The organism is Acidovorax sp. ACV01, assembly GCF_014851495.1.
Taxonomy (GTDB): domain Bacteria; phylum Pseudomonadota; class Gammaproteobacteria; order Burkholderiales; family Burkholderiaceae_C; genus Acidovorax; species Acidovorax radicis.
Genome location: NZ_JACUZT010000012.1, coordinates 1 through 56833, shown reverse-complemented (window position 1 = coordinate 56833; position 56833 = coordinate 1). Strand labels below are relative to the sequence as shown.

Here is a 56833-nt window from a genome sequence, read left to right as displayed (position 1 = left end):
CGGCATCGCCGCCACGGCCACCCACGCAGTGAACCCCTGGCTGTATTCCAAGATGCCTTACGACGCGGCCAAGGATTTCGCGGCCATCACGCAGATGGTGCGCGTGCCCAATGTGCTGGTCATCAACGCGGCCAAGGCCGAGCAGCTCAAGATCCACACCGTGGCCGACCTGATTGCCTACGCCAAGGCCAACCCTGCCAAGCTCAACTACGGCAGCGGCGGCAACGGCAGCGCAGGCCACCTTGCGGGCGAGATGTTCAAGCAGCGCGCGGGCATCTTCGCGCTGCACATCCCCTACCGCGGCGCCAACCCGGCGCAGCTGGCGCTGCTGGCTGGGGAGGTGGACTTCAACATCGACAACCTGGCCGCCGCTGCGCCCAACATCCGCGCAGGCAAGCTCAAGGCGCTGGCCGTGACCTCGCAGGACGCCTCGGCCTCGCTGCCCGGCGTGCCGCCGCTGTCCGCGACCTTCAAGGGTTTTTCCATCGACACCTGGTGGGGCCTGGTGGCACCTGCGGCCACGCCCAAGCCCATCATCGACAAGCTGAACAAGGCCTTTGTGGCGGCCCTCAACGCGCCCGAGACCAAGACCCGCTTCGGCGCCCTGCTGGCCGAGCCCGTGCCCACCACGCCGGCGCAGTTCGACAGCTTCATGGCCGCCGAGCGCGCCAAGTACCAGCAGGTGGTGAAGGCCTCCGGGGCGAAAGTCGACTGACCCCCTGAGCGGCTGCGCCGCTTCCCCCTGAAGGGGGACGCACCCGGTGGCCTGGCGAAGCCAGTTCCACGGGTGCACTGGCTTGCGGCACGCCAGTGTTGGAGGATTGGTATATTTTCTTGAATAAAAATTGCCCCTACCGCAGTCCAGCGGTAAAACATTGCTACAAATTTTATAGCAATAATTTATTCAGGATGCCGAAACTGTCGCCGGTAGGCCGAGGGCGCAATGCCCACGCTGGCCGAGAAGTGCTGCCGCAACGACACCGCCGAACCAAACCCCGCTTCGACGGCCACGGCTTCGATGGACTGGTCCCCGCCCTCCAGCAGGCGCTGCGCGAGGGCGATGCGCTGGTTCTGCAGCCACTGGCCCACGGTGGTTCCGGTGGACTGCCGAAAGCGCCGGGTGAAGGTGCGCGGGCTCATCACCGCGCGCTCGGCCAAGGCCTCCAGGGTGTGCGTCTCGTGCAGATGCTCGCCCAGCCACTGCAGCAGCGGTGCCAGCCGGTCGCCGCGCACCGAGGGGGCTACCGGCTGCTGGATGTACTGCGCCTGCCCGCCCTGCCGGTGGGGGGCGACCACCATGCGGCGCGCAGCGCGGTTGGCGGCCTCAGCCCCATGCTGCTGGCGCAGAAGATGCAGGCAGCAGTCGATGCCCGCCGCGGTGCCGGCTGACGTGAGCACCAGGCCGTCCTCCACGTACAACACCTCGGGCCTGAGCTGCACCTGCGGATAGCGCCGCGCGAATTCCGCTGCCAGCGCCCAGTGCGTGGTGGCGGCCCGGCCATCCAGCAGCCCCGCGTCGGCCAGCACGAAGGCCCCCAGGCACAAGCCCACGATGCGCGCGCCCCGACGGTGCGCGGCCCGCAGCGCGGCCCGCAACGCAGGGGGCACAGGTGCCAGGTCATCGCGCCACGAGGGCACCACGATGGTCTGCGCACGCTGCAGCACCTTGAGGCCATGGCCCACATCGATGCCAAAGCCAGCGGAGGTGCGCAGCGGGCCAGGTTCCACACCACACACCACCAGCCGGTAGCGGTGCACGCCCTCTGCCGTGCGGTCCTCGCCAAAGACCAGGCAGGGCACCGAGAGGTGAAAAGGGCTGATGCCGTCAAAGGCCACCACCGCGACGGTGTCCGGGACAAGGGGAGAAACAGGGCGGGTGTCAGGTTGGGCAGGGGTGGGCATGATGGCCTGATTCTATCGATGAGTGTCAATCAAGCCACTTTCGACAACTGGCCGCAACGCGAACAATCACCCCATCCCTTCCACACAACCCACTTTTTTCTTCATCTTCCAAGGACCGTGACCATGACCTCTTCCAACACCGCCCCCCGCCGCGCCCTGATCGTCATCGACGTGCAAAACGAGTATTTCGCGGGCGGCAACCTGCCCATCGAATACCCACCGGTGGCCGAAACCCTGCCCAATATCACCCGTGCAATGGATGCCGCCCAGGCCGCGGGCGTGCCCGTGGTGGTGGTGCAGCACACCGCGCCGTCGGGTGCGCCGGTGTTTGACAAGGCCACCGAGCGCTGGCAGCTGCACCCCGAGGTGGCACGCCGCCCCGCCGACCACCATATCGAGAAAAACTTCGCGAGTGTCTTCACGAACACCGGCCTGGCCGAATGGCTGACAGAGCGCGGCATCGACACCCTGACCGTGGTGGGCTACATGACGCACAACTGCGACGCCAGCACCATCTATGAAGCCTCGCACCGGGGCCTGGGTGTGGAGTTTTTGAGCGACGCGAGCGGCGCCCTGCCCTATGCCAACGCGGCAGGTAGCGCCAGCGCCGAAGAAATCCACCGCGTCTTCAGCGTGGTGTTCCACAGCAACTTTGCCGCCGCCGCTTCGACCCGCGACTGGGTGGCGGCCGTGCAGGCCGGCCAGGCTTTGCCCAAGGACAACGTGTTTGCGTCGAACCAACGCGCTAGAAAGGGGTAACCCCCAGAAAGAGCAGCCCCCTGAGTCGCCTGCGGCGCCTCGGTGCCACCGCCGCTGCGGAGGCTGCGTCTCTTCGGGCACACCCAAGCCTGCGCAGGCAGGCTTGGGGCCGCAGCCCTCAGCCCAAAGGGAGAGAGCCTCCGGTGGCCTGGCGGAACCGGTTCCACGGCGGTACGGGGGTGGGCTGCGTCAGTTGCCAGCGACTGCGATGAACGGGTGCAGTGGATGGGTGAGAAATGCCATTCGTCCAACGGCAGGCAACCGAAAATTCAGGTGTTCTTGGCCTCTAGCGCTTATTGAAAAAGCGCCAGTAGCTCCTATTTCAGGAGCAACCTACACCGGCGTCAGGTCTGCCGCCCAGTGCGGCCCTTCCAGCACATGGATGTCTTGCGTCGCCACGGCCTGCAGCCATGTGGCATCCACGCGCTCCGGTGCCAGGTCGGCCAGCGGGCGCAACACGAACGCGCGCTCGGCCATGCGGGGATGGGGCACAGCGAGTTCGGGGGTGTCGACGACCTGGCCGCCGAACCACAGGATGTCCAGGTCGAGCGTGCGCGGAGCGTTGCGGTAGGGGCGCTCACGACCGGCGGCTTGTTCGATAGTTTGCAGGGCCTTCAGCAGCGCCTGGGGCGCCTGCGTGGTAGCCAGCTCGGCGACGGCGTTCAGGTAGTCCGGGCCTCCGGCATCGACCGGTGCGCTGCCGTAGAGCGGCGACACACGCAGCAACTGCGTGCCGGGCAACTGGACGATGGCAGCCAGGGCGGCGCGCAGGGCGGCCTTGCGGTCACCCAGGTTGGCGCCCAGGCCGATGAATACGGATACTGCGGGGCGGTCCCCCTCGGTGCGGTCATTGACGCTATCCACCCCGGAGTTGGGCCGCTCAGCCACGGGCACTGCCCAGGCTTGCTGCGTCACTCGCCCGCAGCGGCGGGTGCGGCGCCTTCGCCACCACCGGCTCCGCCCGGCTTGCGACGGCGGCGGCGGCGCTTCTTGGGGGCGCTGCCTTCGTATGGAAACGCGGCGTCGCCGTCGGCTGATCCGGCATCTGGCGCAGCACCTTCGGCACTTGGCAGACCGCGCGGGTCGGCGGCAGGCGCGGCGCGGGGCACGCGCTTGACCACGGGTTGCGCCTTCTGGCGAGCCTTCTGCTCTTCGCGGGCCTGGTCCATCAGGTCTTCGCGGCGCTCGTCGTCGGCCGCCTGGAAGTCCTGCCACCATTCGGCCAGCGCCTCTTCGACCTCGCCCACATCGGCGCGCAAGCGCATGAAGTCGAACCCGGCACGAAAACGCGGCTGCATGACCATGCCAAACGGCGTACTGCCCACGCGCTTTTCAAAGCGGGGCTGCATGACCCAGATCTCGCGCATGTCGGCCGCCAGCTTGCCCCGGCCGGACACGTCACCAATCCGCTTGTCGAACACCTCGTCGATGGCCTCCTGCAGCGCAGGCAGCGGGTGTTGGCGCTGGTTCAGGCGCTCCGTCCAGCCATTGCGCACGTCTTCCCACAACACACAGGCCAGCAAGAAGCTCGGGGCCACGGGCTTGCCCTCGTTCACGCGGCGGTCGGTGTCCACCAGAGCGGCTTTGACAAAAGCGCTGTCGGCGCGCTCCACGGCCACGTCCAGCAGCGGGTAGATGCCCTTGGCCATGCCCAGCTTGCGCAGCTGCTCGATGGTGGCAATCGCGTGGCCCGTCTGCAGCAGCTTGAGCATTTCGTCGAACATGCGGCTTTGGGGCACCTCGGCCAGCAGCGTCTGCGATTGCACCAGCGGGGCAGCGGTCTTGGCTTCGATGCTGAAGCCCAGGGCACTGAGCTTGGCCGCAAACCGCACGGCGCGGATGATGCGCACTGGGTCTTCGCGGTAGCGTGTGGCGGGGTCGCCAATCATGCGCAACGTCTTTTTCTTCGCGTCCTGCAAGCCCTTGTGGTAATCCACCACGATCTGGCTCACCGGGTCGTAGTACATGGCGTTCACGGTGAAGTCGCGGCGCGTGGCGTCTTCGTCCTGCGGGCCCCAGACGTTATCGCGCAGCACGCGGCCACTGGCGTCCACGGCATGCTGCATGCCCGACAGCTGGGCCTTGCTGGTCTTTTCGTTGCCGGCCACCTGGCCGGCGGCGGCGTTGTCGAGGTAGGCACGGAAGGTGGAGACCTCGATCACCTCGTGTTCGCGCCCCCGGCCATGCACGACGTGCACGATGCGAAAACGCTTGCCGATGATGAAGGCGCGGCGGAACAGGCCCTTGACCTGCTCGGGCGTGGCGTTGGTGGCCACGTCAAAGTCCTTGGGGCGTAGGCCCAGCAGCAGGTCGCGCACGGCACCGCCCACGATGTAGGCCTCAAAACCTGCCTGCTTGAGCGTGGCCACCACCTCGGCGGCGCGGCGGTCCACCAGCTCGGGGTTGATGCCGTGGACCGAGGCAGGCACCTCTTCGCGTTTGCCGAAATGGGGCTTTCCGCCCGAGGTGCCGGGCGTCGATTTGCCCATCAGTTTGTCTAAGAACTTCTTGATCATGGAGTGAGAGTATTCAGGAGATCTGGCACGAAACGGCGGCTGGTGGGGGCTGAAAAGCGCTCAGAGGCTGAGAGTTTTTTAGCCGAGCCCGAAAGGCGCGCGAAACCGCCTCGGATCTAGGCGCAATGCACAGCCATAGCTCGGGCTATGGCAAGCATTTGCAACGACGAGTCGGGACGTTTTGGCGTGCAAGGCGGGCATGGATAAAAGACTCTCAGCCTCTCAGGCAGCAGGTGGTGCAGGCGTTTCGGCATCGGCCGCAAACAGGTCCAGTATGCGCCAGCCGCGCTCCTGGGCCAGCGCGCGCAGGCGGGGGTCGGGGTTGGTGGCGACCGGGTGGTTCACCTTCTCCAGCAGGGGCACGTCGTTCATGGAATCACTGTAGAACGTGCTTTCGACATCGCCCCAGCCCAGTTGCCGCTCGGCCAGCCATTGTTCCATGCGCCGCACCTTGCCTTCGCGCATGGTGGGAATGCCATCGATTTCGCCGGTGTACCAGCCACTGGCGTCGCGCGCCAGCTGTACGGCCAGAAGTTGCGGTACGCCCAGCGCCCGGGCGATGGGCGTGGTCACAAACTCATTGGTGGCGGTGACGATCAGCACTTCGTCGCCAGCGGCCTGATGCTGGCGAATGAGGTTGAGCGCCTGGGGCTGGATGGCCGGGCCGATCACATCCCGCATGAATTGCAGGTGCGCCGCAGCCGCCGCCTCGGGGCCGCGCAGGCGCACGGCCTCGGTGGCAAAACGCACATAGTCATGCACGTTGAGTGTGCCCGCCTGGTAGTGGGCATAGAACTCGTCGTTGCGGCGCGCGAACTCCACGGGGTCATTCCAGCCGATGCGGATGGTGAACTCGCCCCACTCATAGTCGGAGTCAAGCGGGAGCAGCGTGTGGTCGAGGTCGAACAGCGCAAGCCGCAGGCGGGGTTCAGAAGTCATTCGGGTTCACAAATAAAAGGAATGCATGGACCGGCATCATTCCGATTCCAGCATCGTCTTGAGCAAGGGAATCGTGATGGCCCGCTGGGTGCGCAGCGCAAAAGCGTCGAGCTGGTCGAGCAATTGCATGAGGCTGCCCAGATCGCGCGAGAAGCGGTTGAGCATGTAGTCCATGACTTCATCGCCCAGGAACACGCCGCGGGCGTCGGCCTCCTGGCGCAGCACGGCGCGGCGCTCGGCCTCGCCCAGCAGCTGCAGCTGGAACACATGGCCCCAGCCCAGGCGGCTGCGCAGGTCGTCGCGCAGAGGCAGATCGGCAGGAGGCAGGTTTCCAGCAGCAAGCACCCACCGCTGGCTGCCGCTGGCGGGGCTGATGGCATTCACAAACCAGTTGAAGGCCGTGGCCTGCTGGGCGGTGCTGTACAGGTGCACGTCGTCCATGACCACGGCAGCCCAGTTCTCGTCGAAATCCGGGGGCTCGGCCACCGAAGGGTCCAGCCAGCCCACGCTGGAGCCCTGCTCGCGCACGGCCTGGCGCACGGCCTGAAGCAGATGGGTCTTGCCACTGCCCGGCTCTCCCCACAGGTAGGTGGGCACTGGCGACCGGGTGGCCTCGCTGCTGCCCGCACCCGCTGCCAGGCGCAGGTGTTGTAGGGCCGCCTCATTGGGGCCCGCATGAAACCGGGCCAGCGTAGGCCCTGTGGCCAGGCCAATGTCCAGCGCCAGCTGCTTCATCATGCGCGGCGCCCTGGCAGCAAGGGCAGGCCCGAGGCAGCAGGAGCAGGAACGGTGGACAACAAGGGGATCGGCAGCTGCATCACAGGTGAATTGGAAGGCGCCTGGCCGTATGTGACTGCGGCGGGGCGCCGCAAAAAAAGTGCTTCGGGCGCGTTGTCGCAACGCATCCTCTTCTTGCAAAGAGGTTTGGCGACAATGGGCGCGATTTTAGTCTGTGGCAAATGCCCTGCGCCAACCGTCCGGCCCCGCCTTGGGAATCCACCCTCCCATGCCCCTGCCCCGCCACAGGAGTCCCTGAGGTGGGTCAGCCTGCCGATGGAGCTTTCACCGCATTTTTCCCGGCCATTGCAAGGCCCGAAGCGAGCCCAGCAATGTTCCGCTTCAAGCGATCGCCTCCCAGCGACCTGTGCGCTCGGACAGCCAGAGGGCATCGATCACCCGCGCCTGGGCAACCGCATCCTCCAATCCGCCGGCCTGCGGGCTTGCACCATCGCGGACGCGGCGGCAGAAGGCCTCGACCTGCAGCCGGTACTGGTCGGCCGCTGGCAGGGTTTCGACAGTGACACTGCTGCCATCCAGAAGGCCTCCCTCGTCCAGCGCCAAGTGCATCTGCTCGCCCCGGGCTGCATTGAATGGAATGAACAGCTCGATGCGGCCAAGGGTACCCACCACCTGCACCCTTTGAAACCGGACGCTTTGCGTCGATACCGTGAAATTGAGCTGCCGTCCGGCGCCAAAATCCAGCAACGCGCTGGTGAGCCGGTCGGTCCCCAGCTGCGGGTCGCGGTCGACCAGCGAGACCGCCCGCCGAGGCTCGCGTTCAAACAGATAGCGCCCGGCCAACACCGCATAGCAGCCGATGTCGTAGAGCGCCCCGCCCCCAATACCAGGCTGGTTGCGGATGTTGTCTGGATCGTCATTGAAGTACGAGAAAAACACCTGCACCGCCCGCAATTCGCCGATGCGCCCGGCGCGCACAAGCTCCCGGGCTCGCCGCCACTGGGGATGGTGGCGCACCATGAAAGCCTCTTCAATGTGCACCCGGGCCGATGCGGTTCGCAGTGTCTCGGCCTCGGCGGCGGAGAGCGCCACAGGTTTCTCGCACAGCACGTGCTTGCCCGCAGCCGCCGCTTGCAGGGTGAGCGGCACATGCAGGTGGTTGGGCAGCGGGTTGTAGACGGCCTCGATGGCCGGGTCGGCCAGCAGTTCTTCGTAGCTGCCGTAGGCCTGGGCAATGCCCAGAGACCGCGCAACCTCCTCAGCAGTGGGCAGCGAGCGCGAGGCGATCGCGCGCAGTTCGACCAGCGGGCTGGACAACATCGCAGGGATCACATGCTGGACACCGATCTTGGCCGTGCTCAGCACGCCCCACACCACAGGTTTCATGGGTACCCCCGGTCCTGGTGATCCGTCAGAGATAGCTGTTGAGCAGGTTCTCGAGCAGCTCCTGCCGCCCGGAAACTGGCCGTGTGTCCTGGTTGCGCTCCAGGGCGCGCGCCGCCACCTGGTCCAGCCCGAGCCGTCCGCCCAGCAGATCCTGGCCAAACGCCTCGCCCCAACCCGCGTAGCGGACATCGACATGGCGGGCCAGGCGCCCGTCCGTGATCATTTTCTCGGCAATCAGCAACGCCCGGGCTGAAACGTCCATACCGCCGATGTGGCCGTGGAACATGTCCTCGGCATCCAGCGACTGGCGCCGCACCTTGGCGTCGAAGTTGAGCCCCCCGGTGGTGAAGCCGCCGGCCTGCAGGATCAGGTACAGGGCCAGCGCGGTCTCGGGGATGTTGTTGGGGAACTGGTCGGTGTCCCAGCCGCACTGCATGTCGCCGCGGTTCATGTCGATGGAGCCGAAGATGCCCAGGTCGATGGCCGTGGCGATCTCGTGCTCAAAGCTGTGCCCCGACAGCGTGGCGTGGTTGGCCTCGATGTTGACCTTGATCTCCTTGTCCAGGCCGTAGCGGGCCAGAAACCCGTAGACCGTGGCGGTGTCGAAGTCGTACTGGTGTTTGGAGGGCTCGCGCGGCTTGGGCTCGATCAGGATGGTGCCGGTGAAGCCGATCTTGTGCTTGTACTCCACCACCATGTTCAAGAAGCGCCCCATCTGGTCCAGCTCGTGGCCCACGCGGGTGTTGAGCAGGGTTTCATACCCCTCGCGGCCGCCCCACAGCACGTAGTTCTCGCCACCGAGCTTGAGCGTCGCGTCCATCGCCTCCTTCACCTGCAGCGCGGCCAGCGCAAAGATTTCAGGGTCGGGGTTGGTCGATGCGCCCGACATGAAGCGCCGGTGGCTGAACAGGTTGGCCGTGCCCCACAGCAGCTTCACGCCCGTCTGGGCCTGCTTGGCCTGCAGCACTTCCACCATCTCGTGCAGGTACTTCACGCTCTCGCGGGGGGTGCTGCCCTCGGGCGCCACGTCGCGGTCGTGAAAGCAGTAGTACGGCGCGCCCAGCCGGGCGAAGAAGTCGAACGCCGCATCGGCCTTCAGCCGCGCCGCGGCCATGGGGTCGGCCACCTGCTGCCACGGGCGCTCGAAGGTGCCGTCGTACCCAAAGGGGTCGAACCCGTTCCAGCAGAAGCTGTGCCAGTAGCACACGGCAAAACGCAGGTGGTCTTCCATGCGCTTGCCCAGCACCAGGCGGTCTTTGTCGTACCACTTGAAGGCCAGCGGGTTGGTGGAATCGGGGCCTTCGTAGGCGATGGGGGAAATGTCGGAGAAGTAGGTGCTCATGGTTTTCTCGGCTAAGGACGGAACATGGCTCAGGACAGGCTCGGGAAAGGGCTCGGGGACATCAGGGCCTGCGGTACAGGCTGCGAAACAAGGCGTGGCGCGGCGCCAGCAAGGCGCGCTCAGCAGGGTCAGGCAGGTAGACAGTGTCGATGGGCGGGGGCAGGCACGCCCACTCCATGGGGGTGCCGACGCTCAATGCGCCCAGGCGGGCCGCACCCAGCGCGCCGCCCACGGCCGAGCCGCCGTGGGTCACGATCTCCACGTTCAGCGCGCTGGCCAGCATCTGCGCCCAGAAGGCGCTGCGGGCGCCACCGCCCACCAAGGACAGGCGCGACACCTCGCTGCCCGCGGCATGCAAGGCCGCCAGGCCGTCCCGCAAACCAAAGCTCACGCCTTCCATCACCGCATAGCCCAGGCGTGCGGCGTCGGTGTCCATATCCAGCCCGTGGAAGCTGCCGCGCACCCGCGCGTCGTTGTGGGGCGTGCGCTCGCCACTGAGGTAGGGCAGAAACACCGGCGCTGCCTCGCGGTCCCGGGCGCTCAGTGCCGCGGCGCGTGCGGCCACCTCGCCCGCGTCCGCAGCGCCCAGCAGCTGGGCCACCCACTGCAGCGCGCTGGCGGCGGCCAGCATCACGCTCATCTGGTGCCAGCGGCCCGGCACCGCGTGGCAGAACGCATGCGTGGCACTGGCGGCATTGGGCTGGTACTGCGGTGTGACCACAAACAGCACGCCGCTGGTGCCCAGCGACAGGAACCCTTGGCCGGGCTGCACCGCGCCCATGCCCACGGCGCTGGCGGCGTTGTCGCCCGCGCCACCAGCCACCACGGTGCCGGGCCGCAGCCCCAGCGACTGGGCCACATCGGCCCGCAGGCGCCCGCTCACTGCGCTGCCTTCCACCAGGCGCGGCATGTGCTGGCGCGCCAGGCCGGTCAGCGCCAGCAGTTCATCAGACCAGTCGCGGCGCTGCACATCGAGCCACAGGGTGCCGCTCGCGTCCGACAGATCGCTCACGTGCTCGCCGGTCAGCATCAGGCGCACATGGTCCTTGGGCAGCAGCACCTTGGCGATCTGCCGGAACACCGCGGGCTCGTGGCGCGCCACCCAGCGCAGCTTGGGCGCCGTAAAGCCGGGCATGGCCAGGCTGCCGCCCAGATCGCTCAGCGCGGGCAGCTCGTGCATCATCTCAACGCACTCCTCGGCGCTGCGCGTGTCGTTCCAGAGGATGGCGGGGCGCAGTACGCGGTCCTGCTCATCGAGCAGCACCGCGCCATGCATCTGGCCCGACAGGCCGATGGCCTCGGTGGCTGCGTATTCCTCGGGGTGCACGGCCCGCAGGCTGGCCAAGGCTTCTTGCGTGGCCGCCCACCAGTCGGCAGGGTCCTGCTCGCTGTGACCGGGGTGAGGGCGCGACACCGACAGGGGCGCACCGGCGGCACCCAGCACCTGCTGGTCCGGGCCGAGCAACAAAGCCTTCACTTCCGAGGTGCCGATGTCGATGCCTATGTACATGGTGGATGGATGCGTTCAGTGAAGAAGGGCGGGCGGTGTGGCGCCTGCCGGTGGTGGGGCCAGGGCCTGCTCATCGCCCCCCGCCGCGGCGACTGCCGGCGCGTGCATGGGCCGCAGCTCGTGGTGCAGCACCAGCGCGGCCGCGCCCACGGCCGAGGCCAGCAGGCCGTAGCGGGCTGCGCGCACACTGGGCGCCGCCACGCCGGCGCTGGCTGCGTAGGCATCGAGCGTGTCGCGGGCCTGCTGCACGATGGCGGGGTACCGCTCGCACGAGGGCCCGCCCACCACCAAGGCGCCGGGGTTGAAGGTGGTCCAGAGGTTTTGCAGCACCACGCCCAGGAACACACCGCCGCGCGCGGGGTCGCTCTGGCGCTCCAGCGCACGGGCCCCGAAGAAGGTTTCGGCGCACCCCCTGCGCCCGCAGGAGCACGGCGGCCCGTCGATCTGCAAAATGCTGTGGCCGATTTCGCCGGCCATGCCCTGCAGCCCGGTGAACAGACGGTCGTTGAGCACGATGCCCGCCCCCACGCCCACGCCGCAGGTCACGAAGATCAGCGAGTCCGTCGCCTCCCCGTCTGCAAACTCGTACTCGCTGAGCGCGGCGGTGTCCGCCTCGTTCTGCACATGCACCGCCACCGGCGGGCTGCCCGCGTCGGCCAGCGCGCGTGTGATCAGCGGCAAAAAGGCCACGTCGCGCCAGCCCAGGTTGGGCGCAAAGCGGATGGTGCCGGTGGCCTCGTCGAACGCGCCGGGCACGCCGATGCCAACGCCCGACACGGTGACCGGCCTGGCCGCCAGTTCGGCCTGCGTGCGCCCCACCAGCGCCGCCACCTGGCGGCACACGGCGGCGGGGTCGCGGTCGGCCAGGGGGGCCTCGGACGCGCACAGCACCTCGCCGGTGACCGACACACCCACCACCCGCAGTGACTCGACGCCAATCTCCACGCCCACCATGGCGCGGCGGCTGCCGTCCAGGCGCAGCGGTGTGGACGGGCGGCCCATGCCTTGCGCGGCGGCCAGCCCGGTTTCGGCGAGCCAACCTTCGTCGATCAGTTCCCGCACCAGCAGGCTCACGGTGGATTTGGTCAGGCCGCTCTCGCCGGCCAGTTGGGCGCGCGAGAGGCTGCCGCGCTGGCGCAGCAGCCGCAGCAGGACGCTGCGGTTGATGCGTTTGACAAGTTGCTGGTCGCCGGTGGTCTTCATGCGGGTGTGGGGGTCGGCGCAGGCTCGCCAAGGCGGTGGGTCTGCGCTTTTCCTTCGGGTTGTTTGCCTGCGATGATCATGCCCAGAACCTCGTCCTCGGTGACATCGGCCGTGCGGTAGGCGCCCACCATGCGCCCGTTCTTCATCACGGCCAGGCGGTCGCTCAGGCCGAACACATCGGGCATGTCGTGGGTGATGAGGAAGATGCCCACGCCTTCGGCCTTGAGCTGGCGCACCAGGCGGCCCACCATGGCGGTCTCCTCGGGGCCCAGCGCGGCGGTGGGCTCGTCCATGATCAGGATGCGGGCGTTGAAGTAGATGGCGCGCGAGATGGCCACCACCTGGCGCTGCCCGCCCGACAGGCGCCGCACCGGCGTGCGCACGTTGCGGAAGTTCTTGTTCAGGCGCTCGAAGACCTTGCGGGCTTCGGCGTCCATGCGGTGGTCGTCCAGCGTGTTCCAGCGGGTGAGCAGCTCGCGGCCTAGAAACAGGTTGGCCACCGCGTCCAGGTTGTCGGCGAGCGCCAGCGTCTGGTAGATGGATTCGATGCCCAGCCGCTGCGCGTCGGCCGGCGTGCGGATGTGGGCGCTCTGCCCCTGCACCAGCACATCGCCGCTGTCGATGGGGTAGGCGCCGGCCAGCATCTTCATCAGCGTGGACTTGCCCGCGCCGTTGTGCCCCAGCAGGGCCACCACCTCACCCGGGTACAGGTTGAGGCTGACGTCGTCCACCGCCCGCACGCCGCCGAACGATTTGCGGATGCCGCGCATCTCCACGAGGGGCGCGTTCATGCGGTGTCTCCCGTCAGGCGGCGGTACACCACGTCGAACACCACGGCCGCGATCAGCACCTGCCCGATGATCACGTAGCGCAGGCCGATCGAGATATCGAGCAGCAGGAGCCCGCTGTCGATGCTCTGCATGATGAGCGCCCCCAGCACCGACCCCAGGATGGAGCCGCTGCCGCCTGCCAGCGCCGTGCCGCCGATCACGGCCGCCGCGATCACGAACAGCTCCATGCCGGTACCCAGCGAATTGGTGCCTGCATTGAGCCGCGCAATCGAGACCATGGCTGCAATCGTGATGAGCACGCCCATCAGCGCAAACAGCATCAGCGTGACGCGCCGCACCGGAATGCCGACCAGGGCTGCGGCCTCCGGGTTGCCGCCGATGGCGAACACGTAGCGCCCAAAGCGCGTGCGCCGCACGATGAACGACAGCACCACCGCCACGCCGCCCCAGATGAGCACGGGGATGGGCACGCCCTGCGGCGCATCCTTGGTGGGTATCTGGTACGCGTTCATCGTGGCGACAAAGCCCACGGCGATCACGGCCGGCACGGCTGCCACCAGCGCATCGAGCCACAGCGCGGGGTTGGGCACACCGTACGACGCCTTGGCCCGGCGCCGCAGCCAGGTCTTCAAACCCAGCGCCACCACCAGCACCACGGCCAGCACCCAGCTGGCCTGCACGCCGATGGCGCCATCGAAGCCGCCGCCCAGGCGCTGAAAAAAGCTGTCGCTGACCGGCTGGGTCTTGCCGTCGGCCACCATGAAGGCCGCGCCGCGAAACGACATCAGCCCGCCCAGAGTAACCACGAAGGACGGCACCCCCAGCATCGCCGTGAGCGCGCCCTGGTAGAGCGACACGCCGATCGCCACCGCCAGCCCGGCCAGCGACGCCGCCACCCAGTGCCAGCCGGCGGTGTACATCAGCGTGGCGATCAGCACGCCGACAAAACCCATGACCGAGCCCACCGAGAGATCGATGTGGCGCGCCACGATCACCAGCACCACCACCGTGGCCACGATGCCGACCACGGCCGTCTGCTGGGCAATGTTGTAGAGGTTTTCGGGCGACAGGAACAAGCCGCCCGAGAGGATGTTGAACACGATGGCGGTGACCATCAGGACGGCGCCCATCAGCACCAACCGCCAGTCGATGGCCAGTTGCCTGAGGGCATGGGGAACAGGACTCACAAGCGCACTCCGCCAGAAATGAGAAGGGACCGGGTTCAGGCCTGCCCGCCGCGCACGGCAATGCCCCGCTCCCGGTCCGGGAGCTTCAAAACATGTTGTTCAGCAGCCGGGCGGCACGCAGCGCCGCGCCGGGCTCACTTGCAGGCGGCGGGCGCCTTGGCAGCGTCCACGCCCTTGCACAGTGCATCCTTCTGGATCCAGCCGGCCTTCACCACCAGGTCGAGGTTCTTGGCAGTGATCGGCACGGGTTTCAGGAACTGCGCCTGCAGCGACACCTTTTTCTCCCCGCCGTTCCAGGTCTGGGCGCCCGCCACCTTCTGGCCCTTGGCCAGCGCGACGGCTGCTCCGGCGGCGTCGCGGCCCAGGTCGCGGGCGTCCTTCCAGACCGACACCGTCTGCGAGCCCTGGGCCACGCGGTTCAGTGCCGCATGGTCGCCGTCCTGGCCGGACACCGGGATGCCCTTGATGCCCTTGGCCGTGAGCGCCGCCACCACACCGCCGGCCGTGCCGTCGTTGGAGGCCACCACGGCGTCAATCTTGCCGCCGCTCTTGGTGATGATCTGCTCCATGTTCTTTTGCGCGACCTCGGGCTTCCAGCCTTCGGTGTATTCCTCGCCGACGATCTTGATGTCGCCCTTGATGATGGCCGCCTCGATCACCTCCTGCTGCCCGCCGCGCAGGAAGTTGGCGTTGGGGTCGGTGGGCGAGCCCTTGATCATCACGTAGTTGCCCTTGGGCTTGGCCTCGAACACGGCGCGGGCCTGCATGCGGCCGACCTCGACGTTGTCAAAGGTGATGTAGAACACGCCCGGGGCCTCGATCAGCCGGTCGTAGGCCACGACCGGGATCTTCTGCTGCGCGGCCTTGTTGACGGCGGGCAGGATCGCGTCCTTGTCCATCGCCAGCACGATCAGCACCTTGGCGCCCTTGGCGATGAGGGAGTCGACGTCGGACAGCTGCTTCTCGGGCGAGCCGCCCGCGTCGGCGCTGATGTAGCTGGCGCCCAGCTTGGCCAGCTGCTCCTTGATGGCCTTCTCGTCGGTCTTCCAGCGCTCTTCCTGGAAGTTGGACCAGCTCACGCCCACCACCTGGGCGAACGCACTGGCGCCGGACAGGCCCAGCACCAGGGCTGCCAGGGCGGTCAAGGTTGTCTTCAATTTCATTCTTGTCTCCATGAGTGGCCTCGTGCGGGCCTTGGTTGGTGTGAACGACGTTGACTGTCGTGCCGCAATCCCTCTCGCTGAACCTTGCAGGCTGCAGGCCGTGACGAGACGTTTTCCCCGCCAAGCAAAGACTTCAACCCGACATAGTGCGGACGACAAACTAATTATGAAAGGGCCGAATCGGCGCACGCATCCGGGCAAACCCGACATAGTTTGATGAGTGAACTTATTAGTTGAGCAGCGATAAACAGTGCAGCCATGGATGTCGCGCCCGGCCTTGTGACCAGCCCTCGCCGCATGCGATGGCCGCTGTGTGCGAGTTGGTGCCCCGCCCCGGTTGCGGCTCCAAAGCCCCCGCCCAGACAGGGCTGAGAAAGCCCGCCTGGGCGGTGCCCCTTAAAATCCCCGGATTCCAGCCCGCCCGGCGGGTCTACCAGCACCAAAGCCCCTTCCATGAGCTCCTCTGCCTCCTCCACCCCCATCTCCTACAAAGACGCCGGCGTTGACATCGACGCGGGCGACGCGCTGATCGAGCGCATCAAGCCGCTGGCCAAGAAGACCATGCGCGAAGGCGTGCTGGCGGGCATCGGCGGCTTCGGCGCCCTGTTCGAGGTGCCCAAGCGCTACAAGGAGCCCGTGTTGGTGTCTGGCACCGATGGCGTGGGCACCAAGCTCAAGCTTGCGTTCGAATGGAACATGCACGACACGGTGGGCATCGACCTGGTGGCCATGAGCGTGAACGACGTGCTGGTGCAGGGCGCGGAGCCTCTGTTCTTTCTTGATTACTTCGCCTGCGGCAAGCTCGATGTGGACACTGCGGCGGCCGTGATCGGCGGCATTGCCAAGGGCTGCGAGCTGTCCGGCTGCGCGCTGATCGGCGGCGAAACCGCCGAGATGCCCGGCATGTACCCCGCGGGCGAATACGACTTGGCCGGCTTTGCCGTGGGTGCGGTCGAAAAAGCCAAGATCCTGACCGGCCAGAACGTGAAGCCCGGCGATGTGGTGCTGGGCCTGGCCAGCCATGGCGTGCATTCCAACGGCTTCAGCCTGGTGCGCAAGTGCATCGAGCGCGCAGGCGCCACGGCCCCGGCCACGCTGGACGGCAAGCCCTTCAAGCAGGCCATCATGGAGCCAACCCGCCTGTACGTGAAGAACGTGCTGGCCGCGCTGGCAGCCCACCCGCATTCCGATGACGCCGGCGGCATCAAGGCCCTGGCCCACATCACCGGCGGTGGCCTGCTGGAGAACATTCCCCGCGTGCTGCCCGACGGCACCGCCGCCCACCTGACCAAGGGCAGCTGGCCCCAGACCGAGCTGTTCGCCTGGCTGCAGAAGACGGCCGGTATCGACGACATCGAGATGAACCGCACTTTCAACAACGGCATCGGCATGGTGGTGGTGGTGGATGCTGCCGCCGCAGAAGCCACGGCCGCCACGCTGCGCGCCGCAGGCGAGCAGGTGTACGCCATCGGCACCATCGCCGCACGCGGCGAAGGTGCGGCCGTGGTCGTGGCCTGAGGTGAAGCAACACCCCCCTGAGCCGCTTCGCGGCTTCCCGCCGGACTCGGCCGCGCCAGTGTCGAGCCATGCAGGTGATGTGCAGCGCCGTGACTGACCAACACCCCACCACGCTACCGCCCCGCGCCCTGAACCTGGGCATCGTGGCAGCCAGTTACGTGCTGATGGCTGCTGTGCTGCTGCTGGTGATGTGGCGCGGCCTGTTACCCGGCCTGTTGTGTGTATGCCTGGGCTTCCTGCTCACCCGCGCCCTCACCGGCTGGTTTGCCCAGGGGCTGGGCCGCATCCAGCGGCAACCCACCCCCTCCGCCACCAGCCTGCGCGTGGCGCAGGTGACGGCGGCGGGCCTGGTGATGCTGCTGCCGCTGGCGCTGCTGGCGGCGGGCCTCACCCACTCGCGCGGCTACCTGGTCAGTGCGCCGCAGCAATACCAGGAACTGCTCACCTACATGGCACGCACGGTGCTCGAGCTGCGCCTGAAGCTGCCCGCCGATGTGGCCTCGCACCTGCCGGAGGGCGTAGCCGATATCCAGCGCATCATCGCCAACTACCTGGGCGCCAAGGCGGGGGCCCTGGCCATGGCGGGGCGCGCCTGGCTGGCGGGGGTGCTGTTTGCCTATGTGGGCCTGCTGATTGGCGCACTGGCTGCCGTGCGGCCGCCAGTGCTGGCACGCGGCCCGCTGGCTCAGCAGCTCAAGCTGCGCATCACGCTGTTTGGCGAGGCGTTCCGCCAGATCGTGGCAGCGCAGTTCTGGATTGCAGCGTTCAACACGCTGCTGACCGCGCTGTTCCTGCTGTTTGTGCTACCGCTGTGGGGCTTGCAACTGCCTTACACGCCTGTGCTCATCACCTTCACCTTTGTGGCGGGGCTGGTGCCCATCGTGGGCAACCTGGTGTGCAACGTGGTGATCACGATCGTCGGCCTGTCAGTGTCGCCGCTGGCGGCTGCGGCATGCCTGGGCTTCCTGATCCTGATCCACAAGGCCGAATACGTGATCAACGCCAAGGTGGTGGGGCGCCGCACGCAGATGGGCGTGTGGGAGCTTCTGAGTGTGATGTTCGTGGCCGAGGCCGTCTTTGGCCCCGCCGGGCTGGTGGCGGCGCCGCTGTTCTACGCCTACCTCAAGAAGGAACTGGTGGCGTCGCGGCTCGTGTAGTGGCCCCGCCCCCACCGGGCGCGCAGCCGCAGCCGCCTCGCCCATCCCTCCCCCTCTGAGCCCAGCGGCTCACCGAGGGCCATGCGCCCGCCATGCCCCCTGCAGGGACTTTCCAGTGCAAGACCAGTGCGGGTTATCGCCATGCTGAAAGCCAGCACTCCGGGGCTACCCTGCTCTTTGAACAGATTCTTGATGCCGCGCCCACTCGCCGGACGGCGACAGCGCCTGGTCTCCACTTTTTTCAGGGGCTCCCCATGACCATTGCACGAAAACTGGCACTTCTGGTGCTGAGCGCCCTCCTCGGCATCGCCGTCCTGACCGCGTGGTTCCTGCTGTCCGAGCGCCAGTTGATCCTGGAGGAGCGCCAGACGGGCGTGCGCCAGGTCGTGGAATCCGCGCATGGCATTGCCACGCACTTCCACGACCTCAGCACCAAGGGTGGCATGCCCGACGACGAAGCCCGCAAGCGCGCGGCGGCGGCCATTCAGGCGGTGCGCTACAGCGGCAACGAATATGTCTGGATCAACGACATGCACCCCCGCATGGTGATGCACCCGATCCGCCCCGAGCTCAACGGACAAGACCTCACGGCCAACAAGGACCCCAACGGCAAGCAGCTGTTTGTCGAATTCGTGCGCACTGTGCAGGCCAGCGGCGCGGGCTTCGTGCCCTACCTGTGGCCCAAGGCCGGCAGCGACACGCCGGTGGAGAAAACCTCCTACGTCAAAGGCTTTGCCCCCTGGGGCTGGGTGATCGGTTCGGGCGTCTACATCGACACCGTCAACACCGCCATCTGGCAGCGGGCACTGCGGTTCGGCGTGCTGGCCCTGCTGCTGGGGGCCGCCCTGCTGGTGCTGGGCACCCTCATATCGCGCAACCTGCTGCGCCAGCTGGGCGGCGAGCCCGGCTACGCGCGCAGCATTGCCCGCAGCATCTCTGAAGGGGATCTGTCGGTGGCTGTCGCCACGCGTGCGGGCGACAGTTCCAGCCTCATGCTGGACATGCAGTCCATGCGCGACAGCCTGCACCGCATCGTGCAGCGGGTGCGCGACGGCACCGAACACATTGCCAGCGCGTCGCAACAGATCGCCGCGGGCAACCACGACCTGTCTGCCCGCACCGAATCCCAGGCCAGCGCGCTGGAGCAGACCGCTGCGTCCATGGAAGAGATGACCTCCAACGTGAAGCAGAACGCCGACAACGCCCGCCAGGCCAGCGTGCTGGCCCAGACCGCCTCGGACGTCGCCCGCAAGGGGGGCGTGGTGGTCGAGAAAGTCGTGCAGACCATGGGCTCGATCGACGCGTCTTCGCGCAAGGTGTCCGACATCACGGGCGTCATCGAGGGCATCGCGTTCCAGACCAACATCCTCGCGCTCAATGCGGCGGTGGAAGCCGCCCGGGCCGGCGAACAGGGGCGGGGCTTTGCGGTGGTGGCCACCGAGGTGCGCAGCCTCGCGCAGCGCTCGTCCGAGGCGGCCAAAGAAATCAAGGCGCTTATCGGCCATTCGGCCGAGCAGGTGAAGGCGGGCGCACAGCTGGCGCAAGAGGCCGGGGCCACCATGCAGAACGTGGTGGACAGCGTGCTGCGCGTGTCGGCCGTGATCGAGGAGATCAGCCAGGCCAGCCGCGAGCAGACCGATGGCATCGAACAGATCAACGAAGCCGTCTCGCAAATGGACCAGGGCACGCAGCAAAACGCGGCCTTGGTCGAGCAGGCCACCGCCGCCGCCGCCGCCTTGCAGCAGCAGGCCCATCAACTCAAGGAAGTGGTGGCCGCCTTTCAACTGCAGGCGGGTGCACACGCAGAACCATTGGCCGACAGGCGCCAGCCCCGGCTGACCTGAGCCGCTCAGACCATTTACTGCATATTTGATAGCAGAAAATGCCCTGCAGAAAAGCGGCAGGGCCTGATCTGATGGCTATTTTTCTTTGAACTGGCGGGCTACAAAGGCCCAGACCAGTGCCGAGGCATCGGGCCCCTGGGGATCGCTGTACGACAGCTGCGCGGCACCACCGCTCCAGGCATGGGCCAGCCCGACCACTTCGCGCAACGCCACGACCGTTCGGCCTCGCGCCCGGAACTCGGTCACCCGCATGGCGTGGCGCTGCCCGCGCTGCAAGGTGCGGATGGCGCCCGCCCGCGCACCCAGCGCCTGTGCCCACAACTGTGCCGTGGCGGCCGCATTGCGCACCGACACCACACCATCCACGTCGCCATGCAGCACCAGCAACGGCGGCAGCAGGCTGCCTGTCGGACTTTTTCCGCCCACAGCGGCAACCGATTCGACAGGTGCCCCGGCCGCCAGGGCGTCAGGCAGATGGGCATCACGCCGCCCATGCATGGCGGCGATGGCGGTGGCCGCGGACTCGGCCGTGCCCGGAGCCACACCCGAATGCATGGCCACGGCGCAAAACCGGTCGGGGTAGAGCGCCGCCATCAGCACGGCCATGCTGCCACCCGCCGACAGGCCCGCCACGGCCACGCGAGAAAGATCCACCGGGTGGCGGCGTGCGAGCTGGTCCACGGCGGCCAGCAGCGTGGCGGCTTCAGCCTCGGCCTTGCCACTGCGGCGTTCGAACCAGTTCCAGCAGCCATGCGCGTTGGCCATGCGTTCCTGCTCGGGGTAGAGCACCAGAAAGCGCTCACGCGCGGCGAGCCGGTTCATGCGCGACACGGCGGCCAGGTCCCGTCCGGTCTGGCCGCAGCCGTGCAGCATGACCAGGAGGGGCAGCTTCTCATCCACCGCCAACGCCAGACCGGGCGGGGTGTACAGCTGAAACCGCCGCGCGCCCGCAGGCCCTGGTGCAATGCCCGCCAGCCATTTGCCGCTGGCCGGCACCGGCTTGCGTGCGGGGCGAGGGGTTCGCGTGCTGGACGGTTTTTGGGCAGCCACCACCCGCAGCTTTGCCGGCGCCTTGGCGCGCACGGGCTGCACCGCCCGCGTCGCCCGTGCAAACGCCTTCAGGTTGCGCTGGTACGCCCGCGTCAGCGCTGACATCGAAAACAGACGGGAACGGCGGGGCATGGGTGTTTGGGGCAGGACGGGCAGGGAGTTAAGGGAAAACCCTAGTCACCATAACAGCTTATGGCGAATAATTGCACATTGCTACTATATTTATAGCAACAATCCATTACAGGATAGGCGCCAGAGATTGTTTTTATCTCAAAAAATGCCCCACCCACCCAGCACACCGACGGCAGCGGGCAGACTACCCCTCCAATATGGCCTAAATTGATCGAAGCTTGTCTCCAGGAGACGGGACGCCATCTGGTTGCGCTGAGAAGATTGGACCTTCGTTTCAACCCGCCTTCGAGTTCACCATGAAAACCTGTCTGATTGTGATTGACGTCCAGGAATCCTTCCGCCACCGCCCCTATTTCACAGCCCAGGATCTGCCGGCCTATCTGCGTGCCCAGAACGCGCTGATCGAAGGCTGTGTGGCACGCGGCGTGCCCGTGGTGCGGGTGTTCCATGCAGAAGGCCCGGCTGTGCCCGAGAACGCTTTCTCTGTCGCGTCGGGCCATGTGCGGGCGCTGGAGGGCCTGGTGGACTTCGAGGCAGCCGCCACCTTCACCAAATCTCGCCACAGCGCGCTGGTGGGCACGGGGCTGGACGTGTGGCTGACACAACACGGCGTCCAGCGCCTGATCGTGAGTGGCATCCGCACCGAGCAGTGCTGCGAGACCACCACCCGCCACGCCTCCGACCTGGGCTGGGAGGTGGACTACGTCACCGACGCAACCCTGACCTGGGACATGGAGCAGCCCGACGGCCAGACGCTGGCGGCCGCAGACATCAAGACCCGCACCGCCACCGTGCTGCAGGGCCGGTTTGCCACCCTGAGCACGGTTCAGCAGGCCATCGACCGGGCCGCAGCATGAGCACGGCCATGAACACCTTCTCCGCACCCCACCCCCTGCAGATCTCCATCCTGGTCTTCGACGAAGTGGAGGCCCTGGACCTGGGCGGCCCCTACGAAGTCTTCACCACTGCCAGCCGCATGCACCAGCGCCTGTACCCCGGCGCGCCCGCACCGTTTGGGGTGCAGTGCGTGGCCCGCAGCATGGCCCCGATGCGCGCCCGCGCGGGCCTGCGCGTGTTGCCCGATGCGGACTTTGCCACCGCCGCCACGCCCGATGTGCTCATCGTGCCGGGTGGTGTGGTCGATGCCGCCGCTGCCTGCCAAAGCACCCGCGCGTGGGTTGCCCAGGCGGCGGGCGTTGCGCAGATCACAGCCTCGGTGTGCACGGGCGCCTTTATTTTGGCGGCGGCAGGTGTCCTCACCGAAGGGCCCGCCACCACGCACTGGGAGGACATTGCCGACCTGCGCGCTCAGTTTCCTGCGCTCGACGTGCGGGAGAATGTGCGCTGGGTGGACCGGGGTGCGCTGGTCACGTCCGCGGGCATCAGCGCCGGCATCGACATGAGCCTGCACCTGGTCACGCGCCTCGTCGGCGCCGCGCTGTCCGAGCGCACCGCCCGCCAGATGGATACCCCGTGGAACAACAAGCCTTGACCCCCCTGTGCCGCTGCGCGTCCCCCCCCCGAGGGGGACGCCGCCCGTGGACTGGCAAAGCCCGTTCCACGGTGGCACTGGCATCGGTTGCGCCAGTTTTATGACGGGTCAACAGGAACAAGTGATGTCCAACACACTGCCCCAGCCCATCCACGTGTACTTTGCTTTGCTACCGGGCAGCCTGGTGCTGGACTGGGCGGGCCCGGCCGAGGCGCTGCGCATTGCCAACCAGACCCTGGTCAACCAGGGCCAGCCCGCGCGGTTTGTGCAGCACTTCGTGAGCCCCACACCCCAGTCCGTGTCTTCGGTGGGCGCCGTGCTGACAGGGCTGGAGCCGCTGCCCGCCACCTTGCCCTCCCCCGCCTGGGTGGTGCTGGTGGGGCTGGCGGGACAACACATCGACGTGGAAGGCGAAGAGGCGCGCGCCCTGCTGCACTGGCTGCGAGGGCTGCGGCCCGTGGCGGGGCAGCTGGACCTGATCACGGTGTGCGCCGGGTCGGTGCTGGCCGCCCATGCGGGCCTGCTGACGGGCCGCCGCGCCACCACCCACCACCAGCACCTGGACGAACTGGCTGCCGTGGACCCGCGCTGCGACGTGGTGGCCAACCGCGTGTTTGTGGCCGATGGCGCCGTGTACAGCAGCGCGGGCGTGACCACGGGCATCGACCTGCTGCTGCACCGCCTCTCCGACACCTGCGGCCCCGCGCTGGCGGCCCAGGTCGCGCAGTCCATGGTGGTGGCGCTGCGCCGAGGACCGAACGACCCCGAGTTTTCCCCCTTTCTGCACCACCGCAACCACCTGCACCCCGCCCTGCACCGCGTGCAGGACGCCGTGGGCCAGCAGCCGCAGGCCGACTGGAGCGTGCCGCAGATGGCCGAGGTGGCCCACACTTCGCCCCGGCACCTCACGCGGCTGTTTCTGGAGCACGCGGGCATTGCGCCGCTGCAGTACCTGCGCCGCATCCGCCTGGCCACGGCCGAGGCCGCGCTGCGGTCTGGCCAGAACGTGACGCAGGCGGCGCTGATGGCAGGCTTCAGCTCGGACACCCAGCTGCGGCGCGCCTGGCACCAGTTCGGGCGCGGCGGCACGCCGTCGCAGGGTACCTTCCGAGGGCACACGCACTGAGCGTCCGCAAGCGCGCATTTCGCGCCCACGGCCCATAATCAATGTCCATCGCGACTGCCCCATACCGCCATGAAAGAGCCCCCTCGCCCCGCCAATGAGGACGACCGCCTGCAGGCCCTGCGCCAGCTGCTGATACTGGACACGCCGCCCGAGGAGCGTTTTGACCGGCTCACGGCATTTGCCGCGCAGGAGTTCGACATGCCCATCGTGCTGCTGTCGCTCATCGACGAGCAGCGGCAATGGTTCAAGTCGCGCCACGGGCTGGATGTGTGCGAGACCGCACGCGGCATTTCGTTCTGTGGCCATGCCATCCTGCAGGACGACACGCTGGTGGTGCCCGATGTGGCGCTGGACGACCGCTTTGCCGACAACCCGCTGGTCACCGGCGATCCCCACATCCAGTTCTACGCCGGCGCACCGCTGAAGATGCCGGGCGGAGAGAACATCGGCACGCTGTGCCTCATCGACCGCACACCGCGCCAGCTGGACGCGATCGACCTGGCCATCCTCGCGTCCCTGCGCGACCTGGCGGTGGAGGAGCTGGTGCGCCGCGCCCACGGGGAGCCCGCACGATGAGCAGCGCATCCCCATTGGACATTCTTCTCGTAGAGCCCAGCTCGCTCACCGGCAGCATCATCGTGGCCACGGCGCGCCAGTTGAACCTGCCTGCAGTGCGCCAGGTGGGCACGGTGCGCAACGCGCAGCAGCAACTCGCGGCCAAGGACTTCTCGGGCGTCATCGTCTCGCTGGACGAAGCCCCCGAAGCCGTGGCACTGCTCGAACAGGTGCGCAGCGCCCAGTTCGCAGTGGACGCCCAAGTGCCCGTTGCGGTGACCACGACCCAGGTCGATGCATCGACCGCCGTGCAGATGAAGGCGTTGCAGGTGCGGCGCGTGTTGCTCAAGCCCTTCAAGGTGCGGGACGTGATCTCGACCATCGAGATGCTCAAGGGCCCGGCCCAGACGTAGAAATTCAGGCCTTTTTGGCCGCTAGCGCTTGATGGAAAAGCGCTACCTGCTATTCAAAAAATAGCAATGGAACTACTGAGCTGCGTGGTGCGGGCAGCACCGGCGGCGGCATCAGGCGTCTTGCACCAGCCCCTCCCCTGCGCAAAGTGCGCTCAGTACATCTCAGGCACATACATCGGCGCGGGCACGGGTTGGCGCAAATACTCAGGGTTGCGCACCCGGTCCGGCAGCACCACCGCCGGGTGGGGCACATCCTGGTAGGGCAGTTGCGACAGCAGGTGGGCGATGCAATTGAGGCGCGCCTTTTTCTTGTCCACCGCCTGCACCACCCACCAGGGCGCCTCGGGGATGTGGGTGCGCTCCAGCATGGTTTCCTTGGCCTTGGTATAGGCCTCCCAGCGCACGCGGCTTTCCAGGTCCATGGGGCTGAGCTTCCACTGCTTGAGCGGGTCGTGGATGCGGCCCAGAAAGCGCAGGTGCTGCTCTTCATCGGTGATGGAGAACCAGTATTTGACGAGTGTGATGCCCGAGCGCACGAGCATCTTTTCAAACTCGGGCACGGTGCGGAAGAACTCTTCGTATTCGTCGTCGGTGCAAAAACCCATCACGCGCTCCACACCCGCTCGGTTGTACCAGCTGCGGTCAAACAGCACCATCTCGCCAGCGGCGGGCAGGTGCGCCACGTAGCGCTGGAAGTACCACTGCGTGCGCTCGCGGTCATTGGGTGCTGGCAGCGCAGCCACGCGGGCCACGCGGGGGTTCAGGCGCTGGGTGATGCGCTTGATCACGCCGCCCTTGCCGGCGGCGTCGCGCCCCTCGAACAGGATCACCACCTTCTGGCGGCTGTGCTGCACCCAGTCCTGCAGCTTGACGAGTTCGCCCTGCAGGCGAAACAGCTCCTTGAAGTAGAGCTGGCGTGCCAGCTTGTCCGTGGACTGCAACGCTCCGAGGTCATCGACATCGCGGTCCTCGATCTCCAGCTCCAGCTCTTCGTCATAGCTGTCGATCAGGTCGTTGGCGATGCGTTGCATCAAGTCCTGGGTATCAAGGGTGTTCTGGTGAAACATGGGCAACAGATCCGAGCGGGCAAAGAGACAGACAGATGCGCCATCGTGGGGCCGGCCGGTGACAGTGTTGTGACACCGGCGTGATCTGTCACGGGGTTGTCACGCCCGCGCCGCACCATGCAGCCGTGCCCGCTGTTGTTTGTCCACTCCCGTCCGCCCCTTCCCCGCCGTGAACACCCACCTGAACTACGGCGGTGATGCCGCCGGGCTGATCTGCGGCTACCTGCTGGGCGCAGGCACTGCGCCACACGAAGTCGATACCGTGCAGGCCGCACAGTGGTTGGCGGGCCTACACCCCCATGGCACGGCCAGCGGCCACCGTACGCTGCCACCACAAGGCACCTTCCTGTGGCTGCACTTCAACCTGAGCCACGCCCAGGCCGTGCGCTGGATGGAGCGGCATGCCGACCTGCCCGAAGCCTTTTTTGATGCGCTCAAGGACCGCTCGGTGTCCACCCGCATCGAGCGTGACGACGACACGCTGATCGCCGTGCTCAACGACGCACACTTTGACTTTGCGTTCGAGCCTTCGGACATCGCCACCCTGTGGACCAGCGTGGCGCCGCACCTGATGGTGACGGGGCGCACCCGCCCGCTGCGCTCGGTGGACGCACTGCGCACGGCGGTGCGCAGCGGCAACGCGCCCTGCTCCAGCGTGGCCCTGCTGGCCGAGCTGATGCGCACGCAGGCCTCGGGCCTGGTGGACATCGTGCGCGGCGTGACCCAGCGCATCGACGATGTGGAGGACGCGCTGCTGGCTGGCCGGCTGGACCACAAACGCGCGCGGCTCGGCGTGCTGCGGCGCCTGCTGGTGCGCCTGCAGCGGCTGCTGGCGCCCGAGCCGGCGGCGCTGTTCCGCCTGCTGCAGCACCCACCTGCTTGGATGGGCGCAGACGATGCGCAAGAGCTGCGCGATTCGACCGAAGAGTTCTCGGTGGTACTGCGTGATATGCAGGGCCTGCAGGAGCGCATCAAGCTGCTGCAGGAAGAAATCGCCGCCAGCGTGCAGGAGGCCAACAGCCGCAGCCTTTTCGTGCTGACGGTGGTGACCGTGCTGGCCCTCCCCATCAACATCCTGGCGGGGCTGTTCGGCATGAACGTCGGCGGCGTGCCGCTGGCCGACAACGGGCATGGCTTCTGGATCATCGTGGCCGTGGTGGCGGCCTTCACGGCGGTGGCGGGCTGGCTGGCCTTGCGGGGCACGGGGGACTCATAGGAGCCTGGCTCCGGGCGCTGACGGAGCCCTCTACAATCGCGCCCCTTGCCCGCTCCCGATTGCCTCCTCTGCCATGAACATCGTCGTCAACGAAGAACTCAAAGCCTACATCGAACCCCTGACCCCCGACGAGCATGAGGCGCTGGAGCGCAGCATCCTGGCCGAAGGCTGCCGCGACGCGCTGGTGCTGTGGGGCGACGTGCTGGTGGATGGGCACAACCGCTATGGCATCTGCCAAAAGCACAGCCTGCCCTTCCAGACCGTACAAAACCCGCGCTTTCAGTCCATGGAAGACGTGCACCTGTGGATGATCGACCAGCATCTGGGGCGCCGCAGTGTGTCGGACTTCCAGCGCGGCGTACTGGCCCTGCGCAAGCGCGAGATCATGGCCGACCGCAAGGCCCGCGCAGCGACGTCCCCAGAGGTCGAAGCAGCCACCGCAGCCCCTGACACCCCCGAGGCAACCGCCGCCCTGCCCGCACCCGATCCACTGAACAGCCGTGAGGCCATTGCCAAGGCCGCACGCCTGAGCAGCAGCCAGGTGGTGATGATCGAAAAAATCCAGAAGCAGGCCGCCCCGGAACTGGTGGCGGCCGTGAAGTCCGGCACCATCTCCATCAACGCCGCCGCCGCCGTGGCCACGCTGCCCGCCGAAGAGCAGGTGGCGGCCGTCGTGGCGGGCAAGGACGAACTCAAGCAGGTTGCCAAGCGCGTGCGCGAGCTCAACAAGCGCAAGCCGCGCGACGAAGCACCTTCCGAAGAAAGCCCCGCAGCAGAGGCAGGCACCAGCGCCGAGGGAACTCCCGACGAGTTGCAGGCCCTGCGCCACCGCGTGGCAGAACTCACCGCCGAAAACACCGAACTGCGCCGGCAACTGGCGCAGCTACAAGCTGACCAGCCGGCGAGCAGTGCGCCGTTCTAGCTGCGCAGTGCGTTGAGGCGGTCGGCAATCAGATCGATGTCCAGCCCGTCTTCCGCATGGGCCAGATAGGCTTCCAGGTCGGCCATCGCTTCGAGGGTGTTGCCGCGCTCGGCATGGGCCAGCCCCCGGTCGCGCCGCTCGCCCCAGGCGTCAGGCAGCAGCACGATGAGCCGGTCGAGCACGGTGATCAGGCGCTGCCAGTCCTGCTGCGTGCGATGCACCTCTTTCAGGTTGCGCAGCATGCGCGCGATGATGTCGCGCGGCGTGGCGGCCTGCAGGTACAGGCCCAGCGGCACATCGTAGTCGTCCACCAGGCCGTTGCGGCGCTTGTAGGGTTCCAGCCGCTCGGCCAGCTCTTCGCGGCTGAGGGATTGGCCCGAGATCGGGTCCAGCACCACCTGTCCTTTGGGCAGCAGCACCTTGACCATGAAGTGCCCAGGGAATGCAATGCCCCGCGCATGCAGGCCCAGTCCCTGGGCCAGCTCCATCCACAACACGGCCAGCGAAATCGGGATGCCCCGGCGCGTGCGCAGCACAGCGTTGAGATAGCTGTTTTCGGGGTCGTAGTAATTGTTGATGTTGCCGCCAAAGCCCAGGTCGGCGAAGAAGAACTGGTTGAGCGTGCGCAAGCGCTGCAGCGCCGGGGCATCGGCAGGCAGGCGGCGCTTGATGCGCGCGAGCAGCTGGTCCATATCACCCAGCAATTGCTGCATGTCGAGCTCGGGGTATTCGTCTTGCGCCAGGCTGGCTGCAGCCTCCAGCAGCGGGAAGTGGTCATCGCTTTGCACCAGCGATGCAAAGTACTCCAGCGAGGTGGGTACGGAATAGCTCAGGGACATGGTGGAGTTGTAAGTGCCCCGCCGGATGGCGTCAAGCGACAGAAAGCCCCTCTTGACAGGGCATTTGCGGCCTTCGCTGGAATCAGCGCCGCAACAGCTGGCGCAGCTTGAGCCCGGCTGCCCACAGCGCGCAAAAGTACAGCACGGCAGCAGCAGCCATGAGCGCCGCCAGCAACCCTATCCGCCGAAGGGTTTGTCCCTTCATTTCCACCCAATCGAAGTGCTGCGCACCCCATACCAGCAGCACCGCCAGCAAGGCGCTCGCAGCGATCACCTGCAGGGCGAACTTGCCCCAGCCTGGCAGAGGCCGGTAGCTGCCGCGCCGCAGCAGACCGATCAACAGCCAACCGGCATTGATGAGTGCGCCAATGCCGATGGTCAATGTCAGGGCGGCATGCTGCAAATAACGCACCAACACCAGGTTCATCAACTGGGTCAACACCAGCACCGCCACCGCAATGAGCATGGGGGTGCGCATGTCATGTTTGGCATAGAAACCGGGCGCCAGCACCTTGATGGCCACAATGCCCACCAGGCCCACGCCATAACCCGTCAGGGCCAGGGTGGTTTGCCGCACGTCCTTGTCGCCAAACGCTCCATAGTGGTACAGCACCGCCACCAGCGGCTCTGAAAAGACCAGCAAGGCCACCATGCAGGGCACTGACAACAGCACCACCAGGCGCAGCCCCCAGTCAAGCATGGCCGAGTACCTTTCGTCGTCCTGCTTGGCGCGGGCGCTGGCCAGCTGCGGCATCAGCACCACCCCCAGTGCGACGCCCAGCAGCGCGGTCGGCAGCTCCATCAGGCGGTCTGCGTAGGTGATCCAGCTCACGCTGCCGGTGGCGAGGTGCGAGGCAATCTGGGTATTGATCAGCAGCGATATCTGCGCCACGCTCACCCCCAGCAGCGCGGGCAGCATCAGGCGCGCCACCTTGCGCGTGGTGGGGTCGGCCCAGGCGGCACGAATGGCCGCCCAGCGCACCCCAATGCGCGGCAGCAGCCCCAGGCGCACCAGCGCAGGCACCTGGATGGCCAGTTGCAGCAAGCCACCCAGCATCACCCCCGCCGCCTGGGCGTAGATGGGCTCGATGCCATGGCGGGAAAACCAGGGTGCGCCCACCGTGATAGACAGGATCAGCGCGATGTTGAGCAGCACGGGCGACGCCGCCGGCACGGCAAACTTCTTCCAGGTATTGAGAATGCCCCCCGCCAGCGCCACCAGCGACATGAAGCCGATGTAGGGGAACATCCAGCGCGTCATGGTCACGGCAGCGTCAAAACCCTGGGGCGACTGCTTGAGCCCGCTGGCCATGCCCCACACCATCCAGGGAGCGCCCAGCACACCGGCAATACACAGCAGCACCAGCGTCCACGCGAGCAAGGTGCCTACATGGTTGATCAATGCACGGGCCCCCTCATCGCCCTCCTGGGCGCGGGTGGCAGACAGCACCGGGACAAAGGCCTGGCTGAAGGCGCCTTCGCCCAGGACTCGGCGGAACAGATTGGGGATGCGGAACGCTACGTTGAACGCATCCGTCATCGCACTGACCCCGAAAACCGAGGCCATAAGCAGCTCTCGCACCAGCCCGGTGATGCGGGAGACAAAGGTCAGAAGGGAAACGGTAGAGGCGGCTTTGAACAGTGACACCGCAGGGAGTGTATTCCCCCTGAGTCGCTTCGCGTCTTCCCCCGGAGGAGGACGCGCCCAGCGGCCAGGCAGGGCCAGTCCGACGGGTGGGCTCGCGATGGCGCTGCGCCGGTTGTGAACACCGCGGCGATGAACAAACTGCCTTGGGCTATAATCGCGGGCTTTGCTGGCATCATCCACAGACCCAAGGAACTAAATCATGGCATCCGCTAAACCAAAGAAGAAGAACCCGCGCCTGGCGTCGGGCCGCAAGCGCGTCCGTCAGGACATCAAGCTCAACGCTGCGAACACCTCGCTGCGCTCCAAATACCGTACCGCTGTCAAGAACGTCGAAAAGGCTGTTCTGTCCGGCGACAAGACCAAGGCGACCGAACTGTTCGCCAAGATGCAAGCCGTGGTGGACACCGTGGCTGACAAGGGCATCTTCCACAAGAACAAGGCTGCTCGCGACAAGAGCCGCCTGTCTGCCAAGGTGAAAGCCCTGGCACTGGCAGCCGCCTAACCACCCCACCGCCTGCCCCGGCAGGCAAACAGCCCGAACGGTATGTGCCGTTCGCCGTTTGTAACGGGTGCGCTGCCAGCAAAAAAACGAATTAAACCGCCTTCGGGCGGTTTTTTCGTTTCTGGACGGGAAAGAAGCGCCAAGCCAGCAGGGGCGGCGCATATGAGGGCACGGCTTCAGGCCACCCAATATTGAAATCCGAGAAAGGATAGAGAGCGCACGGGCCGAAAAAGACGCCCTTCAGCCACAAGCTGCCAGGTCACAGGCCAGATCAGGGCTTGACGGACGGGAGATCGGGCAGAAGGCAAGCTTCGGCCACCTGCAGGTTGTTGTCGCGCGCGAAGTTGATGACGAAGTCCCAGGCCATGGGCTCGTGGCCCTGCAGGTCGCGGTGCACCACCACACATTTCACGCCATTGAGCGTGGTGGGAATGCACCAGGGCGAATAGCTCAGATGGCTGCCAGGGCGCGCGCCACCCGGGCGGAAACTGCTCATCACCCCGGCCAGCCGCTCGGCCCAGTCGCTGGGCCGAAAGGTTTTCCCGTCGTGGGTGATGCCCTGAATGAAGACTTCTTTGGAGGAGGGGGAAACCATCGGGGAGTGGAGTGGTAATGAGCGCGCCAGACACAGGATCACTGCATGCTGCACCGCAGCGCGACATTCTAACTCTTATATAAGAGCTAGCTCCCTAATCCCCGTGCCAGGCCATAGATAGACACCGAAATGCAGGGTTTGGCCCGCATTGCAGTAATGCGCAATCGTCAACAGCCGTTTACCGTGCTCCCCCTAGAATCGTGCTTCGTTTTTCCGGGTTTATGGCCACCAGCCAACCCATCACCGCACCGTCTGGAGATTTCTGCATGACCGCTACCACCCCGGCAGCTTCGCCCCACGTGATGAACACCTATGGCCGCGTACCCATTGCGCTGGCCCGTGGGCAAGGCTGCCGAGTCTGGGACGTGAACGGCAAGGAATACCTCGATGGCCTGGGTGGCATCGCCGTGAACACGCTGGGGCACAACCACCCGAAGCTGGTGCCCGCACTGCAAGACCAGATCACCAAGCTGATCCACACCTCCAACTACTACCACGTGCCACTGCAGGAGCAACTGGCGGCCAAGCTGGTGGAGCTGTCGGGCATGACCAACGTGTTTTTCTGCAACTCGGGCCTGGAGGCCAACGAGGCCGCCCTGAAGATCGCACGCAAGTTCGGTGTGGACAAGGGCATCGCCAAGCCCGAGATCGTGGTGTATGAGAAGGCCTTCCACGGCCGGTCGATTGCCACCATGTCAGCCACCGGCAACCCCAAGATCTACAGCGGCTTCGGCCCGCTGGTTGAAGGCTTTGTGCGCGTGCCGCTCAACGATATCGAGGCGATCAAGAAGGCCACCGAAGGCAACCCCAATGTGGTGGCCGTGTTCTTCGAAACGATTCAGGGCGAAGGCGGCATCAACCCCATGCGGGTCGAATACCTGCAGCAGCTGCGCAAGCTGTGCGACGAGCGCGGCTGGCTCATGATGATCGACGAAGTGCAGTGTGGCGTGGGCCGCACCGGCAAGTGGTTTGCCCACCAGTGGGCAGGCATCGTTCCCGACGTGATGCCACTGGCCAAGGGCCTGGGCTCGGGCGTGCCGATTGGCGCCGTGGTGGCCGGCCCCAAGGCCGCCAATGTGCTGCAGCCTGGCAACCACGGCACCACCTTTGGCGGCAACCCGCTGGCCATGCGTGCAGGGGTCGAGACGATCCGCATCATGGAAGAAGAAGGCCTGCTGCAAAATGCGGCCAACGTGGGCGACCACCTGCGGGCCGCGCTGCAGCGCGAACTGGGCAGCCTGCCCGGCCTGAAGGAGATCCGGGGCCAGGGCCTGATGCTCGGCATTGAGCTGAACAAGCCCTGCGGCGCACTGATTGGCCGTGCTGCCGAAGTGGGCCTGCTATTGTCCGTGACAGCCGACAGCGTGATCCGCCTGGTGCCCCCGCTGATCCTGACCACTGCCGAAGCCGACGAGATCGTCGCCAAACTGACCCCGCTGGTCAAAGCCATACTGGCTGAATGAAGAGCAAAGCAACACCGCCATGACGACGCTGAAACATTACCTGCAGTTCAACGACCTCACCGCCGACGAATACACCTACCTGTTCGAGCGCGCCGCGCTCATCAAGAAGAAGTTCAAGGCCTACGAAAAGCACCACCCCCTGGTGGACCGCACGCTGGCCATGATCTTCGAGAAAGCCAGCACCCGCACGCGCGTGAGCTTCGAGGCCGGCATGTACCAGTTGGGCGGCTCGGTCGTGCACCTGACCACGGGCGACAGCCAGCTGGGCCGCGCCGAACCGATTGAAGACAGCGCCAAGGTCATCAGCCGCATGGTGGATCTGGTGATGATCCGCACCTATGAGCAGACCAAGATCGTGCGCTTTGCCGAACACTCGCGCGTCCCCGTCATCAACGGACTGACCAACGAGTTCCATCCCTGCCAGATCCTGGCGGACATCTTCACCTACATCGAGCACCGCGGCTCCATCCAGGGCAAGACGGTGGCATGGGTGGGCGACGGCAACAACATGGCCAATACCTGGCTGCAGGCGGCTGCGCTGCTGGGCTTCAAGGTGCATGTGAGCACGCCCCGTGGCTACGAAATTGATGAGAAATTGGCCGTTGGCGCAGGCGGGATAAGCGCAAGCAGCTATCAATTTTTTAGCAACCCGCTCGAAGCCTGCCAAGGCGCCGACCTCGTCACCACCGACGTGTGGACCAGCATGGGCTACGAGGCCGAGAACGAAGAGCGCAAGAAGGCGTTTGCCGACTGGTGTGTGGACGCCGAAATGATGGCCGCCGCCCAACCCGACGCATTGTTCATGCACTGCCTGCCTGCACACCGTGGCGAGGAAGTCGAGGCCGATGTGATCGACGGACCGCAGTCCGTGGTGTGGGATGAGGCTGAAAACAGGATGCACGTGCAGAAGGCACTCATGGAGTACCTTCTGCTCGGCCGCGTTGCATGAAATGCAATGCGGGGGCGCGACAGCGCCAGCAGACTGTTTCGGCGCAGGCTCATGTCCGCAGCGCGGACGTGAAGCAGTCGCAGACTGCGTGCCGCAGCCAAAACCGCATGCACGTACAGAAGGCACTCATGGAGTACCTTCAGCTCGGCCGCGTTGCGTAGCGCCTCGCCCCCAAATGCCCTGGCGCCGCCAGCCTGCCCACGCCACCGAACTGCTTGCGCATTGGCAGGCCCTGGGCCAGGCGCTGGGCCGGGATTCTCCGGCGTGGCGCACCGAAGGCCGCCGCCTCATCCTGAGCTGGGCCCACTGGCCCCGCGCGTACCACGACACCACGCACCTGTGGGCCTGCCTGCGGCATTGGCAGGCCGTGCAGGACCAGCAGCCCGACACACTGCAAGACCCCCATGCCGTCGCTCTGGCCCTGTGGTACCACGACGCCATTTACTGGCCGTGGAGCAAGCACAACGAACAACGCAGCGCCGACTGGGCACATCGATTCGTTCTGAACCAAAAGCTACCAGCTACGCTGGCAGAGACTGTGCACCAGCACATTCTGGATACCTGCCACACCCCCGGCCCTCTCGCGGGCGATGCGCAGTGGGTGGTGGATATCGACCTGGCCATCCTCGGACAAAGCGATACGGTGTACCGCCAGTTCGAGCGCAATGTGCGGCGCGAATACTTCTTTGTGCGCTGGCCTCGCTATGTAGCGGGACGCAGCGCGGTGCTGCAGGGGTTTCTCGACCGGCCGCGCATTTACGGCACCGAATGGTTCCAAACACGCTATGAGGTGCAGGCCCGCAGCAACCTGGCCCATGCGCTGCACGCCTTGAAGGACGGCCGTCTGTACGCCTGAGGGGTGCAGCGGCGGCACAGACCTCGCACCCGCCACCCCCACATTCACGCTCCGCGCGTTAGTCGCAGGGCTGAAAGCGTTTGCACTCCGGGGTCAACTGGATTGAGGTCAGGGTGTTCTCGCCGTCCATGTGGCGCGCCGTGAACTTGACCCATGAGCCCTCCGGGATGCCCGTCGGCAGCGCCCGATCGCTCACCTTGAACCTCTGCGTCGTGAAAGGGAGCTTCGAGCTTGGCAGCAGCTTCAGGCGCACATACAGCCGATTCCCATCCTCTTTCTGAACCGAAACCAGGCGCGCCCGGGTGAACACTGGTTCAGCGGGAGCGCTTGCTCCGGATGCTGTTGCAGGTGCCATCGGGGTTGCGCCCGCCGGCAAAACCAAAGAGGCCAGCGAGGACCATGCGATGAAGACCACGCACCGAGCCCGTGAGCCCCAGCCCAGGCGTCCTGCCGCCTTCAAAACTGCGTCCCCACCGTGAGGTACGCGCGCGGCGTCCACTGCATGCTACTGGTGCTCACGACCGGTACCGCACCCGACGCGTCGACGCGATCCCGGCGGAAATGGGCATCACCCACGTTGTAGACCCCCAACCGCCAGTAACCCAGCCCGCGTACCAGCTGACCCACATACAGATCCAGCGTGGCGCTTGCGCGATTCTTCCCGGTCAACGTCCCGTTGATGTCCTGGTCGGCCGGCCCCGTCATCGACAGCGTGGCGCCGCCATACCAGCCGCCATTGCGCGGCATGGGTTTTGCCGCTGTCAGCGTGGCCACATAGCGTGCCTGCCCCGGAATGCGCCGTCCTTCGTTGGGCCCACTGGTCATGCGTGACTGCAGCGCACTGGCATTGGCCGACAGCGTCCATTCGCTCCCCAGGCCCACCCAGCCCAACCCCGTGCGGGCATCGGCCTCCAGGCCCCACACGATGGCGTCTCCCACATTCCCACGTTGCTCCACCCAGCGTGCACCGATCAACTGCAGTGTGGGAGCAAGAACGTCGCTCATCCGGCGCACGAACAGGTTCACGCCCGCGTGGCCAGTGGCAAGACGCCGCTCAAAACCGGTGTCCAGTGTCCAGGCCACCTGGGGACGCAAGTTCGGATTGCCAATGGTGTCAGGGTTGTTCAGGCTGTTGCTGCCCTGGCTGGGGATGGCGCGGTCCACCAGATCCCACACGCGCGGCAACTGGGTGACGCGCGCGAGATTCACGCGCCACTGCAGGTCCTCGGACAAGGGCGTGCGTGTATGCAGCGATGGCTGCAGGATGTTCCACTGCTTGCTGCCCGTCACGGCAGAGCTTCCGCCGCTCAGCTCCACGCGCTCGCCGCGCAGGCCCAGCGTGAGCGTGGTGGTCGCGGGCAGCTCCCATTCGTTCTGCCCCCAGACCACCCACCGGCGAATGCCGGCATCCAGACCCGAGTTCACCGGCAGGTCGCCACTCGCCGTCGTGTTGACAAAAAGTTTGCGGTCTTCCAGCTGCGCCCCGGCGCTCCACAGCAGTGCGTCGGCCGTACCCGTGAGCTTGGTGCTGAGGTTCCAGACGTCTTCACGCCGGTCGTCCACAAAGCTATAGCTGTCCGTGACTGCAGCACCGCCAACGCCGATGTTGCGCAGCAGGTCGCCCCTGCGGTCCACGGTGTCGCTGGCACGGCTCGCTGACAACGTCGTTTCGAGCTTGCTGGCCGCAAAGCGGTGCGTCCAGTCGGCTGCGGCCTGCAGATAGCGCCGGTCGTAGTTGTGCGCTTCATGCGAACGCGCCGCATACGTACCATCGCCGCTGCCCACGCTGTCCGCGGTACCGCCAAAATCGGCCTTGCTGAGCGTGGCACGCAGCGTCAGCTGATCCGCAGCACCGATCTTTCCGCTGACACGCGGCACCAGTGCGTAGTCGGTGCGCTTGTAGCGGGCACTGGTATCGGACTGTGCGACCTCCGCACCGCCGACCTGCGTGCTGCGGTGGGTGTCCGAGCCCAGCAACAAACCCGTCGCAGAGGCCGCGACGAAATAGGACCACGGCTCCCTGTTCTCCGCCTCGAGCACCTCCTCGGCGCCATCGGAGCCTTGGGCGCCCTTGGCAGGCTTCACAGCGCCGCCCAAAGGCCCCGTGCGCGAAAAGAACGCCTGGCCCGCATTGCGCCCCCACACGTGGTTGTCGGTGAGGCGCAGCACCGTCTCGCGCTTCACCGTGGCCTGGCGCAGCACGATATTGAGAGTGCCCCCGGTGGCACCCGAAAACTCTGCGCTCGGCGCTCTCACCACCTCGATGCGTTCGATCAGTTCAGGCGGCAATTGGTCAATGGGCAACTGGGTACGCTTGCTGCCCACGCGCTGGCCGTCGATCAGCAACTGCGTGGCGCCGCGCTCCATGCCGCGCATGCGGATCTCGACACTGCCATCGGCAGATGGCACTACCTGCACGCCTGGCAACTGGCGCAGCACATCGGCCACCGAGAACGCACCCATTTGCTCGATGTCGGCGCGGTCCACCACGACCAGCGAACCGGCGGCAAAAAAACGCTGCTCCAGCGAGCGGCGCGCAGTCACCGTGACACCATCGAGCTGCGGCGTTGATGATGCCCCGGCCCCCGCTCCCTCGGGCGACGCTTGGGCCCATGCGGCGCCGCCTGCCAGGCACGCCGCCCAGACGACGACGCGGTGGGTGTGTGTTTTTCTCATAGACATCCTCTCTGCCAAGGATTGTCTGGGGACAAGGCTTAAGCGCAGCCTAAGACCAGCACGTTCTGCCCCATGGCGTCGCGGAGCTGCTGTATTCCTGCGACAGGCAAATTGCGGCGCCAGCGCACGTTGCGCCTATACCTCGGGTACTACTAGCGGTTTTCGGTAGATCGTGTGGCGCTTGACCGTGTGGAACCCACAGTCCTCATACACCCGGTTGGCGCCCGTCAGGTTTTCGCCGTCCACCACCAGCGCAGACTCCGACATGCCCTCCTGCGCCAGCAGGCGCAGGCTGCGAGCAATCAGCGCTCTGGCAAGGCCACGGCCACGCCAGCGGCGACCCACGCTGATGAACTCGGTGTAGCCCCGTCGCCTGGACAGATGGCGGTTTTCGTCCTCGTTGATATACGTGCGGACCTGGCCTGCGACCTCTTCGCCGTTCCATGCCACCTGCCAGCGCGCGGGCTGGAAAATCAGGCTCTCCAGCCACGTGTCGTAGTCGCGTGGCAATGGCGGCACCATTCCCCAATGGTCCTCGAACGCGGTGTGGTGCGCATCCCAGATGGCTCGGTAGTGCTGGGGCAACACGGGCCGCAGTTCCAGCCCTTCGGGCATGGGAAAGTCGGGCACAGCATGCAGCTGCGTCTGCAGCATTTCGAAAAAATACCGCATCGGCGCATAGCCGCGGGCCTGCAGCAGCCTGGCGCGTGCATCTTCGCCTTGCTGCACATAGGCATGGTGCACATGCGGGCCGTCCGGCTGCTGCGCTGCCACGGTGTGGTGCCGCTGCTCGATCCAGCCCTGCAGCAGACGGCCAATGCCGCGTCCGCGCCAACGCCCTGGCACAAAGCCGATTTGGGAGTGAAGCGTCAACCCGTCGGCCTGCGTGAATCGCCAGCAACGGCCATAGCCCACCAGTTCACCATCCAACTCGGCCATCACAGCATCCTGATACGGATCGCACTGGGTGAATGCGGCGTAGTCGCGCGCCAGGTCTTCGGGTGTACGCCGTGCGAGCACCCCGTCGGCATCAAAGCTGGCGTTGGCCACCTCAGCCATGCCCGGGAAGTCCGATGGGCCGCGAAAGGGCCGCAGCACCAGCCGTGAAGGTGCCGATAGACCCATCATCGATTTGTCATCACCCACAAGGGCATCCTCCCCAGTTTCTTTCATTCATTCTTCTTTCTCAAACGTCGGTGAGCAAGCCGCGTTGCGCTGCGCGCGCTGCCATTGTGCAAACTGCTGCCTTAACGCCAGCCAAAGGCGGACCTTCTGGCCCCGCCCAGCAGGCACCGCACCCGCCACAATCTCGCCATGCACATCCTGCTCATCGAAGACGACCTGGACCTGGGCCGCGCGCTGCAGTCCGCGCTGAAGGTGGAGGGCCTGACCAGCGAATGGCTGCGCCGTGCGGTGGACGCGCCCGCCACGGTGGATGCGACCACCGTGGACTGCGTGCTGCTCGACCTGACGCTGCCCGACGGCAGTGGTTTTGACCTGCTCGCGCGCTGGCGCAGCCAGGGCGGGCACGGCGGGCAGGTGCCCATCATCGTGATCACTGCGCGCTCGGCCGTGGAAGACCGGCTGGCGGGGCTGGATGGCGGGGCGGATGACTTTGTGATCAAGCCTTTTGCCACGGCCGAGCTGATGTCTCGCATCCGCGCCGTGCTGCGCCGCAGCGCACGCCAGGCCAGCGAACGCTGGGTGCTGGGCGAGCTGGTGATCGAGCCGCGCCGCCACGCTGCGCAGCGCGGTGGCGCGGCGCTCGACCTTTCGCCACGCGAATTTCAGCTGCTGTTGGAGCTGGCACGCGAGCCTGGCGTGGTGGTGTCCAAAAGCCTGCTGTCGCAGCGGCTGGACCCACTGGGCGAGCCCGTGGACTTTGGCGCCATCGAAGTGCATGTGTCCAACCTGCGCCGCAAGATCGGGGCGGAGCTGATCCGCACCGTGCGTGGTGTGGGCTACCTGCTGCAGGCATGACCCGCACCATGACGGACCCACGCACGCCGCACACCGCCTGGACAAGGCTGACCGAACCCACGCTGGTACGCCGCAGTGTGGTGTCGGTGGTGCTGGCCTTTGTGCTGGTGTGGGCGGTGCTGCTGGGCTACATCTTCATCACTTACAAACACACCATCACCAATGACCCCGGCCTGCAAAAGTATGGCGACGCCCTGCTGGTATCTCTGCAGGACTTGACCGACCCCGCACACGCCGCAGCGGCCATCGCTTCTACCGAAACCTGGACCTACATCCGCCGTCGCCAGAGCGGCATTTTTCCCGGCAAGACACTGCATGCACTCAGTGATGCAGCCGGCAACCCGGTGTTTGCATCGCCCGAGTTGAAGACCCTGAATCTGCCCCCCAGGCAGCCTCAGGCGGTGGGCGTGATCACCGAAGCCAGCGCACAGGGCTCCGTGTACCGCATCTACACCGGCCACAACGCCCGCTGGGCCTTGCAGGTGTTTGAGCCCAAACGCACGGATGCAGCCTTTCTGGCCTACAACGGGCGCTTCATCCTGCCCTACCTGTTGCTGGCCATGCCTTTTGTGCTGGTGCCCGTGTGGCTGTCGGTGCGCAACGGCCTCAAGCCCCTGCAGCAGTTGGCCAGCCGCATTGCCCGCCGCAACACCGACGACCTGCAGCCCGTGGGCTTCAACGCGCTCCACCGCGAGCTCAAACCCCTGGAGCAGTCGCTGGACACCCTGCTGGCCCGCATGCGCCAGAAGGTCGAGCGCGAACGCGCCTTTGTGCAGGATGCCGCACACGAGATCCGCACACCGCTGGCCGTGATCACGGCCCAGGCCCATGTCATGGCGCGCTCGCAGATCGAAGATGAACGTACACAGGCCCAGGCGCACATGGAGCAGGCCATCGCCCGCACCTCGCACCTGGCGCAGCAGCTGCTGGACCTGGCCGCGCTGGATGAAGCCCAGCGCCCTGCGCCGCGTGACCTTGATGTGGCCCAGTGGCTGCGCGCCGCCCTGGCGCAGGCGGTGCCCCAGGCCATGGCGCGGCAGATCGAGCTGTCGCTGGACGCACCCGACACCCTGCCCACACGGCTGGACCTGCCCGCGCTCGAATCCATCGTGCACAACCTCATCGACAACGCTGTGCGCTACACCACGGCCGGCGGCAATGTGGCCGTGGGCCTGCGGCAAGACGGTGCCCTGCTGCACCTGGTGGTGCAGGACGATGGGCCTGGCATCCCCTTCACCGAACGCAGCCGGGTGTTCGAACGCTTTTACCGGGGCCTTGGCCATGCGGCCAATGGGTCCGGCCTGGGCCTGGCCATCGTGCGGCAGGCGGCCCTGCGCATGGGGGGGCAGGTGCAGATAGGCGAAGGTTTGAACGGCCAGGGCGTGGGATTTTTCGTGAGCATTCCCCTCCCCCACAGCGCCTGATTCCGCCTGTATAGCGCACCCCGTTTTCCCCTGCCGTTTCTTCTCGCTTGTAGGCCCGACTAAGTTCACCCTTGCCTGACCTGCTGCGCCCGCTTTCGTGTGGGCTTTGTGGTGGAAGAAATGGACGGTCTCATCTCCGGATCTGCGACCCCAGAGATCGTTTAAGCCTCAACAAAAACTGCTGAGCTGTTGGAAATAACCGACACCACGGTTTTTCCGGGACATGCAAACTTTGTCCCATGCCAGCAAGCCCTACCTCCAACGCCCGCCCGCTGTGGGACATCTCGCCGCCCGTGCACGCCGGCAGCCCCGTGTTTCCGGGTGATACGGCCTACAGCCAGGCGTGGTGCGCCACCATTGGCCCGGGTTGTCCGGTCAACGTCAGCGCCATCACGCTGTCGCCCCATGTGGGCGCCCATGCCGATGCACCGCTGCACTACGACGCACAGGGCGCCACCATTGGCGATGTATCACTCGATGCCTTCCTCGGCCCGTGCCGCGTGATTCACGCCATCGGCTGTGGCGCGCTGATCACCTGGGATCACATTGCCCACGCTGTCGATGGCACCCTGCCCGCCCGCGTGCTGGTCCGCACCTACGCCCAGGCCCCCGCGCAATGGGACGGCCAGCTCACCGCCTACGCCCCCGACACCATCGAGCGCCTGGCCGACCGGGGCGTGTTGCTGGTGGGCATCGACACCGCCAGCATCGACCCGGCCGACAGCAAGACGCTGGACAGCCACCAGGTCATCCGCCGCCGGGGCCTGCGGGTGCTGGAGAACCTGGTGCTCGACCACGTGCCCGAGGGCGACTACGAGCTGATCGCCCTGCCGCTCAAGCTGACCACGGCGGATGCGTCGCCCGTGCGCGCCGTGCTCAGAGCGTTGTGATGCATTGATTTCAAGCATTTTTTGCCTCTAGCGCTTACCAGACAAGCGCAAGCAGCTATCAAAACAGAAGTAACTGACCTGGACCGCCATGACGACAACCCTCCAAGACTGCCGCGCCCTCGATGCGCAAGACCCGCTCGCCCCGCTACGTGCGCACTTCAGCCTGCCTGCGGGCGTGATCTACCTCGACGGCAACTCGCTGGGCGTGTTGCCCAAGGCTGCTGCGGCGCGCGTGGCCGATGTGGTGGCGCGCGAATGGGGCACCGACCTCATCAAATCCTGGAACACCGCCAGCTGGTTTGATCTGCCCCAGCGCCTGGGCAACCAGCTGGCCCCGCTGATTGGCGCGGGCCAGGACGAAGTGGTGTGCACCGATAGCACGTCCATCAACCTCTACAAGGTGCTCAGCGCGGCGCTGAACATCGCCCGCGAGGACAACCCCACGCGCAAGCGCATCGTGAGCGAGCGCAGCAACTTCCCCACCGACCTCTACATCGCCGAAGGCCTGTGCAAGGAGCGTGGGCTGGAACTGGTGCTGGTAGAACCCGAGGAGATCGCCGCCGCACTGACGAGCGACGTCGCCGTGCTGATGCTCACCCACGTGAACTACCGCACCGGCGCCATGCACGACATGGCGGCCATCACCGCTGCCGCGCACGCCCAGGGCATTTTGTGTGTATGGGATTTGGCGCACAGCGCGGGCGCCGTGCCCGTGGACTTGAACGGCGCAGGCGCTGATTTTTCGATTGGCTGTGGCTACAAGTACCTCAATGGCGGGCCGGGCGCTCCGGCCTTTGTGTGGGTGAATCCACGCCACGCCAATCGCTTCTGGCAACCGCTGTCGGGCTGGTGGGGCCACGCGGCTCCGTTTGCCTTCACCCCCGACTACACACCCGCACCAGGCATCACGCGCTACCTGTGCGGCACCCAGCCCATCATCAGCCTGTCGGCATTGCAGTGCGGGCTGGATGTGTTCACCGCCGCAGAAAACCTGGGCGGCATGGCCGCGCTGCGCACCAAGTCGCTGGCACTCACCGACCTGTTCATAAAGCTCGTGGAAGAGCGCTGCGCAGGCTACGGTCTGGGCCTGGCCACGCCGCGTGACCATGCACAGCGTGGCTCGCAGGTGTGCCTGACGCGCGACGAAGGCGCGGGCGTCAATGGCCAGGGCAGCGGTGCCTACGCCATCGTGCAGGCGCTGATTGCGCGCGGTGTGATTGGAGACTTCCGCAAGGGTGACGGGGGCAAAGGCCCGCACAAGGACATCCTGCGCTTTGGCTTCACGCCGCTGTATATCGGTTTTGAAGACGTGTGGAATGCGGTGGAGCATCTGCGCCAGGTGCTGGAGGCGGCCGAGTGGCAACGCCCCGAGTTCAACCAGACGCACGCAGTGACCTAAGAAGGTGCGAACGAACCCGCCATGCCCGCCTGCTCGGACACGCCGGGTCCCTTCACACCTTTTAAGCAACGGAGACCCAACGATGTGCCCCTTTTCCCAAACAGCCGTCCCCGCTGACGGCAACAACAAGGCATCAACGGCCCTGCCCGAATCCATAGTGCACGAGGAGCGCGCCCAGCTCGACTTCAGCAAGTCCATGAGCTACGGCGACTACCTGCAGCTCGACGCCATCCTCACCGCGCAAAAACCGCTGTCGCCCGCACACGACGAGATGCTGTTCATCGTGCAGCACCAGACCAGCGAGCTGTGGATGAAGCTCATGCTGCACGAGCTGCGCGCGGCCATTGCGCACATTGCCAACGACGAACTGCAGATGGCCTTCAAGATGCTGGCACGCGTCAGCAAGATCATGGAGCAGCTGGTGCACGCCTGGGACGTGCTGGCCACCATGACACCGCCCGAGTACACCGCCATGCGCCCCTACCTGGGCCAGTCCAGCGGGTTTCAAAGCTACCAGTACCGCAGCATCGAGTTTGCCCTGGGCAACAAGAACCGCGCCATGCTCAAGCCCCACGAGCACCGCGCCGACCTGCTGGCCCAGGTGCAGGCCGCGTACGAAGCCCCCTCGCTGTACGACGAGGCCCTGCGCCTGCTGGCCCGCCGCGGCATCCCCGTGCCCGCCAGCCACCTGGAGCGGGACTGGACGCAGCCCTATGCGGAAAGCGACGGCGTGGAGCAGGCCTGGCTGGTGGTGTACCGCAACCCCAAGGAGCACTGGGACCTGTACCAGCTGGGCGAGGAACTCACCGACCTGGAAGACGCGTTCCGCCTGTGGCGCTTTCGGCACGTGACGACGGTGGAGCGCGTGATCGGCTTCAAGCGCGGCACGGGCGGCACCGGCGGCGTGAGCTACCTGCGCAAGATGCTGGACGTGGTGCTGTTCCCCGAGATCTGGAAGCTGCGCACGGACCTCTAAGGGTTTGAACGCCTCTTTCCCATGCCCGCACAACGGGGGACATTGGGCATAAAAAAAGCCACCAGCGCTTTATGTATCAGCGTTGGCAGCTATTATTTTTACAACGCCCTGCCAAATGCAGGGCTCGCCCACCGGCGAAGGAATTGGGGATTACTGCACGCCCGCCACCATCATGGGGCGGTTGCTGCGGCACCAGATCGGTGCCAGGTGACCAATCTGAATGGTCAGCTCGTTGCCCTTGCCCAGCACCGTCGTTGGGCCGTTGCTGAAGGCATAGCCCGTTTCAGCGGCCTGCTTGGGCAGGTCTACCGTCCAGCCGCTGCGCCGCAGCACGCTGCGCCCCTGATCGGGGTAGAACTGCATTTCCACCTTTTCGCCATTGCCACACGCAAACTGCATGCTGCTGCGGTCTGTCGGCTCGGAGAAAGCCTGCAGTGCAGGGGGTTGGCTTGCACATCCCGTCAGCATGAGGGTCACCAGCGCACCCGAACCCAGCGAAACCATCTTCTTCATCGGTCACTCCTGACATCGCGGTGGCCTTGGCGGCACACCCGAAAACCTTGCAACATCCAACACCTTGGGGCCACCGGCCACACAGGCCCCTGGTTGCCACCAAGCACAAACCTTGCCACTACCACCTGCCTGCGCCGCCTTTGTGAAAACACCGAGCTGTGCGCATCTGTCCAGACTGCTTGCGAGAGACCGAAACCACCGACTTCAGAACTTTCCCAACACCCGGCGAGGCGTGTCCACAAGAGTGCCCCAGGGCCCCTGCCCCGTCATTGGGGTGATCCCCACGTCGAGAGCCTCCTCTAAAGTCTGCCCCCGGCCTGTGGCGCCTCCATGACGGTGCAAAAAGCCCTTTGACCTGCGCCTATTGGGAATACAGGCCAGCACAATCCGCCGCACAACTGCTGGATTGCAAGCAGTTGTTGCAAAGAAAGCCCCCCGCAGGGGGGCGTGGTGCGCGGCCCGCAATGGATCAGGACATACCCTAGGAAGTGGCTGCGGGGACCCATAACCGGCCTTGAACACGGGTTGGAGACGATCCGGGCGCCGGATGTGAAGCCGCGCGTTCAACAGCCACCCGCACCGGCGACAGCGCCCGTCCCGATCTGCAGGTACCCTCGCTGGAGAGAGCGTCCCCGGCACATGGCCCGGGAGCCGCTGTTTCTGGAGCCCCCACTTGCCAGCGCCCCCTTCCCCTTTCGCACCACCGCTTCTGCCTGCGCGCACCGCGTGGGTCATGCTGCTCGCGCTGGTCTCCGGCTTTGGCCTGAGCCAGGCGTTTCGCACCATCACGGCGATCATGGCGACCGGGTTGCAGGCGGAGTTCGGCCTGTCGGCGCAGGCGCTGGGCGTGTTTGCAGGCGCGTTTGCGTTTGCCTTCGGCACCATGCAGCTGTTCATGGGCATCGGTATCGACCTGTACGGCGTGCGGCGCACGCTGCTGGCGGCGTTTCCGCTGGCGATTGCGGGCTCGGTACTGTCGGCGCTGGCGCCCGGCTATGGCGGGGTGCTGCTGGGGCAGGTGTTGATCGGCGTGGGCTGCGCGCCCGCATTTTTGGTGTGCACGGTGTTCATCGCGCGCTACTTTCCCGCCAGCCGGTTTGCGATGGTGTCGGGGGTGGCCATGGGCGTGGGCGGGCTCGGCATGCTGTTCACGGGCACGCCGCTGGCCTGGCTGGTGCAGCTGTCGTCCTGGCGCATGGGCTTTGCCGTGCTGGCTGGCCTGGCCGCGCTGGCGTGGCTGCTGATTTTCTGGAAGGTGCACGAGCCCCCGCAACCGACGCACAACGCCCCTCCGCGCGAATCGGTGCTGCAGGCGGTGCGGGGGTTTGGCGCGCTGTTTTTGCTGCCGCACACCGCCGGCATCATGCTGCTGGCGCTGACGACGTATGCCTCCTTCCTCACGCTGCGCGGGCTGTGGCTGGGGCCCCTGTTGATCGAGCGGCACGGCTATTCGCTGGTGGCCAGCGGCAACGTGGCCATGCTGTCATCGCTGGTGTCACTGTTCAGCCCAGCCTTCTTCGGCCGCCTGGACCCGGGGCCCACACGGCGCAGGCGCTGGATCACGGGCTTTACCGTGCTGCTGGCCGCCCTGTTCGCGGCCATCGGTTTCTTGCACCGGGAGTGGCTGGACGTGGGCGGCGCCATCGCCGTGGGCCTGCTGTCGGGCTACATGGTGCTGCAGTATTCGGACGTGCGCTCGGCCTATGCCCCCGCCGTCACAGGGCGTGCCATGGCGGTGTTCACCATGGCCCTGTTCCTCGGGGTGGCGCTGATGCAGTGGGTGACCGGCGTGGCCGCGTCCATCGCCGCCGCGCAGGGTGCCGACCCGTATGTGGCGGTGATGCTGACCATTGCCGCCATGCTGGCGGCCGGCGCTCTGGCGTTCAGGTGCCTGCCAGCGCCTGCGCGCTGATCTTGGGAGCCTGCGGGGCATCCGCCACACGCCACCACTGCAGCACGCCAAACAGCAGCTCAAACAGCGTGAACCCCAGCACGATGGCATTGGCGCCGTGGGCCACGGCATAGATCTGCCAGGCCGAAAACAGAACCCGGGCCACGCCATCCAGCCGCCCCAACAACACGGTGGGCGCAGCGATACGTGCGATAGACCACACCACGACCACCGAGCCCAGCAGATTGGCCAGCAGCATGTGGGTGGTATCCAGCGGATGCAGGGTGCCTGGCAGGCCCAGCTGGGCGGCCAACAGGCCCAGCTGGGCATACAGCCAGGCAAAGGTCCATGGCAGCGCAAACGGCCAGGTCACCAGCAGGTCGTACCAGCCGCTGGCACGCACGATGCGCAGGTAGCGCGGAGGAGAAATTGAAGAAAGGAACATGGGGATCAACGTTGGGATGAATGAAGCCCCGAGGTTCAGCCCTGAAGTACGCTTCAGGGTCAAGCCACTTTCAGGGGTGGCATTTGTTTTCACGCCACAAGGACATCCCCATGCTGATTGGTGAACTCGCCTCCACCTCCGGCCTGAGCCGCGAAGCCCTGCGCTTTTATGAGCAGCAGGGCCTCATCCGTTCACGGCGCCTGGCCAACGGCTACCGTGACTACCCGGCCGAAACGGCGATGCTGGTGCAGTACATCCGCACCGCACAGCAGCTGGGCTTTACGCTGGCGGAAATTGGCGACCGGCTGCCCGCCATCTGGGACGCCGCCGACCCAGGCCCTGCGCTGGCCCAGGTGCTGGCGGTCAAATTGCAGGAGATCGACACACGCATCGCCGCGCTCCAAGCCCTGCGCCAGACACTGGCCGAGCGTGTGGCTACCGATTGCCCGCTGCGTGGGGCCACGGTCGCCTGAAGGGCGCAGCAGCTCCATCACCCGGGGTTGTCACCAAAATTTGCCAAAAAACAGGCCCTGGCGCTTATCCATCAAGCGCTAATAGCTATATTTTTAATAGCAATAAGTCCTTGCAATGAACTGGAACTTGGCCCCTGGGCGTCCAGCAGGCCTGCATCCACGCATAGCGCTGCCATCACCGTCCATACCGGCTCAAGCGGCAGATGCGGCCACCGAGTGCAGTAGCACGGGGTTGTTGCCGTAGGCGTCCACACTCTCGATCTGCACGCCAAAGCCCCACAGGCGGGCCACATGCCGCAGCACCTCCTGTGTGTCGTCGGCCAGCGGGCGGCCCTGGTACTGGGTGTGGCGCAGGGTCAGGCTGCGGTCGCCGCGCAGGTTCACGTTCCAGACCTGGATGTTGGGCTCGCGCGTGCCCAGGTCATATTGCTGCGACAGGATCTGGCGCAGGCTGCGGTAGCCGTTCTCGTCGTGGATCTCGCTGACCACCAGCTCGCTCTGGCTGGTGTCGTCGTGCAGGGCAAACAGGCGCATCTCGCGCATCAGGTGCGGGCTGAGGTACTGGCCGATGAAGCTCTCGTCCTTGAAGTTGCGCATGGCATGGTCGAGTGCGGGCAGCCAGGGCGTGCCCGCGATGTCGGGGAACCAGCGCCGGTCCTCCGGGGTGGGGTTCTGGCAGACGCGCTGGATGTCGCGGTACATGGCAAAACCCAGCGCGTAGGGGTTGATGCCGCTGTAGGCGCGGTGGCCCACGGGGGGCTGGAAGATGACGTTGGTGTGTGAGCCCAGCCACTCGATCATCAGGCCGTCGCTGAGGTGGCCCTCGTCGTACAGCGTAGTGAGCAAGGTGTAGTGCCAGAAGGTGGCCCAGCCCTCGTTCATGACCTGGCTTTGACGCTGCGGGTAGAAATACTGCGCGATCTTGCGCACGATGCGTACGATCTCGCGCTGCCAGGGCTCCAGCAGTGGCGCGTTCTTCTCGATGAAGTACAGGATGTTTTCCTGCGGCTCCTTCGGAAAGCGGTTGTGCTCCTGCGCCGTGCCATCCTTGCCGGGGCGCGTGGGCAGGGTGCGCCAGAGTTCGTTCACCTGCTGCTGGGCGTAGGCCTCGCGCTGCTCGCGCTCCAGGCGCTCGCGCGTCAGGTTCTTCTTGGAGGGACGGCGATAGCGGTCCACGCCAAAGTTGGCCAGCGCGTGGCAAGAATCCACGAGTTGCTCCACTTCGTCAAAGCCGTAGCGTTCTTCGCACTGGGCGACGTAGTCCTTGGCGTACACGAGGTAGTCGATGATGGAGGAAGCATCTGTCCACATGCGGAACAGGTAGTTGCCCTTGAAGAAACTGTTGTGCCCATAGGCGGCATGGGCAATCACCAGCGCCTGCATGGCGGTGGTGTTCTCCTCCATCAGGTAGCTGATGCAGGGGTTGGAGTTGATGACGATCTCGTAGGCCAGCCCCATGTGCCCGCGCCGGTAGCGCCGCTCGGTGGCCAGAAACTCCTTGCCGTAGCTCCAGTGGCGGTAGTTCACCGGCATGCCCACGCTGGAATAGGCATCCATCATCTGCTCGGCGGTGATGACCTCCAGCTGGTTGGGGTAGGTATCGAGGCCAAAACGCTCGGCGGTGGCGGCGATCGCGGCGTGGTAGCGGTCGATCAGCTCGAACGTCCAGTCGCTCGGATCGGGCAGCGGCTGTGCGGGCCGCTCCCCGGCAGGCAGAAGCTGCTCTGGCGCGGCACGGTGGCGGCGCTCGCCCACGGCGGCGGCCTTCCACGGGTTGTCGCGCAAGCGGCGCTCCAGCACCGGATACTGGGTCATGTTCATACCTGCACCCCCTCTTTCTTGAAGAGGTCGCGGAACACGGGGTAGATGTCGCCCGGCTCGGACACCTTGCGCATGGCGAAGTGTGAGAACAGCGGCAGCAACTGGCTGTATTCCTCCCACAGGTTCTGCTCTACCTCAGTCACCTGCACATAGGCAAAGTAGCGCACCAGCGGCAGGATCCGGTCTACCAGCAGGTTGCGGCAATTGCCGCTGTCATTGGGGAAATTGTCGCCATCGCTGGCCTGGGCGACATAGACGTTCCAGTCACCTTGCGGGTAGCGCGCGCGAATGATCTGGTCGAGCAGCACCAGCGCGCTGCTGACCACCGTGCCGCCACTTTCGGTGGAGTGGAAGAACTGATCCTCGCTCACCTCGGCGGCCTGGGTGTGGTGGCGGATGAAGACGATGTCGATCTTTTCGTAGTGCCGCGTGAGGAACAGGTAGAGCAGGATGAAGAAGCGCTTGGCCAGCTCCTTGCGCCCCTCGTCCATGGAGCCCGAGACATCCATCACGCAGAACATCACCGCCTGGCTGTTGGGCACGGGCACCTGGACACGGGCCCGAAAGCGCAAATCGATGGGGTCCAGGTACGGGATCCGGCCGATGCGCGCCGCAAGCCCGTCGATGCGGCGCTGCAGCTCGGCCACCACCTCGCTGGTGCCGTCGTCCTGTGCCAGCAGGGCGTCGAGCTGCAGCTGCAGCGCCATCAGCTCACGGTGTGACGCCTTGCCCAGGGCGATGCGCCGCCCCAGGGCCCCGCGCATGGTGCGCAGCACTGCCAGGTTGTTGGGAATTCCGTCCTGGCTATAGCCGGCGCGGCGCGACTTCCACTGCGGGTTCTCGCCGATGTGCGTGCGCAGCAGGCGCGGCAGCGCGAGGTCCTCGAAGAAGATCTGCATGAACTCTTCCTTGGTCAGCGTGAAGGTGAAGTCGTCCTCGCCCTCCCCGCTGTCGCTGGCCTGCGAGCCGCGCCCGTTGCCCCCCTTGGGCCGCTCGATGCGGTCGCCGCGCACATGGTCGGCATTGCCGGGGTGCACCACGTCGCGGATGCCGCCCTGCCCATGGTGGAACACCGGCTCGCCGATGTCCTTCCTGGGAATGGTGATGCTCTCGGCCTGCTCGATGTCGCGGATGCTGCGCTGCGACACCGCACGGCGCACACTGTCCGCAATCTGCTCCTTGAAGCGGCGGACAAACCGTTCGCGGTTACCCACAGATTTGTTCTTGCCTGCGAGCCTGCGGTCGATGATTTGCAGTGCCATCCCCTTGCTCCCCTGCGTGGACCAGCGCCCCGGTGGGATGCGCTGGCAAAAACCTTCAAGAGCTTTGTTGGCCGCTGCGCTAGCTGCTCTTGCGAACGCGCAAATACCACTCACACAGCAACCGCACCTGTTTCGGGGTGTAGCCCTTGTTCACCATGCGGGTGACGAAATCTTCGTGCTTGCGCGCCTCCTCGGCGCTGGCTTTGGCATTGAAGCTGACCACGGGCAGCAGCTCTTCGGTGTTCGAGAACATCTTCTTCTCGATCACCAGGCGCAGCTTCTCGTAGCTGGTCCAGCTGGGGTTCTTGCCCTGGTTGTTGGCACGCGCGCGCAGCACGAAGTTGACGATCTCGTTGCGGAAATCCTTGGGGTTGGCAATGCCTGCGGGCTTCTCGATCTTCTCCAGCTCGGCATTGAGCGCGCTGCGGTCGAACACCTCGCCGGTGTCGGTGTCGCGGTACTCGTTGTCCTGGATCCAGTAGTCGGCGTAGGTGACGTAGCGGTCGAAGATGTTCTGCCCGTATTCACTGTAGCTCTCCAGGTACGCCGTCTGGATCTCCTTGCCAATGAACTCGGCATAACGCGGCGAGAGGAACTCCTTGATGTAGCTGGTGTACTTGGTTTCCAGCTCAGCCGGGAACTGCTCACGCTCGATCTGCTGCTCCAGCACATACATCAGGTGCACTGGGTTGGCCGCCACCTCGGCGCTGTCAAAGTTGAACACCTTGGACAGGATCTTGAACGCAAAGCGCGTGGAGATGCCGTTCATGCCCTCGTCCACACCGCCGTAATCGCGGTACTCCTGGTAGCTCTTGGCGCGCGGGTCGGTGTCCTTCAAGCTCTCGCCGTCGTACACCTGCATCTTGCTGAAGATGCTGGAGTTCTCGGGTTCCTTCAGGCGCGTGAGCACCGAGAACTGGGCCATCATCTTCAGCGTGCCGGGGGCGCACTTGGCGGCACCCAGCGAGGATTCGCGGATCAGCTTCTCGTAGATGCGGGTCTCCTCGCTCACGCGCAGGCAGTACGGCACCTTGACGATGTAGATGCGGTCGAGGAAAGCCTCATTGTTCTTGTTGTTGCGAAACGCCTTCCACTCGCTCTCGTTGCTGTGGGCCAGCACCACGCCGTCAAACGGGATGGCACCAAAACCCTCCGTGCCCTTGTAATTGCCTTCCTGCGTGGCAGTGAGCAGCGGATGCAGCACCTTGATGGGCGCCTTGAACATCTCGACGAATTCGAGCAGGCCCTGGTTGGCCAAGCACAGGCCGCCGCTGTAGCTGTAGGCGTCGGTGTCGTCCTGCGCAAAGGTCTCCAGCTTGCGGATGTCCACCTTGCCCACCAGGCTGGAGATGTCCTGGTTGTTCTCATCGCCCGGCTCGGTCTTGGCGATGCCCACCTGCTTCAAGATGCTGGGGTAGCGCTTGACCACCCGGAACTGGCGGATGTCACCGCCGAACTCCTCCAGCCGCTTGACCGCCCAGGGCGAAAGCACATGCTGCAGGTAGCGCCGGGGAATGCCAAACTGCTCTTCGAGCACCGGGCTATCCTCCACCGCATCAAACAGGCCCAGCGGCGACTCGTTCACCGGCGAGCCCTTGAGCGCATAGAACGGCACCTTCTGCATCAGGTACTTGAGCCGCTCGGCCACCGAACTCTTGCCCCCGCCCACGGGGCCCAGCAGGTAAAGGATCTGCTTGCGCTCCTCCAGACCCTGCGCGGCATGGCGGAAAAAGCTCACCACCTGCTCGATGGAATCTTCCATGCCGTAGAACTCGGTGAACGTGGGGTAGCGCTTGATCACCTTGTTGGCAAAGAGGCGAGAAAGGTGGGGGTCGTTGCGCGTATCCACCATCTCGGGCTCGCCGATGGCGGCCAGCATGCGCTGGGCTGCCGTGGCGTAGACCATGGGATCACGCTTGCACTCGGCGAGGTACTCGTCAATCGACATTTCCTCTTCGCGGCTGCGGGCATAGCGCGCGGTGAAACTGCTGATGGCATCCATACGACCTCCTGTGGCGGCACCCCCGGCGGGCTCGGGTGGTGCCACGGTGTTGCAGTGGGAATCGCTACCGGCTTAGCCCTTTGTAGCACCACGCCCCGCCATTGAACAGGGTATTTGTCCATGCAAACAACGCTTTTTCGCAGCATGCACGCACAAGGATAGAGCACGGCACACGGCGCAAAGTTCACCACACACCGGGTTTCCAAGGCACCTTGCCAATGAGGCCCTGGCACAACAGCCCGCTGGACGCGAGAGCCCGGCCATCCAGCGTGAGAAGCTACCAAATAAAGAGCATCACAGCGAACTGGCGCTCGACCCGTCGCCCCGGTACAGCCAGGGCACATCCAGCACCCTTTCACCCAGCAGCCGCAGCGAAAGGTCTCGCCCCCAGCGCATGGGCCCCGTGGCATGAAAGATGCGGCCGTTGCGGGTGGAGCGGGCCTGCACACGCGCATTGCGCTGCCAGCGGTTGAGGGCGTAACGGGTGAGTCGCAGGGGCACGTCCAGGTCGTGCATGGCGAGCGCACGTTGCAGCTCGGCAGCGTCTTCAATGGCCATGCCCGCACCCTGGGCCAGATAGGGGCGCATGGGGTGGGCGGCATCGCCCAGCAGCCCCACCAGGCCTTGGGCCATCTCGCCCGCATGTTGCACCGGCGGGCGGTCACACAACGGCCACAGCCGCCAGCCGGGGCCACCCGCGGTGCTGACGCTGCGCACCACGTCCTGCAGCGCGGTGCAGGTGCCCTGCAGGGCGTGGTCAAGGCCTGCCGCGTTGGCTGCATGGTCCCAGCTTTCCAGATCCTGCGGCGCGGGGCCCTGCACGATGACAACGATGTTCTGCAGCTCGCCCCGGCGCACAGGGTACTGCACGGCATGCAGGCGCGGGCCGAGCCAGGCGGTGACCTGGCCGGTGCGTAGAGCATCGGGCAGCGCATGCTGTGGCACCAGCGCGCGGTAGGCCAGGTGCCCAGTCACGCGGGGCGGCACGGCGCCCAGCAGCTGGTTGCGGGTGCGGCTCCACAGGCCATCGGCGCCAATGAGCGCATCCCCTTCCACCTCTTTGCCCCGGCTGGTGCGCACGGTAACAACCCCATCGCCGTCAACAAAGCCGTCAATGGCGTGCTCCAGATGCAATTGCGTGTCGGTGTATTTGGTAACAGCGGCCAGCAGCAGTCCATGCAGGTCGGCGCGGTGGATGGTGGCGTAGGCCGCGCCATAGCGCTGCACCGCCGTGGGGCCCAGCGGCAGCACGGCCAGTTCCTTGCCACTGACGGCGTTGCGCACCTGCAAGCGGCTGGGGAACGCGGCCACAGCCTGCAACGGCTGCTGCAGGCCCCAGGCCTGCAGGCGGCGCACCACGTTCGGCCCGATCTGCACGCCAGCGCCCACTTCGCTGAACGCTGCCGCGCGCTCGTACAGCCGCACATCCCATCCCGCGCGCGATGCGCCCAACGCCGCCGCCAGCCCGCCGATGCCACCACCTGCCACCAGAACCTGTTTCTTCATGCGCCCATTGTCGCGCCTGCGTGGCGTAGCGGCTTTGTCACAACGCAGGCCGCAGCGCTCGCTCCAGAATCTCCGGAGGCATGGGTCGGCCGAACAGGTAGCCCTGGAACGCCTGACAGCCATGGCGCTGCAGGAATTCAAGCTGCCCCGTCGTCTCCACGCCTTCGGCCACCACAGCCAGGTCCAGACTGTGCGCCAGCGCAAGGATGGTGCGCACGATGGCCGCGTCGTTGGGGTCGGTCTGCAGGTCGCGCACAAAACTCTGGTCGATCTTGAGCTGGTCCAGCGGCAAGCGCTTCAAGTAGCTCAGCGACGAATAGCCGGTGCCAAAGTCGTCCAGCGAGAAGCCCACGCCATAGCGCCGCAGGTATTCCATGCGCGAGATCACATCCTCCACATCGGCCAGCAACAGGCTTTCGGTCAGTTCCAGCTTCAGGCGCTCGGGGTTGGCTCCGCTGGCCTGCAGGGCACCCAGCACCTGCTCCACAAAATCGGGCTGGCGAAACTGCCGCACACTCACATTCACCGACAGGAAAAACTGCCTTGTGAGCGAGCTGCGGGACCACACCACCAGTTGCTCGCAGGCGGCCTGCAGCACCCACTGCCCCAGCGGCAGAATGAGACCCGTCTGCTCGGCCAGCGGGATGAATTCGGCCGGCGACACCAGGCCACGCCGGGGGTGCTTCCAGCGCACCAGCGCCTCGGCCCCCAGCAAGCGGCCCTTGCCGTCCACGATGGGCTGGTAGTACAGCGCCAGCTCCTTGTCTTGCAAGCCCCGGCGCAGGTCGGCCTCGAGGGCCGATCGGTTGCTGACGGCGGCCTGCATGTCGGGATCGAAAAAGCGCTGGGTGTTGCGACCTGCCGCCTTGGCCTGGTACATGGCCAGGTCGGCATGTTTGAGCAGTTCGTCCACGCTGACGGTCTGCTGGCCAAACAGCGCAATGCCGATGCTCGGCGTGCTGTGGTGTCCCGTCTCACCCAGCGCATAGGGCTTGCCCAGCGTGGTGGCGATGTGGCTGGCCACCAGCGCGGCCTCGGCGCTGGCGTGGGGGCCATCCGCACTCAGGCCTTCCACCAGCACCACGAATTCATCCCCGCCGAAGCGGGCCACGGTGTCGGCCTCACGCACGCAGGCCTTCAGGCGCTGGGCCACCTGCACCAGAAGCTGGTCGCCGGTGTCGTGGCCCAGGGTGTCGTTGAGGTCCTTGAAGTTGTCGAGATCGATGAACAACAAGGCCCCTTGCGCTCCTGAACGCACCACAGCAGCCGTGGCGCGCTGCAGCCGGTCCACCAGCAGGCGGCGGTTGGGCAAGCCGGTGAGTACGTCGTAGAACGCCAGCTGCTCAATCTGGCTTTCCACCCGCTTGCGTTCGGTGATGTCGCGGCCTACGCCCCGGTAGCCCCACAGGGCGCCCTGCGCGTCAAACACGGGTACGCCACTGACCGAGATCCAGTGCATGCTGCCATCCGGCCGCTGGCGCTGCAGTTCCAGATCGCGAAACGGCTGATGGGTCTGCAACACCGCACGGTGTGCCGCCCAGTCGGCCTCGGTCATGTTGAGCGCGCCGATCTCCCAGCGCGTGCGGCCCATCACGGTCGACAGCGGGATGCCGTTGACGCTCAGATCGCCCGCAAGCTGCACGAACCGGCCTTCTGCATCATGCTCCCAGTACCAGTCGGACGACAGATCGCTCAGCGAGCGAAAGCGCGCCTCGCTTTCGCGCAGCTCATTCTCCACACGCACATAGTCGCTCACGTCGGCAAAGGTGCGCACCAGGCCACCATCGGGCAGGTCGGTGGTACGCACCTCGAACGTGCGGCCATCGCGCGTGGTGCGCCAGTACACAGTCGGTGCGGGGGCCACGGCGCCACCCGCCACGTAGTCGTGCCCGCGCCGGTCTACCAGGCGATGGCCTTCGCCAAAATCTCCACGCTCCGCCTGGACGCGCGTCAGGTCGGCCAGTGTGGGCCGCGTGGCCATCAACGATTCGGGCAGGTTGAGCAGCTCCAGCACGCGCTGGTTGTAGACGGTGATGCTGCCGTCCGCCGCTGTCTTGAAGATGCCCTGGCTCATGCTGGCCAAAGTGGCCTGCAGGGCCGTGCGCTGCTCCTGCAGCAGGGTCAGCGCCTCTTGCCAGACGCGGGCGTCCACCATGCGCCCGGGCTGGCTCCGCCCCTGTGCGCCTTGCAGCAGCACGGCCAGCCGGTGCAGCAGCTCGACCAGGTGGGCCACCCCGTCGGCCTCGCGCACCATGTAGTCCCCCAGCCCGCAACGGAACGCGCGTGCAGCCAGCGCCTCCTGGTGGGCATCGATGCACATCAGCACCGGGCGGCCCGCGCACAGCTCCAGCACGCCGGGCAAGTCCTGCACCGAAGGCTTGAGGCACAGCACCACGGCATCCCAAGCCTGCGACGCAAGCGGCGCACGGGCCGCCTCGGGCGTGGGGCTGTTCACCACACGCCAGTCCGGGTAGCGCGCTGAGATAAGGTGCCGCGCCGATGCCGCGTGCTGCGTATCGCCGTCGACCCAGAGAATGCCGGGGCCGGTCATGGCTTGCGCCCTTCAGGAAGGGCCACCGCAGGCTGTGCGAACAGGCCCAGCTGGTGCTCGCGCGCAAACACGTCGATAGGCACCGGCCGGCCAAAAAGAAACCCCTGAAACCCCTCACACCCATGCAGCCTCAGAAAACTCAGCTGCCCCGTCGTCTCCACCCCCTCGGCCACCACCTCCAGGTCCAGGCTCTTGGCCAGCGCCAGGATCGTCCTCACGATCGCCGCGTCGTTCGGGTCCGACA

The 56833-nt window shown here is 66.0% G+C and carries 51 protein-coding genes (1 of these 51 cut by a window edge); 23 read left to right on the top strand and 28 right to left on the bottom strand.

What is annotated here, in order from left to right; genetic code table 11:
* Window positions 1-715, top strand: partial view of a tripartite tricarboxylate transporter substrate binding protein gene (locus IB243_RS25380; protein ID WP_192429909.1) — the 3' portion only. The gene continues 275 nt to the left of window position 1, outside the view; only the last 715 of its 990 coding nucleotides appear in the window; its start codon lies off the left edge, out of view; the stop codon is at window positions 713-715.
* A gap of 185 nt (window positions 716-900) precedes the next feature.
* On the opposite strand, the gene IB243_RS25375 is transcribed toward IB243_RS25380, so the two are convergent.
* Window positions 901-1902 carry a GlxA family transcriptional regulator gene (locus IB243_RS25375; RefSeq protein WP_192429908.1) on the bottom strand — a complete coding sequence of 334 codons (1002 nt, stop codon included), beginning with the start codon at window positions 1900-1902 and terminating at the stop codon, window positions 901-903.
* Between the two features lie 123 nt (window positions 1903-2025).
* On the opposite strand from IB243_RS25375, the gene IB243_RS25370 reads away from it, so the two are divergent.
* A complete protein-coding gene (locus tag IB243_RS25370) occupies window positions 2026-2661 on the top strand; it encodes a cysteine hydrolase family protein (protein WP_192429907.1) in 636 nt (211 codons plus the stop codon).
* A gap of 333 nt (window positions 2662-2994) precedes the next feature.
* On the opposite strand, the gene folK is transcribed toward IB243_RS25370, so the two are convergent.
* From folK to xylF, 11 genes are all read right to left on the bottom strand, one after another.
* Entirely contained in the window at window positions 2995-3525 is a 531-nt protein-coding gene (gene folK / locus IB243_RS25365) for a 2-amino-4-hydroxy-6-hydroxymethyldihydropteridine diphosphokinase (RefSeq protein WP_192429931.1), read from the bottom strand.
* Window positions 3526-3572: 47 nt separating this feature from the next.
* The gene (pcnB, locus tag IB243_RS25360; protein ID WP_192429906.1) at window positions 3573-5177 is read right to left on the bottom strand and encodes a polynucleotide adenylyltransferase PcnB; all 1605 of its coding nucleotides are present in this window, start codon (window positions 5175-5177) and stop codon (window positions 3573-3575) included.
* A gap of 222 nt (window positions 5178-5399) precedes the next feature.
* The gene (locus IB243_RS25355; protein WP_192429905.1) at window positions 5400-6116 is read right to left on the bottom strand and encodes an HAD family phosphatase; all 717 of its coding nucleotides are present in this window, start codon (window positions 6114-6116) and stop codon (window positions 5400-5402) included.
* Between the two features lie 36 nt (window positions 6117-6152).
* Window positions 6153-6851, bottom strand: a complete 699-nt coding sequence (gene hda, locus IB243_RS25350; RefSeq protein ID WP_010459245.1) for a DnaA regulatory inactivator Hda — start codon at window positions 6849-6851, stop codon at window positions 6153-6155.
* A gap of 384 nt (window positions 6852-7235) precedes the next feature.
* Window positions 7236-8240, bottom strand: coding sequence for a Gfo/Idh/MocA family protein (locus IB243_RS25345; protein WP_192429904.1), 1005 nt, complete (start codon window positions 8238-8240; stop codon window positions 7236-7238).
* Between the two features lie 25 nt (window positions 8241-8265).
* A complete protein-coding gene (xylA, locus tag IB243_RS25340; protein WP_057225373.1) occupies window positions 8266-9582 on the bottom strand; it encodes a xylose isomerase in 1317 nt (438 codons plus the stop codon).
* A gap of 61 nt (window positions 9583-9643) precedes the next feature.
* Window positions 9644-11092 carry a xylulokinase gene (gene xylB / locus IB243_RS25335; RefSeq protein ID WP_192429903.1) on the bottom strand — a complete coding sequence of 483 codons (1449 nt, stop codon included), beginning with the start codon at window positions 11090-11092 and terminating at the stop codon, window positions 9644-9646.
* A 15-nt stretch (window positions 11093-11107) separates the two neighbouring features.
* Complete coding sequence (locus IB243_RS25330; RefSeq protein ID WP_192429902.1) at window positions 11108-12295, bottom strand: ROK family transcriptional regulator; 1188 nt, start codon at window positions 12293-12295, stop codon at window positions 11108-11110.
* Entirely contained in the window at window positions 12292-13086 is a 795-nt protein-coding gene (locus tag IB243_RS25325) for an ATP-binding cassette domain-containing protein (RefSeq protein WP_192429901.1), read from the bottom strand. Before IB243_RS25325 ends, IB243_RS25330 begins: the two co-directional genes overlap by 4 nt.
* Complete coding sequence (locus IB243_RS25320; protein ID WP_050812444.1) at window positions 13083-14216, bottom strand: sugar ABC transporter permease; 1134 nt, start codon at window positions 14214-14216, stop codon at window positions 13083-13085. The genes IB243_RS25325 and IB243_RS25320 overlap by 4 nt, the downstream gene beginning before the upstream one ends.
* Window positions 14217-14407: 191 nt before the next feature.
* A complete protein-coding gene (gene xylF / locus IB243_RS25315) occupies window positions 14408-15436 on the bottom strand; it encodes a D-xylose ABC transporter substrate-binding protein (RefSeq protein WP_192429900.1) in 1029 nt (342 codons plus the stop codon).
* Window positions 15437-15889: 453 nt separating this feature from the next.
* Here xylF and purM point away from each other — a divergent pair, with 453 nt between their 5' ends.
* The 3 genes from purM (at window position 15890) to IB243_RS25300 (ending at window position 19955) form a co-directional block, all read left to right on the top strand.
* Window positions 15890-16954, top strand: coding sequence for a phosphoribosylformylglycinamidine cyclo-ligase (purM, locus tag IB243_RS25310; RefSeq protein ID WP_192429899.1), 1065 nt, complete (start codon window positions 15890-15892; stop codon window positions 16952-16954).
* A gap of 77 nt (window positions 16955-17031) precedes the next feature.
* Window positions 17032-18111 carry an AI-2E family transporter gene (locus IB243_RS25305; RefSeq protein WP_010459228.1) on the top strand — a complete coding sequence of 360 codons (1080 nt, stop codon included), beginning with the start codon at window positions 17032-17034 and terminating at the stop codon, window positions 18109-18111.
* Window positions 18112-18365: 254 nt separating this feature from the next.
* A complete protein-coding gene (locus tag IB243_RS25300) occupies window positions 18366-19955 on the top strand; it encodes a methyl-accepting chemotaxis protein (protein ID WP_010459226.1) in 1590 nt (529 codons plus the stop codon).
* A 75-nt stretch (window positions 19956-20030) separates the two neighbouring features.
* Here IB243_RS25300 and IB243_RS25295 read toward each other — a convergent pair whose 3' ends face one another.
* Window positions 20031-21137, bottom strand: coding sequence for a PHB depolymerase family esterase (locus IB243_RS25295; RefSeq protein WP_192429898.1), 1107 nt, complete (start codon window positions 21135-21137; stop codon window positions 20031-20033).
* Window positions 21138-21433: 296 nt separating this feature from the next.
* On the opposite strand from IB243_RS25295, the gene IB243_RS25290 reads away from it, so the two are divergent.
* The 5 genes from IB243_RS25290 (at window position 21434) to IB243_RS25270 (ending at window position 24723) form a co-directional block, all read left to right on the top strand.
* Window positions 21434-21994, top strand: coding sequence for a cysteine hydrolase family protein (locus IB243_RS25290; protein WP_057272934.1), 561 nt, complete (start codon window positions 21434-21436; stop codon window positions 21992-21994).
* Between the two features lie 8 nt (window positions 21995-22002).
* Window positions 22003-22629, top strand: a complete 627-nt coding sequence (locus tag IB243_RS25285) for a DJ-1/PfpI family protein (RefSeq protein ID WP_225585346.1) — start codon at window positions 22003-22005, stop codon at window positions 22627-22629.
* Window positions 22630-22753: 124 nt separating this feature from the next.
* Window positions 22754-23755 (top strand): GlxA family transcriptional regulator, encoded by a 1002-nt coding sequence (locus tag IB243_RS25280; protein WP_010459217.1) that lies wholly within the window; start codon window positions 22754-22756, stop codon window positions 23753-23755.
* A 69-nt stretch (window positions 23756-23824) separates the two neighbouring features.
* On the top strand, window positions 23825-24331 hold the full coding sequence (locus IB243_RS25275) for a GAF domain-containing protein (protein WP_057272935.1): 507 nt from the start codon (window positions 23825-23827) through the stop codon (window positions 24329-24331).
* Complete coding sequence (locus tag IB243_RS25270) at window positions 24328-24723, top strand: hypothetical protein (protein ID WP_010459213.1); 396 nt, start codon at window positions 24328-24330, stop codon at window positions 24721-24723. The genes IB243_RS25275 and IB243_RS25270 overlap by 4 nt, the downstream gene beginning before the upstream one ends.
* A gap of 152 nt (window positions 24724-24875) precedes the next feature.
* On the opposite strand, the gene ppk2 is transcribed toward IB243_RS25270, so the two are convergent.
* On the bottom strand, window positions 24876-25790 hold the full coding sequence (gene ppk2, locus IB243_RS25265) for a polyphosphate kinase 2 (protein WP_010459211.1): 915 nt from the start codon (window positions 25788-25790) through the stop codon (window positions 24876-24878).
* Window positions 25791-25929: 139 nt separating this feature from the next.
* Here ppk2 and IB243_RS25260 point away from each other — a divergent pair, with 139 nt between their 5' ends.
* Entirely contained in the window at window positions 25930-27006 is a 1077-nt protein-coding gene (locus IB243_RS25260; RefSeq protein WP_192429896.1) for a transporter, read from the top strand.
* A gap of 73 nt (window positions 27007-27079) precedes the next feature.
* A complete protein-coding gene (locus tag IB243_RS25255) occupies window positions 27080-27928 on the top strand; it encodes a plasmid replication/partition related protein (RefSeq protein WP_192429895.1) in 849 nt (282 codons plus the stop codon).
* Here the strand turns inward: IB243_RS25255 and IB243_RS25250 are convergent.
* Together IB243_RS25250 and murJ are read right to left on the bottom strand one after the other, a co-directional pair.
* Complete coding sequence (locus tag IB243_RS25250) at window positions 27925-28767, bottom strand: SirB1 family protein (protein ID WP_057272939.1); 843 nt, start codon at window positions 28765-28767, stop codon at window positions 27925-27927. The genes IB243_RS25255 and IB243_RS25250 overlap by 4 nt on opposite strands.
* An 82-nt stretch (window positions 28768-28849) precedes the next feature.
* On the bottom strand, window positions 28850-30415 hold the full coding sequence (gene murJ, locus IB243_RS25245; protein ID WP_192429894.1) for a murein biosynthesis integral membrane protein MurJ: 1566 nt from the start codon (window positions 30413-30415) through the stop codon (window positions 28850-28852).
* A 199-nt stretch (window positions 30416-30614) separates the two neighbouring features.
* On the opposite strand from murJ, the gene rpsT reads away from it, so the two are divergent.
* Window positions 30615-30917, top strand: coding sequence for a 30S ribosomal protein S20 (rpsT, locus tag IB243_RS25240; RefSeq protein WP_010459202.1), 303 nt, complete (start codon window positions 30615-30617; stop codon window positions 30915-30917).
* Between the two features lie 271 nt (window positions 30918-31188).
* On the opposite strand, the gene IB243_RS25235 is transcribed toward rpsT, so the two are convergent.
* Window positions 31189-31512: a DUF3579 domain-containing protein gene (locus IB243_RS25235; protein ID WP_010459200.1), complete on the bottom strand. Its 324-nt coding sequence runs from the start codon at window positions 31510-31512 to the stop codon at window positions 31189-31191.
* 266 nt (window positions 31513-31778) lie between these two features.
* Here IB243_RS25235 and IB243_RS25230 point away from each other — a divergent pair, with 266 nt between their 5' ends.
* From IB243_RS25230 to IB243_RS25220, 3 genes are all read left to right on the top strand, one after another.
* Window positions 31779-32975: an aspartate aminotransferase family protein gene (locus IB243_RS25230; RefSeq protein ID WP_192429893.1), complete on the top strand. Its 1197-nt coding sequence runs from the start codon at window positions 31779-31781 to the stop codon at window positions 32973-32975.
* Between the two features lie 19 nt (window positions 32976-32994).
* Window positions 32995-33924, top strand: coding sequence for an ornithine carbamoyltransferase (gene argF / locus IB243_RS25225; protein WP_192429892.1), 930 nt, complete (start codon window positions 32995-32997; stop codon window positions 33922-33924).
* A 175-nt stretch (window positions 33925-34099) separates the two neighbouring features.
* A complete protein-coding gene (locus IB243_RS25220) occupies window positions 34100-34780 on the top strand; it encodes a hypothetical protein (RefSeq protein WP_192429891.1) in 681 nt (226 codons plus the stop codon).
* 58 nt (window positions 34781-34838) lie between these two features.
* On the opposite strand, the gene IB243_RS25215 is transcribed toward IB243_RS25220, so the two are convergent.
* The 3 genes from IB243_RS25215 to IB243_RS25205 all read right to left on the bottom strand — a co-directional run bounded on the left by IB243_RS25215 (window position 34839) and on the right by IB243_RS25205 (window position 38629).
* A complete protein-coding gene (locus tag IB243_RS25215) occupies window positions 34839-35195 on the bottom strand; it encodes a hypothetical protein (RefSeq protein WP_370540393.1) in 357 nt (118 codons plus the stop codon).
* 41 nt (window positions 35196-35236) lie between these two features.
* Window positions 35237-37456 (bottom strand): TonB-dependent siderophore receptor, encoded by a 2220-nt coding sequence (locus tag IB243_RS25210; RefSeq protein WP_192429890.1) that lies wholly within the window; start codon window positions 37454-37456, stop codon window positions 35237-35239.
* Between the two features lie 135 nt (window positions 37457-37591).
* Entirely contained in the window at window positions 37592-38629 is a 1038-nt protein-coding gene (locus IB243_RS25205; protein ID WP_192429889.1) for a GNAT family N-acetyltransferase, read from the bottom strand.
* A gap of 141 nt (window positions 38630-38770) precedes the next feature.
* On the opposite strand from IB243_RS25205, the gene IB243_RS25200 reads away from it, so the two are divergent.
* The 5 genes from IB243_RS25200 (at window position 38771) to kynA (ending at window position 44125) form a co-directional block, all read left to right on the top strand.
* On the top strand, window positions 38771-39436 hold the full coding sequence (locus IB243_RS25200; RefSeq protein ID WP_010459185.1) for a response regulator transcription factor: 666 nt from the start codon (window positions 38771-38773) through the stop codon (window positions 39434-39436).
* 8 nt (window positions 39437-39444) lie between these two features.
* The gene (locus IB243_RS25195; RefSeq protein ID WP_225585344.1) at window positions 39445-40860 is read left to right on the top strand and encodes a HAMP domain-containing sensor histidine kinase; all 1416 of its coding nucleotides are present in this window, start codon (window positions 39445-39447) and stop codon (window positions 40858-40860) included.
* A gap of 239 nt (window positions 40861-41099) precedes the next feature.
* The gene (gene kynB / locus IB243_RS25190; RefSeq protein WP_192429887.1) at window positions 41100-41750 is read left to right on the top strand and encodes an arylformamidase; all 651 of its coding nucleotides are present in this window, start codon (window positions 41100-41102) and stop codon (window positions 41748-41750) included.
* 88 nt (window positions 41751-41838) lie between these two features.
* Entirely contained in the window at window positions 41839-43149 is a 1311-nt protein-coding gene (kynU, locus tag IB243_RS25185; RefSeq protein ID WP_192429886.1) for a kynureninase, read from the top strand.
* A gap of 82 nt (window positions 43150-43231) precedes the next feature.
* Window positions 43232-44125, top strand: coding sequence for a tryptophan 2,3-dioxygenase (gene kynA / locus IB243_RS25180; protein ID WP_192429885.1), 894 nt, complete (start codon window positions 43232-43234; stop codon window positions 44123-44125).
* A gap of 150 nt (window positions 44126-44275) precedes the next feature.
* Here the strand turns inward: kynA and IB243_RS25175 are convergent, their stop codons facing one another.
* Window positions 44276-44638, bottom strand: coding sequence for an MliC family protein (locus IB243_RS25175; RefSeq protein WP_010459175.1), 363 nt, complete (start codon window positions 44636-44638; stop codon window positions 44276-44278).
* Window positions 44639-45371: 733 nt separating this feature from the next.
* On the opposite strand from IB243_RS25175, the gene IB243_RS25170 reads away from it, so the two are divergent.
* Complete coding sequence (locus IB243_RS25170) at window positions 45372-46550, top strand: nitrate/nitrite transporter (protein WP_192429884.1); 1179 nt, start codon at window positions 45372-45374, stop codon at window positions 46548-46550.
* Here the strand turns inward: IB243_RS25170 and IB243_RS25165 are convergent.
* The gene (locus IB243_RS25165) at window positions 46522-46974 is read right to left on the bottom strand and encodes a hypothetical protein (protein WP_192429883.1); all 453 of its coding nucleotides are present in this window, start codon (window positions 46972-46974) and stop codon (window positions 46522-46524) included. The genes IB243_RS25170 and IB243_RS25165 overlap by 29 nt on opposite strands.
* Before the next feature lie 110 nt (window positions 46975-47084).
* Here IB243_RS25165 and IB243_RS25160 point away from each other — a divergent pair, with 110 nt between their 5' ends.
* Window positions 47085-47447, top strand: a complete 363-nt coding sequence (locus tag IB243_RS25160; RefSeq protein ID WP_057225561.1) for a MerR family DNA-binding protein — start codon at window positions 47085-47087, stop codon at window positions 47445-47447.
* Between the two features lie 192 nt (window positions 47448-47639).
* On the opposite strand, the gene IB243_RS25155 is transcribed toward IB243_RS25160, so the two are convergent.
* The 6 genes from IB243_RS25155 to IB243_RS25130 form a co-directional block, all read right to left on the bottom strand.
* On the bottom strand, window positions 47640-49268 hold the full coding sequence (locus tag IB243_RS25155; protein WP_010459167.1) for a SpoVR family protein: 1629 nt from the start codon (window positions 49266-49268) through the stop codon (window positions 47640-47642).
* The gene (locus IB243_RS25150) at window positions 49265-50530 is read right to left on the bottom strand and encodes a YeaH/YhbH family protein (RefSeq protein WP_192429882.1); all 1266 of its coding nucleotides are present in this window, start codon (window positions 50528-50530) and stop codon (window positions 49265-49267) included. Before IB243_RS25150 ends, IB243_RS25155 begins: the two co-directional genes overlap by 4 nt.
* Window positions 50531-50609: 79 nt before the next feature.
* Window positions 50610-52532 carry a PrkA family serine protein kinase gene (locus IB243_RS25145; protein ID WP_192429881.1) on the bottom strand — a complete coding sequence of 641 codons (1923 nt, stop codon included), beginning with the start codon at window positions 52530-52532 and terminating at the stop codon, window positions 50610-50612.
* 294 nt (window positions 52533-52826) lie between these two features.
* The gene (locus IB243_RS25140) at window positions 52827-54038 is read right to left on the bottom strand and encodes an FAD-dependent monooxygenase (RefSeq protein ID WP_192429880.1); all 1212 of its coding nucleotides are present in this window, start codon (window positions 54036-54038) and stop codon (window positions 52827-52829) included.
* Window positions 54039-54075: 37 nt separating this feature from the next.
* Window positions 54076-56589: a bifunctional diguanylate cyclase/phosphodiesterase gene (locus IB243_RS25135; protein ID WP_192429879.1), complete on the bottom strand. Its 2514-nt coding sequence runs from the start codon at window positions 56587-56589 to the stop codon at window positions 54076-54078.
* A partial coding sequence (locus tag IB243_RS25130) for an EAL domain-containing protein (RefSeq protein ID WP_192429878.1) occupies window positions 56586-56833 on the bottom strand: 248 nt, incomplete at its 5' end. The genes IB243_RS25130 and IB243_RS25135, both read right to left, overlap by 4 nt.

Bases quoted from the DNA above. Each gene is read 5' to 3' on its own strand.
- hda (WP_010459245.1), bottom strand. From the start codon at position 6,851: ATGAAGCAGCTGGCGCTGGACATTGGCCTGGCCACAGGGCCTACGCTG.
- xylB (WP_192429903.1), bottom strand. From the start codon at position 11,092: ATGTACATAGGCATCGACATCGGCACCTCGGAAGTGAAGGCTTTGTTG.
- IB243_RS25155 (WP_010459167.1), bottom strand. From the start codon at position 49,268: ATGAACATGACCCAGTATCCGGTGCTGGAGCGCCGCTTGCGCGACAAC.
- IB243_RS25170 (WP_192429884.1), top strand. From the start codon at position 45,372: ATGCTGCTCGCGCTGGTCTCCGGCTTTGGCCTGAGCCAGGCGTTTCGC.
- IB243_RS25295 (WP_192429898.1), bottom strand. From the start codon at position 21,137: ATGCCCCGCCGTTCCCGTCTGTTTTCGATGTCAGCGCTGACGCGGGCG.
- IB243_RS25140 (WP_192429880.1), bottom strand. From the start codon at position 54,038: ATGAAGAAACAGGTTCTGGTGGCAGGTGGTGGCATCGGCGGGCTGGCG.
- IB243_RS25330 (WP_192429902.1), bottom strand. From the start codon at position 12,295: ATGAAGACCACCGGCGACCAGCAACTTGTCAAACGCATCAACCGCAGC.
- IB243_RS25280 (WP_010459217.1), top strand. From the start codon at position 22,754: ATGTCCAACACACTGCCCCAGCCCATCCACGTGTACTTTGCTTTGCTA.
- IB243_RS25200 (WP_010459185.1), top strand. From the start codon at position 38,771: ATGCACATCCTGCTCATCGAAGACGACCTGGACCTGGGCCGCGCGCTG.
- xylA (WP_057225373.1), bottom strand. From the start codon at position 9,582: ATGAGCACCTACTTCTCCGACATTTCCCCCATCGCCTACGAAGGCCCC.
- IB243_RS25255 (WP_192429895.1), top strand. From the start codon at position 27,080: ATGAACATCGTCGTCAACGAAGAACTCAAAGCCTACATCGAACCCCTG.
- IB243_RS25165 (WP_192429883.1), bottom strand. From the start codon at position 46,974: ATGTTCCTTTCTTCAATTTCTCCTCCGCGCTACCTGCGCATCGTGCGT.
- xylF (WP_192429900.1), bottom strand. From the start codon at position 15,436: ATGAAATTGAAGACAACCTTGACCGCCCTGGCAGCCCTGGTGCTGGGC.
- IB243_RS25205 (WP_192429889.1), bottom strand. From the start codon at position 38,629: ATGAAAGAAACTGGGGAGGATGCCCTTGTGGGTGATGACAAATCGATG.
- IB243_RS25275 (WP_057272935.1), top strand. From the start codon at position 23,825: ATGAAAGAGCCCCCTCGCCCCGCCAATGAGGACGACCGCCTGCAGGCC.
- IB243_RS25375 (WP_192429908.1), bottom strand. From the start codon at position 1,902: ATGCCCACCCCTGCCCAACCTGACACCCGCCCTGTTTCTCCCCTTGTC.
- IB243_RS25355 (WP_192429905.1), bottom strand. From the start codon at position 6,116: ATGACTTCTGAACCCCGCCTGCGGCTTGCGCTGTTCGACCTCGACCAC.
- IB243_RS25220 (WP_192429891.1), top strand. From the start codon at position 34,100: ATGCCCTGGCGCCGCCAGCCTGCCCACGCCACCGAACTGCTTGCGCAT.
- rpsT (WP_010459202.1), top strand. From the start codon at position 30,615: ATGGCATCCGCTAAACCAAAGAAGAAGAACCCGCGCCTGGCGTCGGGC.
- kynB (WP_192429887.1), top strand. From the start codon at position 41,100: ATGCCAGCAAGCCCTACCTCCAACGCCCGCCCGCTGTGGGACATCTCG.
- IB243_RS25250 (WP_057272939.1), bottom strand. From the start codon at position 28,767: ATGTCCCTGAGCTATTCCGTACCCACCTCGCTGGAGTACTTTGCATCG.
- IB243_RS25285 (WP_225585346.1), top strand. From the start codon at position 22,003: ATGAACACCTTCTCCGCACCCCACCCCCTGCAGATCTCCATCCTGGTC.
- kynU (WP_192429886.1), top strand. From the start codon at position 41,839: ATGACGACAACCCTCCAAGACTGCCGCGCCCTCGATGCGCAAGACCCG.
- ppk2 (WP_010459211.1), bottom strand. From the start codon at position 25,790: ATGTTTCACCAGAACACCCTTGATACCCAGGACTTGATGCAACGCATC.
- argF (WP_192429892.1), top strand. From the start codon at position 32,995: ATGACGACGCTGAAACATTACCTGCAGTTCAACGACCTCACCGCCGAC.
- IB243_RS25175 (WP_010459175.1), bottom strand. From the start codon at position 44,638: ATGAAGAAGATGGTTTCGCTGGGTTCGGGTGCGCTGGTGACCCTCATG.
- IB243_RS25270 (WP_010459213.1), top strand. From the start codon at position 24,328: ATGAGCAGCGCATCCCCATTGGACATTCTTCTCGTAGAGCCCAGCTCG.
- IB243_RS25235 (WP_010459200.1), bottom strand. From the start codon at position 31,512: ATGGTTTCCCCCTCCTCCAAAGAAGTCTTCATTCAGGGCATCACCCAC.
- IB243_RS25345 (WP_192429904.1), bottom strand. From the start codon at position 8,240: ATGAAACCTGTGGTGTGGGGCGTGCTGAGCACGGCCAAGATCGGTGTC.
- IB243_RS25305 (WP_010459228.1), top strand. From the start codon at position 17,032: ATGTGCAGCGCCGTGACTGACCAACACCCCACCACGCTACCGCCCCGC.
- IB243_RS25320 (WP_050812444.1), bottom strand. From the start codon at position 14,216: ATGGGCGCCGTCCTGATGGTCACCGCCATCGTGTTCAACATCCTCTCG.
- pcnB (WP_192429906.1), bottom strand. From the start codon at position 5,177: ATGATCAAGAAGTTCTTAGACAAACTGATGGGCAAATCGACGCCCGGC.
- IB243_RS25210 (WP_192429890.1), bottom strand. From the start codon at position 37,456: ATGAGAAAAACACACACCCACCGCGTCGTCGTCTGGGCGGCGTGCCTG.
- IB243_RS25325 (WP_192429901.1), bottom strand. From the start codon at position 13,086: ATGAACGCGCCCCTCGTGGAGATGCGCGGCATCCGCAAATCGTTCGGC.
- IB243_RS25195 (WP_225585344.1), top strand. From the start codon at position 39,445: ATGACGGACCCACGCACGCCGCACACCGCCTGGACAAGGCTGACCGAA.
- IB243_RS25145 (WP_192429881.1), bottom strand. From the start codon at position 52,532: ATGGATGCCATCAGCAGTTTCACCGCGCGCTATGCCCGCAGCCGCGAA.
- IB243_RS25370 (WP_192429907.1), top strand. From the start codon at position 2,026: ATGACCTCTTCCAACACCGCCCCCCGCCGCGCCCTGATCGTCATCGAC.
- IB243_RS25135 (WP_192429879.1), bottom strand. From the start codon at position 56,589: ATGACCGGCCCCGGCATTCTCTGGGTCGACGGCGATACGCAGCACGCG.
- IB243_RS25160 (WP_057225561.1), top strand. From the start codon at position 47,085: ATGCTGATTGGTGAACTCGCCTCCACCTCCGGCCTGAGCCGCGAAGCC.
- purM (WP_192429899.1), top strand. From the start codon at position 15,890: ATGAGCTCCTCTGCCTCCTCCACCCCCATCTCCTACAAAGACGCCGGC.
- IB243_RS25290 (WP_057272934.1), top strand. From the start codon at position 21,434: ATGAAAACCTGTCTGATTGTGATTGACGTCCAGGAATCCTTCCGCCAC.
- kynA (WP_192429885.1), top strand. From the start codon at position 43,232: ATGTGCCCCTTTTCCCAAACAGCCGTCCCCGCTGACGGCAACAACAAG.
- IB243_RS25150 (WP_192429882.1), bottom strand. From the start codon at position 50,530: ATGGCACTGCAAATCATCGACCGCAGGCTCGCAGGCAAGAACAAATCT.
- IB243_RS25300 (WP_010459226.1), top strand. From the start codon at position 18,366: ATGACCATTGCACGAAAACTGGCACTTCTGGTGCTGAGCGCCCTCCTC.
- IB243_RS25230 (WP_192429893.1), top strand. From the start codon at position 31,779: ATGACCGCTACCACCCCGGCAGCTTCGCCCCACGTGATGAACACCTAT.